Source organism: Coprococcus sp. AM11-30B (assembly GCF_027674365.1).
Classification (GTDB): domain Bacteria; phylum Bacillota; class Clostridia; order Lachnospirales; family Lachnospiraceae; genus Allocoprococcus; species Allocoprococcus comes.
In genome coordinates this window covers 11,378-52,129 of sequence record NZ_JAQDVB010000025.1, presented here as the reverse complement: position 1 = coordinate 52,129, position 40,752 = coordinate 11,378, and the positions used below count along the sequence as shown (strand labels likewise).

39 protein-coding genes, 2 tRNA genes and 1 riboswitch are annotated in these 40,752 nt (G+C 41.4%); of the genes, 8 read left to right on the top strand and 33 right to left on the bottom strand.

The annotated features are described in order from the left end of the window. Positions 1-283: 283 nt before the first annotated feature. From PGU50_RS15090 to PGU50_RS15045, 10 genes are all read right to left on the bottom strand, one after another. Positions 284-373: transfer RNA gene (locus tag PGU50_RS15090), tRNA-Ser, on the bottom strand. A gap of 228 nt (positions 374-601) precedes the next feature. Further along, a tRNA-Ser gene (locus tag PGU50_RS15085) sits at positions 602-687 on the bottom strand. Between the two features lie 88 nt (positions 688-775). Then, positions 776-1,483, bottom strand: a complete 708-nt coding sequence (ispD, locus tag PGU50_RS15080) for a 2-C-methyl-D-erythritol 4-phosphate cytidylyltransferase (RefSeq protein WP_117834625.1) — start codon at positions 1,481-1,483, stop codon at positions 776-778. Between the two features lie 42 nt (positions 1,484-1,525). Further along, positions 1,526-2,557 carry a tRNA (adenosine(37)-N6)-threonylcarbamoyltransferase complex transferase subunit TsaD gene (tsaD, locus tag PGU50_RS15075; RefSeq protein WP_008373677.1) on the bottom strand — a complete coding sequence of 344 codons (1,032 nt, stop codon included), beginning with the start codon at positions 2,555-2,557 and terminating at the stop codon, positions 1,526-1,528. Between the two features lie 26 nt (positions 2,558-2,583). Then, positions 2,584-3,492 (bottom strand): ribonuclease Z, encoded by a 909-nt coding sequence (locus tag PGU50_RS15070; RefSeq protein ID WP_008373675.1) that lies wholly within the window; start codon positions 3,490-3,492, stop codon positions 2,584-2,586. Continuing rightward, complete coding sequence (locus tag PGU50_RS15065; protein ID WP_055158650.1) at positions 3,486-3,737, bottom strand: hypothetical protein; 252 nt, start codon at positions 3,735-3,737, stop codon at positions 3,486-3,488. The genes PGU50_RS15070 and PGU50_RS15065 overlap by 7 nt, the downstream gene beginning before the upstream one ends. A gap of 140 nt (positions 3,738-3,877) precedes the next feature. Continuing rightward, the gene (rimI, locus tag PGU50_RS15060) at positions 3,878-4,342 is read right to left on the bottom strand and encodes a ribosomal protein S18-alanine N-acetyltransferase (RefSeq protein ID WP_270247322.1); all 465 of its coding nucleotides are present in this window, start codon (positions 4,340-4,342) and stop codon (positions 3,878-3,880) included. After that, a complete protein-coding gene (gene tsaB / locus PGU50_RS15055) occupies positions 4,335-5,072 on the bottom strand; it encodes a tRNA (adenosine(37)-N6)-threonylcarbamoyltransferase complex dimerization subunit type 1 TsaB (RefSeq protein ID WP_055158647.1) in 738 nt (245 codons plus the stop codon). Before tsaB ends, rimI begins: the two co-directional genes overlap by 8 nt. A 1-nt stretch (position 5,073) precedes the next feature. Further along, positions 5,074-5,505, bottom strand: coding sequence for a tRNA (adenosine(37)-N6)-threonylcarbamoyltransferase complex ATPase subunit type 1 TsaE (tsaE, locus tag PGU50_RS15050; protein WP_055158645.1), 432 nt, complete (start codon positions 5,503-5,505; stop codon positions 5,074-5,076). Positions 5,506-5,520: 15 nt separating this feature from the next. Then, complete coding sequence (locus PGU50_RS15045; RefSeq protein ID WP_118218347.1) at positions 5,521-6,033, bottom strand: YcxB family protein; 513 nt, start codon at positions 6,031-6,033, stop codon at positions 5,521-5,523. A gap of 162 nt (positions 6,034-6,195) precedes the next feature. Then, positions 6,196-6,345, top strand: a riboswitch (FMN riboswitch). 113 nt (positions 6,346-6,458) lie between these two features. Between PGU50_RS15045 and PGU50_RS15040 the strand changes: the two genes are divergently transcribed. Further along, positions 6,459-7,103 carry an ECF transporter S component gene (locus PGU50_RS15040; RefSeq protein WP_270247321.1) on the top strand — a complete coding sequence of 215 codons (645 nt, stop codon included), beginning with the start codon at positions 6,459-6,461 and terminating at the stop codon, positions 7,101-7,103. Between the two features lie 118 nt (positions 7,104-7,221). Here PGU50_RS15040 and glgD read toward each other — a convergent pair whose 3' ends face one another. The 6 genes from glgD to PGU50_RS15010 form a co-directional block, all read right to left on the bottom strand. Then, positions 7,222-8,340, bottom strand: coding sequence for a glucose-1-phosphate adenylyltransferase subunit GlgD (gene glgD, locus PGU50_RS15035; protein WP_117824531.1), 1,119 nt, complete (start codon positions 8,338-8,340; stop codon positions 7,222-7,224). A 1-nt stretch (position 8,341) separates the two neighbouring features. Beyond that, positions 8,342-9,481 carry a glucose-1-phosphate adenylyltransferase gene (locus PGU50_RS15030; protein ID WP_117559255.1) on the bottom strand — a complete coding sequence of 380 codons (1,140 nt, stop codon included), beginning with the start codon at positions 9,479-9,481 and terminating at the stop codon, positions 8,342-8,344. Positions 9,482-9,706: 225 nt separating this feature from the next. Continuing rightward, positions 9,707-10,240: a hypothetical protein gene (locus PGU50_RS15025; protein ID WP_270247319.1), complete on the bottom strand. Its 534-nt coding sequence runs from the start codon at positions 10,238-10,240 to the stop codon at positions 9,707-9,709. Beyond that, positions 10,231-10,914: a DnaJ domain-containing protein gene (locus PGU50_RS15020; RefSeq protein WP_118218344.1), complete on the bottom strand. Its 684-nt coding sequence runs from the start codon at positions 10,912-10,914 to the stop codon at positions 10,231-10,233. Before PGU50_RS15020 ends, PGU50_RS15025 begins: the two co-directional genes overlap by 10 nt. Continuing rightward, on the bottom strand, positions 10,895-11,746 hold the full coding sequence (locus PGU50_RS15015; protein WP_055247562.1) for a DUF5685 family protein: 852 nt from the start codon (positions 11,744-11,746) through the stop codon (positions 10,895-10,897). Before PGU50_RS15015 ends, PGU50_RS15020 begins: the two co-directional genes overlap by 20 nt. A gap of 3 nt (positions 11,747-11,749) precedes the next feature. Beyond that, positions 11,750-13,903 carry a Tex family protein gene (locus PGU50_RS15010; RefSeq protein WP_270247318.1) on the bottom strand — a complete coding sequence of 718 codons (2,154 nt, stop codon included), beginning with the start codon at positions 13,901-13,903 and terminating at the stop codon, positions 11,750-11,752. Positions 13,904-14,075: 172 nt separating this feature from the next. On the opposite strand from PGU50_RS15010, the gene PGU50_RS15005 reads away from it, so the two are divergent. Next, positions 14,076-14,684 carry a TetR/AcrR family transcriptional regulator gene (locus PGU50_RS15005; RefSeq protein WP_022220003.1) on the top strand — a complete coding sequence of 203 codons (609 nt, stop codon included), beginning with the start codon at positions 14,076-14,078 and terminating at the stop codon, positions 14,682-14,684. A 126-nt stretch (positions 14,685-14,810) separates the two neighbouring features. Here PGU50_RS15005 and PGU50_RS15000 read toward each other — a convergent pair whose 3' ends face one another. Further along, on the bottom strand, positions 14,811-15,842 hold the full coding sequence (locus PGU50_RS15000; protein ID WP_055156242.1) for an aldose epimerase family protein: 1,032 nt from the start codon (positions 15,840-15,842) through the stop codon (positions 14,811-14,813). Between the two features lie 325 nt (positions 15,843-16,167). Between PGU50_RS15000 and PGU50_RS14995 the strand changes: the two genes are divergently transcribed. Both PGU50_RS14995 and PGU50_RS14990 read left to right on the top strand, forming a co-directional pair. Beyond that, positions 16,168-18,000 (top strand): NAD(P)-binding protein, encoded by a 1,833-nt coding sequence (locus PGU50_RS14995; RefSeq protein ID WP_270247317.1) that lies wholly within the window; start codon positions 16,168-16,170, stop codon positions 17,998-18,000. Next, the gene (locus PGU50_RS14990; protein ID WP_008373638.1) at positions 17,994-19,730 is read left to right on the top strand and encodes a [FeFe] hydrogenase, group A; all 1,737 of its coding nucleotides are present in this window, start codon (positions 17,994-17,996) and stop codon (positions 19,728-19,730) included. The genes PGU50_RS14995 and PGU50_RS14990 overlap by 7 nt, the downstream gene beginning before the upstream one ends. Before the next feature lie 185 nt (positions 19,731-19,915). Here PGU50_RS14990 and PGU50_RS14985 read toward each other — a convergent pair whose 3' ends face one another. The 3 genes from PGU50_RS14985 to PGU50_RS14975 are packed head-to-tail and all read right to left on the bottom strand — an operon-like array spanning position 19,916 to position 21,571. After that, a complete protein-coding gene (locus tag PGU50_RS14985; RefSeq protein WP_117559265.1) occupies positions 19,916-20,509 on the bottom strand; it encodes a cytidylate kinase-like family protein in 594 nt (197 codons plus the stop codon). Between the two features lie 17 nt (positions 20,510-20,526). Then, positions 20,527-21,219, bottom strand: coding sequence for an LrgB family protein (locus tag PGU50_RS14980; protein ID WP_117559267.1), 693 nt, complete (start codon positions 21,217-21,219; stop codon positions 20,527-20,529). Then, on the bottom strand, positions 21,212-21,571 hold the full coding sequence (locus PGU50_RS14975) for a CidA/LrgA family protein (protein ID WP_022220001.1): 360 nt from the start codon (positions 21,569-21,571) through the stop codon (positions 21,212-21,214). Before PGU50_RS14975 ends, PGU50_RS14980 begins: the two co-directional genes overlap by 8 nt. A gap of 167 nt (positions 21,572-21,738) precedes the next feature. On the opposite strand from PGU50_RS14975, the gene PGU50_RS14970 reads away from it, so the two are divergent. The 3 genes from PGU50_RS14970 to PGU50_RS14960 all read left to right on the top strand — a co-directional run bounded on the left by PGU50_RS14970 (position 21,739) and on the right by PGU50_RS14960 (position 24,281). Beyond that, the gene (locus tag PGU50_RS14970; protein WP_270247316.1) at positions 21,739-22,653 is read left to right on the top strand and encodes a diacylglycerol/lipid kinase family protein; all 915 of its coding nucleotides are present in this window, start codon (positions 21,739-21,741) and stop codon (positions 22,651-22,653) included. 17 nt (positions 22,654-22,670) lie between these two features. Beyond that, positions 22,671-23,492: a glycerophosphodiester phosphodiesterase family protein gene (locus tag PGU50_RS14965; RefSeq protein ID WP_270247315.1), complete on the top strand. Its 822-nt coding sequence runs from the start codon at positions 22,671-22,673 to the stop codon at positions 23,490-23,492. A gap of 117 nt (positions 23,493-23,609) precedes the next feature. Continuing rightward, on the top strand, positions 23,610-24,281 hold the full coding sequence (locus PGU50_RS14960; protein WP_117824525.1) for a phosphatase PAP2 family protein: 672 nt from the start codon (positions 23,610-23,612) through the stop codon (positions 24,279-24,281). 74 nt (positions 24,282-24,355) lie between these two features. Here the strand turns inward: PGU50_RS14960 and mutY are convergent, their stop codons facing one another. From mutY to PGU50_RS14920, 8 genes are all read right to left on the bottom strand, one after another. Beyond that, a complete protein-coding gene (gene mutY / locus PGU50_RS14955; protein WP_270247314.1) occupies positions 24,356-26,080 on the bottom strand; it encodes an A/G-specific adenine glycosylase in 1,725 nt (574 codons plus the stop codon). 402 nt (positions 26,081-26,482) lie between these two features. Continuing rightward, entirely contained in the window at positions 26,483-26,683 is a 201-nt protein-coding gene (locus PGU50_RS14950) for a hypothetical protein (RefSeq protein ID WP_270247312.1), read from the bottom strand. A gap of 530 nt (positions 26,684-27,213) precedes the next feature. Then, positions 27,214-28,341: a coiled-coil domain-containing protein gene (locus PGU50_RS14945; protein ID WP_270247311.1), complete on the bottom strand. Its 1,128-nt coding sequence runs from the start codon at positions 28,339-28,341 to the stop codon at positions 27,214-27,216. Positions 28,342-28,573: 232 nt separating this feature from the next. Next, positions 28,574-30,685 carry an efflux RND transporter permease subunit gene (locus tag PGU50_RS14940; RefSeq protein WP_181988910.1) on the bottom strand — a complete coding sequence of 704 codons (2,112 nt, stop codon included), beginning with the start codon at positions 30,683-30,685 and terminating at the stop codon, positions 28,574-28,576. Between the two features lie 252 nt (positions 30,686-30,937). Further along, complete coding sequence (gene yajC / locus PGU50_RS14935) at positions 30,938-31,204, bottom strand: preprotein translocase subunit YajC (protein WP_008373617.1); 267 nt, start codon at positions 31,202-31,204, stop codon at positions 30,938-30,940. A gap of 31 nt (positions 31,205-31,235) precedes the next feature. Then, positions 31,236-32,411 (bottom strand): M20 metallopeptidase family protein, encoded by a 1,176-nt coding sequence (locus PGU50_RS14930; protein ID WP_270247323.1) that lies wholly within the window; start codon positions 32,409-32,411, stop codon positions 31,236-31,238. Positions 32,412-32,467: 56 nt separating this feature from the next. After that, entirely contained in the window at positions 32,468-33,136 is a 669-nt protein-coding gene (locus PGU50_RS14925; RefSeq protein ID WP_022219995.1) for a hypothetical protein, read from the bottom strand. Between the two features lie 12 nt (positions 33,137-33,148). Next, a complete protein-coding gene (locus PGU50_RS14920) occupies positions 33,149-33,859 on the bottom strand; it encodes a DUF5058 family protein (RefSeq protein ID WP_022219994.1) in 711 nt (236 codons plus the stop codon). A 216-nt stretch (positions 33,860-34,075) separates the two neighbouring features. On the opposite strand from PGU50_RS14920, the gene PGU50_RS14915 reads away from it, so the two are divergent. Next, positions 34,076-35,698, top strand: coding sequence for a PucR family transcriptional regulator (locus tag PGU50_RS14915; RefSeq protein ID WP_270247310.1), 1,623 nt, complete (start codon positions 34,076-34,078; stop codon positions 35,696-35,698). Positions 35,699-36,528: 830 nt separating this feature from the next. Here PGU50_RS14915 and PGU50_RS14910 read toward each other — a convergent pair. The 5 genes from PGU50_RS14910 to PGU50_RS14890 form a co-directional block, all read right to left on the bottom strand. Further along, positions 36,529-37,134 carry a helix-turn-helix domain-containing protein gene (locus tag PGU50_RS14910; protein ID WP_270247309.1) on the bottom strand — a complete coding sequence of 202 codons (606 nt, stop codon included), beginning with the start codon at positions 37,132-37,134 and terminating at the stop codon, positions 36,529-36,531. A 140-nt stretch (positions 37,135-37,274) separates the two neighbouring features. Then, entirely contained in the window at positions 37,275-37,700 is a 426-nt protein-coding gene (locus tag PGU50_RS14905) for an N-acetyltransferase (protein ID WP_117834610.1), read from the bottom strand. A 292-nt stretch (positions 37,701-37,992) separates the two neighbouring features. Beyond that, positions 37,993-39,168, bottom strand: a complete 1,176-nt coding sequence (locus PGU50_RS14900; RefSeq protein ID WP_330672575.1) for an IS91 family transposase — start codon at positions 39,166-39,168, stop codon at positions 37,993-37,995. A gap of 2 nt (positions 39,169-39,170) precedes the next feature. Next, a complete protein-coding gene (locus PGU50_RS14895; RefSeq protein WP_270247307.1) occupies positions 39,171-40,013 on the bottom strand; it encodes a tyrosine-type recombinase/integrase in 843 nt (280 codons plus the stop codon). Between the two features lie 275 nt (positions 40,014-40,288). Then, entirely contained in the window at positions 40,289-40,732 is a 444-nt protein-coding gene (locus PGU50_RS14890) for a GNAT family N-acetyltransferase (RefSeq protein WP_034880612.1), read from the bottom strand. Between the last annotated feature and the right edge of the window lie 20 nt (positions 40,733-40,752).

Below are 40,752 nucleotides of genomic sequence, written 5' to 3'. Positions count from 1 at the left end.
AGGGTTTGTTGTCTATTGTTCAGTTATCAATGTTCTTTTTTGTTGTTGCCGTTTCATGCAACAGCTTTTATATTATATCAAAGCGTTTCATATTTGTCAACAACTTTTTTTATTTTTTGTTCTGCATTTAAAACTTTCATTTCTCATGCATCAGCTTGTTTATAATAACATCCGTTTTCCTGAATGTCAAGCACTTTTTTCGACTTTTTTCACATTTTCTTGATCTGTATTTTACATTCAATATTATGTTTTATCGATTACTGCTTTTTAGCTTTGAACAAAACGGAGAAAGAGGGATTCGAACCCTCGCGCCGCTATTAACGACCTACTCCCTTTCCAGGGGAGCCCCTTCGGCCAGCTTGGGTATTTCTCCAAAACGTCCGTTATTTAATATACACGATTCTTTCTTTTTTGTCCAGTACTATTTTCAAGTTTTATATATTACTCACTTACAAGATTAAATTCCACTCTCATGTGGAATTTAATCTTGTAAAATAATGTAACTTCAAAGATAAATCTTACCTTTTTTCATTTCACCTTTTTACTCCCAAAAAGCCAAGCCGAACAATAAAAAAAGCAGAACATATTGTTCTGCTTCAACCGGAGAGGGTGGGATTCGAACCCACGCGCCCTTTCGGACAAACGGTTTTCAAGACCGCCTCGTTATGACCACTTCGATACCTCTCCGCATTTATTAAGTTGTTGCTGTGTATCAGCGACAAGATAGATAATATCATAGTGATACATTATTGTCAACACTTTTTTTAAATTTTTTTCAATTTCTTTTTTTGATCAGACTTTCTGCTAATATCAGATCTTCTGGCGTTGTAATCTTTATATTCTCATACGAACCTTCTACCAACTTTACTGCACAGTTTTCCATACGCTCTACAACCATCGCATCGTCTGTTATCCCTTTTTCATTTTCTTCATTTTCCATCAATTTAAAATATGCATGACGAATCAATGCAGTCTCAAATACCTGCGGAGTCTGAATACACCACACAAATCTTCGTTCTGGTGTATTTACTGCGAAATCATTCTCATCTACAATCTTTACCGTATCTTTCGATGGCATTCCTGCCACACATGCCCGGTATTCTTTTACTGCCTGGTAAGTTCGTTCTATGATCGATTCATCAACAAACGGACGTGCTCCATCATGAATAAAGACATAACCTTCCGGTTCTATTTCTCTTAGTGCTTTATATACAGATTCATACCGTTCTTTTCCACCAACCACAATTTTGTTAACTTTTGTGATTCCATAAGCTTCTATAATATTTTTCCGGCAATAATCAGTCTTACCTTCTCCTGTCACAAGAACAATTTCATCAATAATCGGAGATGCTGCAAATGCAGCAAGAGAATAGTAAAGTACAGGCTTTCCGCATATTTCCAGATACTGCTTCTGTATTTTTGTACCCATCCGGCTTCCTTTTCCTGCTGCCAGGACTACTGCTGTACATTTTTCCCTGTTCATATTATTCTCTCCTTTTTACCTGCATTTCGTGGATCGCCCACTCTATCTTTCGCCAAGTTTCAGATTCGGGACTGCATTCAGATCCCATCCATGTCTGGTTCCATTTATGTATTCATAATAAGCCGCCACACCGATCATTGCTGCATTATCTGTACAGAAAATCGGTGACGGATAGTAAAATTCTATTTCATTCTTTTCACATGCCTGTTTCATTGCTGCACGAAGACTACTGTTTGACGCCACGCCTCCCGCAATTGCAAACTTATTAAGTCCATATTCTTTTACTGCATGCATTGCATTGTCTACCAGCACATCAGTAACTGCTTTCTGGAAGGATGCAGCAATATCAGCACGGTTGTATTCAATCCCTTTCATCTTGCAGCCGTTAATATAGTTTAAAACTGCTGACTTCACGCCACTGAAGCTGAAATCATATGGGGAATCTTCGATATGCGCACGTGGAAATGGGATTGCATCTGGATCCCCCTCTTTTGAAAGCTTATCAATCTTCGGTCCTCCCGGATATCCCAGGCCAATTGCTCTAGCCACTTTATCAAAAGCCTCTCCTGCCGCATCATCTCTGGTTCTTCCAAGAATCTCATAAGTTCCATAATCCTTGACGCATACGAGATGCGTATGTCCCCCAGACACAACAAGACACAAGAACGGTGGTTCCAGTTCCAGATTCTCAATATAATTTGCAGAAATATGCCCTTCAATATGATGAACTCCAACAAGTGGTAACTTTTTCGCATATGCGATTGCTTTTGCTTCTGCCACACCGACAAGAAGCGCACCAACAAGCCCCGGACCGTAAGTTACACCGATTGCATCAATATCATCCAGTGTAACCTCTGCATTTTCCAGAGCCTCTTCTATTACCTGATTAATCTTTTCAATATGCTTTCTCGATGCGATTTCCGGAACCACACCACCATATAATTTATGTAGATCTATCTGTGATGAGATCACATTTGACAACACCTGTCGTCCGTTCTTTACAACGGCTGCTGCCGTTTCATCACAGGAACTTTCAATTGCCAGTATTAATATATCCTTTTTCTCTGTATCCATATTTTTCCTTCTCTCTACTGCTTTGCTTATTCCGGGAAATCCAGTTCTGTTGTCATACGGTCTTTTCCTGCGATCGCATGTGGAAAGATTGCCCGCACTTCATCCATATATTCTTCCGGATGGCGCAGGGACGGGCTGTAATGCGTAAGCCACATTTCTCCCACCTCCGCCTCTTTTGCCAGGTTTGCTGCCTCATAAAAGGTCATATGCTTATATTCTACTGCTTTTGCCGCTTTTTCTTTTTCTCCGTACATTCCTTCGCAGATAAACAGGTCTGACCCTTTTGCATTCTTCCGGATAGAATCCGTCGGTCTTGTATCTGTACAATAGGTAAGCTTAATTCCTCTTCGAGGTGGTCCAAGGACCATCTCCGGCGTCAGTATTCTTCCGTCAAGCTCTACTGTCTCACCTTTTTGAAGATGTTTCCAGTATTCCTTCGGAATTTTCTGTTCTGTTGCCCTCTGCACATCAAATTTGCCGGCACGGTCGATCTCAATCGTATAACCGTAACAGATCACATTATGTTTTACACGAAATGCTTTCAGACGATATCCATCCATCTCAAAAATCTGTTCTGGCTCTGTAATTTCTCTATAGTGGATTTCAAATGGCAGTTCCGGCGCGATCACTCGCAGAGAACTCACCACTCTCTCCAGACCTTTCGGTCCAATCAGAGTAAGCGGTTCCTTTCTGTCCGCATTTCCCATTGTAAGAAGAAGTCCCGGAAGTCCGCTGATATGATCTCCATGGTAATGTGTGAAACAAATTACATCGATCGGTTTAAAACTCCATCCCTTCTCTTTTAACGCAATCTGTGTGCCTTCACCACAGTCAATCAGCAGCTGGCTGCCGTTATATCTTGTCATAAGTGCGGTCAGCCATCGATAAGGAAGCGGCATCATTCCACCGCTTCCAAGCAAACATACATCTAACATTCTAACTCCTGTTCTCCATATACCGGAATCTGGAAAGATGCTATCCAGGTATCATAACATTCCTCACAGATATCAAATCGATGGAGTTCTCCGTCTTTGTGCGAAAAATATCCCCATCTTTTTTCAACTGTAAGCATCTCTTCCTCCGGTATTCCATTTTTTATTGTGATTTCTTTTTTACATTTATTGCACACAATCTTTGTGACTGTATTTTTTTCTGTCTGAATTTTTTTATAATTACGCATCTTACTTCCTCCGGAGTATCTTTGCAAAAAAGACTGCCATTTCATTTTTCAGCTCTTTCTATGTTCAGGTACATTATAACGTCACAGACTGACGCCTTCCAGTGGGAAGTCTTGTATATTCTTGCGATTTCTTCCATTTTCTAAACCATACGGCTCATCAGGATTGCATCTTCCGGATTTTTTCCTCCGTAATAGAACTTTCGCTCTCCATCGATTCCAAATTTGTTTTTTTCATAAAAAGCAATCGCTGTCTGATTACTCTTACGGACATCAAGAAGCATTCTTTTCAGTTGCTTTTCATGGCAGATCTGTTCCATAAATCCAAACAGCATCTGTCCAATTCCTCTGCGTCTTTCAGATTCAGCAACTGCAATTCTTGCAATCTCGCATTCATCCAGAACATAATAACACAGAAAATATCCCAGCAGGGTATCCCCTTCCATTGCTGCCGCACAAAAAGTATGCTTCTGTCTGACAGTTGATCTCACTTCATGATAACTCCACGGATCCGGAAATACGTCTGTTTCCATCTGCGCCACCTGTTCCATTCGTTCTCTGTCATTTTCTGTTATCAAAGTAATTTCTATGCCATCTCTATTACTCATGTGTTTTTTCTGCTTTCAGACGTTCTTCTCTTTCCCGTTCTGCCTGTGATACACGCAGATAATCCGGTTTGTGTTCCATTGCGGTTTCTGTTTTTCCTTCTTTATAATACTGAATTCCAAGCATACCGACTGCTGCAGCTCTCTGCTGGTTCATATGTGCCGGTGCAAATGCAATATCATGATTCGTCATCAATTCCTTCTCCAGCCTGTCTTTATGCACCGGTACACCGTCTCCAAGAAAGATCACTGGTTTTCCATAAGTACAAAGTTTTTTGGCAAGTTCATCGATTTCGACTGCCATCTGTGCTTCCAAAACCTGCAGTTTATCACCGTCCATCTGATAAATACCAGTATATACCTGATTTCTTCTTGCATCCATGATCGGACAAATGATCCTGTCTGTATAACACAGATTATAAGCAAGTCCGTCTACTGTCGGAATGTGAATCAAAGGCTTCTTCAGTGCCAGCCCCAGTCCCTTTGCAGTTGCTGAACCAATTCTGAGTCCGGTAAATGATCCCGGTCCTCCTGCTACCGCAATCGCATCAATCGTATCCAGATTCATATCCGTCATCTTCACGATTTCATCCAACATCGGTAATAAGGTCTGTGAATGTGTCTTTTTATAATTGATCGTATACTCTGCAATCGTTTTGGAAATTTCGTTTTCTTCTTCAACTACTGCGACAGTTGCAACAAGTCCCGAACTGTCTATTGCTAAAATGCGCATATTATTCTCCTCTTTTCTCTACCGTAATCCGGCGGAAATCAAATCCCTGTTCCAGATCTTTTTCTATCGTGATCTCTGTCCGGTTCGCCGGAAGAATCTCATCGATCAGGTTCGCCCATTCGATCAGGCTTACACCGTCTCCATATACATAATCTTCAAAACCAATCTCGTCCATCTCTTCAATGTCACCAATCCGATACACATCAAAATGATAGAACGGAAGTCTTCCGTCATCATATACCTGGACTATTGTAAAGGTTGGACTGCTGATCGGTTCTTCAATCCCCAGTCCTTTTGCCAGTCCCTGGGTAAATACGGTCTTTCCGACGCCGAGATCTCCTACCAGTGTATAGACTTCTCCTGCTTTTGCATGACTCCCGATCTTCTTACCGAGATCATAGGTTTCTTTGGCACTTTTTGTTTCAATTATCATCTTCTGGTCTGCCTCCTAATTTGCACTGACGTGTCTGATATTGACTTTCTTGGCTGACATATGTGTAGAAATCATCTGCACTGCTGCCGCATACTGTTCTCCCAGGGATTCTCTTGGAAAAATCAGTGCTCTTACCTTTGTTACATATATAATTACAGACTGACCGGTTGAAACTGCCTTTCGGAAATCTCCCCATTCATTAAGCACACTTTGTTCATCCTGTGAAATGCGGATTCCTTCTTCGTTAAGTTCATAACTAATCGGTTTCTGAAACATCGGGGAGCGCATTACCTGTTCTGCCGCACGTGCTTTTAAATGAAGTGGGTTTCCGATCAGAAAAATTGCGGCAAACAAAAAGAACGTTGCAGCTGTACTGTAACTTCCAAACATACATTGTCTGATTCCCAGCACCAGTGTTACACCACCGAAAATCACACCAACGATTCCACTAAGGCTTGTATAGGAAGTATAGAGCATAAAATCAAACATGGCTTTTTTTGTCATTTTTACTTCAAACTTTATATTCATTCATTTTCCTCCATATCAGATTAAGTCACACCGATTATATCATACCGAATCTTTGGAAACAAGTCGTTACTGCTCACTCCGGGTTTAGAAAAGCACTGTCTTTTCTTAACTTGTACTTGTATTTTATATACGCCTGCGCTATAATGTGTTCAAATGAACAAGGAAATTCTTCGGGGTAGGGTGACTTCTTATCGATATAGTATAAGCAGAATTCCCAACCGGCGGTTACAGTCCGCGACCTGTCAGATTTCTGACAGCTGATTTGGTGCAATTCCAAAACCGACAGTAAAGTCTGGATGAGAGAAGAAAAAGTGATTTTGCAAGTAATCCCCCGACGTATCACGTCGGGGATTTTTTTGCATAGGCTTTCGAAGATTTTCCTCCTGAATTCATCTGATTTTTTCAAGAGAAAAGGAGAGAAAAAAATGAGTACAGATGTAATGACAAACCAAAAAACAACAACGAAAGGAAAAAACCGTATCAGCACAAAGGCAATCGCACAGATTGGTGTACTCGGAGCAATCGCTATGGTTCTGATGTTATTTGATATTCCACTTCCATTTGCACCAACCTTTTACAAAATTGATTTCAGTGAAGTTCCGGTCCTTGTCGGAGCATTTACCATGGGTCCTGTAGCCGGCGCTTTGATCGAACTGGTCAAAATCCTGTTGAACCTCCTGATCAGAGGTACATCAACAGCCGGTGTCGGAGACCTCGGGAACTTCCTGGTCGGATGTGCAATGTGTATTCCGGCTTCCCTGCTTTATCAGAAGTTACATTCTCGCAAGGGTGCGATCATCGGTATGGTAACGGGAACTGTTTTTATGACAATTGTCGGATGTTTTATCAATGCATACCTTCTGCTTCCGGCATACGCTGCTGCATTCCATATGCCGATCGATGCACTGGTTGCCATGGGAACCGCAGTCAACAGTCATATCAACAGTCTTCTGACTTTTGTTCTACTTTCTGTTGCACCTTTCAATCTGCTGAAAGGTTTCCTGGTATCATTGATCGTATTCCTGATCTACAAAAAGATCAGCCCGATTTTACAAATGGGACGCGAATAGATTATAATTTTACAAAGCAGCAAAAGGGGTTCGTTATGAACCTCTTTTTTTATGAAACCAAAAAACAGAGAGAAGTCTGCCCACGCCGGCATTCTTCTCTCTGTTGAATTTCTTTTGATTATAAAGTATCATTTCTTCTTACATATCCTGGTTTTTCCGGATCTGCAATCAGTTCCTTTGCATGGACAATCCTTGCACTCTTGTCCACTACCTGTGCTTCAATCCGTGCATCCGCTCCAATTACAACTCCCGGAAGGATAACACTGTCTTTGACAACTGCACCTTTCTTAATTACACAGCCACGTCCGATTACCGAATTCTCAACAGTACCCTCGATTAGACATCCATTGGAAATTACTGACTTCTTGACACTTGCTCCTTCGTAATACTTTGTTGGGCAGGAATCATTTGTTCTTGTGTAAATTGGCCAGCTCTTATCAAACAAAGTCACTGCATTCTTCATATCGATCAGTGATAAGTTTGCATTATAGTAGCTCTTGAAATCTGTGATAGATGCAAAGAATCCTCGATGTGACACTCCACGTATATCCAGTTCACTGCAAGCCATATTCACAATATCATTAAGTGTGAACATGGAAGAAATCTTTCTTCCCTTTTTGACCAGTTCCATGAACAGATCTTTGCGCATTACATATGTATCCATGAAAATATTACGGTTTTTCGCGTTGCCATGGTTCGGTTCTAATGAAAGAACACCTTTCTGCTTGTTCAGATTAAGTGTTGAACAGTTCAGATAGTATTCTTTTGCATTATCCACACTGTGATATAACAGGGTAATATCTGCACCGGATTCAATATGTGTCTTAAGTAATTCATCATAATTCTGTGTATAAATCATATAACTTGGCGCAATAACTACATATGGATATTTTACAGCTTCAATGCACTCCATATTTTCTTCATATGCCGCCAGGTCATTATTGTATACACTCCATTCTGCATTTTCAAAATCAGAATAAAGAATATGAAGACGTCCACTCTTTGAGTTGATATTGTAATGACGTCCTGTTCCAAGATGTTCTGTAAGAGAACGTGGTTTTCTTCTTACATAAACCTGAATATGTTCGATTTCACTGTTGCTCATATTAGAGATTTGGAAATCAATAACTCTGTATCTTCCAAGGAATGAAACAGCACCAACCGGACGGTAATTCTGCATCTCTCCTACCCGGATATTGTTGCCGGCAAAACTTACGATTCCAAATGCCTGTGCCATATTACTCATCCCCCTTAACACGTTTTGATACTAATTCAATATGTTCGCTGTCTGCTGATCCGACAACTGCATTTTTGCCAATCTTTACGCCATCAGCCACAAGCGCTCTTGTTACAACTGCACCTTCTTCTACTTCAACGCCCGGCATCAGTACACTGTCAATAATCTGTGCGCCTTCGCCGACTTTTGCACCTGTAAACAATACAGAATTCTTGACTTTTCCATTGATCACACAGCCCTGGTTGATAAATGCTCTTTCAATCTCTGCTGTCGGACCAACATACTGCGGAAGCGCAGTTGTATCCTCTGTGTAAATCTTCCATGAATCATCATTCAGATCAAGTTCATTTTTATTGTTGATCAGATCCATATTTGCTTCCCACAGGGAATCGATTGTTCCGACATCTTTCCAATATCCTTTGAACTTGTATGCGTAGAGCTTTCTTCCATCATTCAGCATAGTCGGAATAATATCTTTTCCGAAATCATGATTGGAATCCTGATTTTTCATATCTGCAAGGAGCATCTTTCTTAAAAGCTTCCAGTTGAATATGTAAATACCCATGGATGCCAGATTGCTCTTTGGATTCTCCGGTTTCTCTTCAAACTCTACAATTCTTCCCTCATCATCCGTATTCATAATGCCGAAACGGCTTGCTTCCTTCATCGGAACCTCAATGACCGCGATTGTTGCATCTGCTCCAGTCTCTTTATGATAATCAAGCATCTTATCATAATTCATTTTATAAATATGGTCACCGGAAAGAATCAGTACATATTCTGGTGCAAACATGTCCACAAAATCAATGTTCTGTGAAATTGCATCTGCTGTTCCTCTGTATACATCCAGGTCTGCATCCGCTTTTTCACGCGGTGGGAGTACATAGACTCCGCTGTTCTGGGCATCTAACCCCCATCTGCGGCCTGCCGCTACATAACTGTTAAGTAAAATAGACTCATACTGTGTCAGGACTCCTACATTATCAATTCCGCTGTTGGCACAGTTGCTGAGTGGAAAATCAATGATTCTGTATTTCCCACCATATGAAACCGCAGGTTTGGCTACTTTATTTGTAAGCTCGTGAAGACGACTTCCTCGTCCGCCTGCCAAGATCATAGCAAGCATATTATTCTGCTTCATAAGTGAATCCTCTCTTTCCTATTTGTCCTGTCTTATATTATACAATTTTTCTGTTAAATTTTCCACTTTTTTGTGCAAAAAATACATAAAAATTTATTTTTTATTATCATTATGATGTGTTCGAGGATTGTGGGAATTGCGTAGCAATGGAGCGATCCGGTTACATCAGTGAGTGGCAAAATTTACTTTCGACACTCACATCATCATTATTGTACTATATATGCTTTAAAACCCGAATTTATGTCTATTTTCTTTCCAGATTTTCCCCATTGCATATTCATACGTCTTGTCAAAGACAAAAAGTATAAATTGTCCGAATACAACAGACATAAGCATTATTCCTTTTGCAGCCTTTTTTTCAGATAACATACTCCAGAAATATATTAAACCCGGAATATAAAGTACATTAAATACCAGATATTTCATAAGCCAGAAAAAGTTACGGCTTCTGATCCATCCGGAAGCTCTTCCAAGAAAATGCCATATTGTTTCTATAATTAGAATATAAAATCCCATAAATGTATAGGAAACCACATATAATTTATTCGGAGACAGAAAGATTCCCAGCAAAATTCCAGCCAGTAAAAAACCTGCCCCGCTTTTTAATCCAAATTCCTGAATCACAATCCCGACAAAGAAGGATGCCGCCGCCAGTAAAAAAAGGGTATTTGTTTCGATCACACTGCCAAGCGCAATCCCCACCTCTGTCAGTGCAAGCATAACACCTGCAAATGCAGTCTTTTTTGCATTTAGATGCATGGACACAGATCCCCTCCCATACATTCACATAATGAATCTGCGATCCACAGATCACAGCACATATTTCCAGTTCCACATGGTGAGGAATTACGATTGCCATATCCCTGACCAAACGGATTACTATTATATCTCTGCGCTCCCCAGTTCAGCTGGTTCATCAGTTCTCTGTACTGCGGGTTATTCGGCTCCATATTCACCGCCTGCGCAGCATAATCCCTTGCCAGCACATTGTTACCGACGCCTGCGTTGGCCATGGAACTTGCATAATACCACTGTGCCGTCCGGTCATTCATACGGTTCAATACATTGATCGCATCCTGATATCTGCGGTTATTGATAAAATTGAATGCCGCCTGCATCTCCGGATTCATATTATTGTACTGCTGGTATCTGCCATTGCCATAAGATTGATTCCCATAGGAATTATTACCATAAGAATAGTTCCCTGAACCTGCGCCGTATCCGTAATTATATCCTCCATTCGCCCGCTCTTTCATAATTTCATCATAAGCTTCCTGTACTTCTTTGAACTTTTCTTCAGCAAGATCCCGAAGCGGATTATCCACATTGGCATCCGGATGATATTTCCGGCTCAGTTCTCTGTACGCCTTTTTTATCTCCTCTTCCGACGCATTTGGTGATACGCCAAGCACCTCATAAGGATTCTTTGTCATCTTCCTTTTCCTCGCTTTTCTTTTCTTGTATCTTTCTGTAATGTTTCCATACGCCATCATACAGGATATTCCGCAGGATATCCACGTCCAGTATACATGGCAGAATTTCAAAATTTCTTGCGCATTCGCCGATCATCATGCACAGAATGTCTCTGCATCTTTCTTCATATCCGGCTTCTTCATGCATCTTTTTTAATGGATTATAAGTTCCTTTTTCCAGGTCCTTATCCAGATCTTCGTAAGCATCCATAATGTAAATATATTTGCCCAGATAGAAACCGATCCCTCGAAGCTGCTGTTCCCAGCAGTCTTCTTTATATACCATCATCTCTTCCATCAGCCGGCCAAAACAGCCTGCCGGATAGTCAACTTCCTGTATACCCTGACTTTCATATTCCGAAAGCTTTGCCATTTCTTCTCTGATCACACGACTCTGCCTTGGATATTTCCGAATTGCTTTTTCTACTTTTCGCTTCAAGGCCATACTTCCGAGAAGCCCTGCTACTTTCTTCTCATCCTTCCAATCATCTTCCAGATGATAATACGCCATGATCAGATTCATATCGGCCGCATACTCTGTGATCTCATTTTCCAGCATTGGCTGTGGCTTTAACGGATGCATCTTACAGCGATGGCTTTCTGCCTTTGTTTCACTTTCATATAAAGAAGTAAGTAAAATGATCACAAATGTCATATCATAGGCAAGCGTAAGCTGACCTGCGCTGCCATACTGTCTCTTCAGCGACTGACAAAGGCCACAGTAATACGCTTTATATTTATGATAATCTTTTACTTTTAATTCCGGCTCATTCGCCGTCACATATCCGAACATGTATTACTGAATTCCTCTCATTGTAAGCTGGATCCGCTTCTTCTGTAGATCAACGCTCATCACCTTTACATCTACAACATCTCCTACGCTGACTGCTTCCAGTGGATGCTTGATAAAACGATCCGTGATCTGGGAAATGTGCACCAATCCGTCCTGATGCACTCCAATATCGACAAATACACCAAAGTCAATGACATTTCGCACGGTTCCTTTCAGAATCATTCCTTCCTTCAGATCCTTCATATCAAGGACATCCGTTCTGAGAATTGGTTTCGGCATCTCATCTCGTGGATCACGCGCCGGTTTTTCCAGCTCTTTGACAATATCCCGAAGGGTGATCTCTCCTATTCCAAGTTCCTCAGCGAGCTTTTTGTAATCTTTGATGGTAAGAGACAGACCTGCAAGTTTGCCGCCTGCAATATCTTCCGGCTTGAAGCCCTGCTTTTCAAGAAGCTTCCTTGCCGCCTCGTAAGACTCCGGATGTACACTGGTCCCGTCGAGTGGATCGGTTCCGCCCTGGATTCTCATAAATCCGGCACACTGCTCAAATGCTTTCGGTCCAAGTTTTGGTACTTTGAGAAGTTCTTTTCTATTCTCAAATTTTCCATTTTCTTCCCTGTAAGCAACAATATTTTTCGCAAGGGTTCCGGAAATACCGGAAATATAAGAAAGTAGCGGAGCCGATGCAGTATTTAGGTCCACACCGACTTTATTTACACAGTCTTCTACCACACCGCCAAGTGCTTCTCCTAATTTTTTCTGGTTCATATCATGCTGATACTGCCCGACACCGATCGACTGCGGATCGATCTTTACCAGTTCGGCAAGCGGATCCTGAAGACGTCTTGCGATGGATGTCGCGCTTCTCTGCCCGACATCGAATTTTGGGAATTCTTCTGTAGCAAGTTTACTTGCTGAGTACACAGATGCTCCCGCTTCATTTACGATCACATACTGCACTTTTTCCGGAATCTCTTTTAACAGTTCTACAATAAACTGTTCTGATTCTCTGGATGCTGTTCCATTTCCCAGGGAAATCAAAGAGATGTGATACTTTGGAATAATCTTTTTCAGCAGATCTTTTGCTGCCTGGATCTTCTTCGGAGTCGTAGGCGCTGTCGGATAAATTACAGTCGTGCCGATTACTTTTCCGGTCGGATCTACCACAGCAAGCTTGCATCCGGTACGGAATGCAGGATCCCATCCAAGCACAACCTGTCCGACGATCGGCGGCTGCATCAGAAGCTGCTCCAGATTCTTTCCAAACACAAGGATTGCGCCATCTTCTGCTTTTTCCGTCAGTTCATTTCTCAGTTCACGCTCGATCGCCGGTGCGATCAGTCTCTGATAGCTGTCGGCCACAACCTCTTTCAAAACCGGTGTTGTGTATGGATTATCCCTGCGGATCACTTTCTTTTCCAGATAACGGAGAATTTCCTCTTCCGGTGCTTCAATCTTAACACTCAGAAATTTTTCTTTTTCTCCACGGTTGAGTGCCAGTACGCGGTGTCCGGCTACTTTGCTGACCGCTTCTGTAAAATCATAATACATCTCGTATACAGATTCTGCTTTTTCATCTTTTGCAGCAGAAACCAGCGTACCCTTTTTGAACGTCAGATCGCGGATCCTCTTTCTGTAATCTGCCTCATCTGAAATATTTTCTGCAAGAATATCTTTCGCACCGTCAATCGCTTCCTGCACATTTTTCACGCCCTTTTCTTCAGAAACATATTTTTCTGCCTCTTTTTCCAGGGGCTCCTTACTATTCTGAAGAGAAATCAGAACCGCCAGTGGTTCCAGACCTTTTTCTTTTGCAATTGTCGCACGGGTCCGGCGTTTGGGTCTGTACGGACGATAAAGATCGTCCACCAGAACCTGCGTCTCTGCTGCCACGATCTGTGCTTTCAGCTCAGGTGTTAACTTGCCCTGTTCTTCAATACTTGCAAGAACCTGTTCTTTTTTCTCTTCCAGGTTCCGCAGATAGGTCAGTCGTTCATATAATTTACGAAGCTGTTCATCATCCAGTGTACCGTGTGCTTCTTTTCTGTAACGCGCAATAAACGGAATGGTATTTCCTTCATCGATCAGCTTTACAGCCGCATCTACCTGCCACTTTTTTACGCCCAGTTCTTCTGTTATTTTCTGGTTAATATCCATTGATATCCAATCCTCTCTTTTTGTTCGCTATGGATTTAATGATACCATGTCATCTCTTATTTTTCAATTCCCGTTAAAATTACAGAGTTTGCTCGGTTTTCTTGTCTTTTTCTATTAAATATGCTATACTACAGCTAATCTGACTGAAAAGTTTTAAGAAAGGATTAACCAAATGTCAAGCGATATTGAAAAAGAGCCACTGTCCAGACAACAGAAAAAATCAAAAGAAACCAAAGCACGTATCTTTCATGCAGCCAAGACAATTCTGCAGAAGCAGGGATACGATCAGCTTTCCATAAAAAATATCTGTGATGAAGCAGGTGTCTCCAACGGCAGCTTCTATCATCATTTTAAAACCAAAGATGATCTTTTATCTTATTATATTGAAGAACAGCCAAGCATCAATCCGGATCTTCTGGATACGCCGGAAGATGCAGATGAGGCAAAGATCGGTATCATCCACGTTTATCTGAATTACGCACAGTACTGCCGGGAACTCGGAGTAGAATTCATGTCCAACTACTACACACCGCGCAACCAGGCACTGAACCCAACGATCCGTACCGAGCGACCGTACCCAATCCTTACCGTAGAGAATTATCTTCGCAAAGCGATTGATGCCGGCATCATTGCGCCAAAGATTTCCCTGGATGAAATCTGCACTGATATCCGTATGCTGGTTATCGGAAATGTATTTGAATGGTGTCTGCATAACGGAGAGACTGATTTTGAAGGTAATATCCGCCGTTCGATCGGGCATTATCTGGATGGCATTTTCTGATTTCACAGATATACCACAGCGTAAAATGAATTTTTCATATTCCTTCGCTGATTTTTTACAGCACATATTTTCAAAAAAGGTGTCATGGATTTTTATGTCCATGGCACCTTTTCGGCTTATCTGTTGTTATATAAACTTGTACATCGTTGTTGTTTCGTAAGTTTCGCCCTTCTTGCATACCGGCCCGGCAAAATTCTCTTTATGGATTGCATCCGGGAAGAACTGTGTCTCGAAGCAGGCTGCCTGGCGTTTGTGGTAATGCGCCCCGCCTTTTCCTTTGGCATCAACAATAAAGTTGCCTGTATAAAGCTGCATTCCCGGAAGGTCTGTATAAACTTCCATAGTGATTCCGCTCTCTTCCGAGGACATCTCTGCCACTTTCGCAAATTCTCCTTTATTGTTCAGAACCCAGTTATGATCATATCCTTTTCCGAAATTCAGTGCTTCATAATCTGTCTCGATTTCTTTGCCAATTGCTTTCTTTGTGCGGAAATCCATCGGTGTTCCTTCTACCGGTGTGATCTCGCCTGTCGGAATAGACTCGGCATCGGCTCTGGTAAATGCATCTGCATCAATCCATACTTCCTGATCCAGTACATCTCCTGATGCATGTCCATCCATATTAAAATAGCTGTGATTTGTCATGTTGATCAGAGTATCTGCATCCGGAACTGCATGGTAAGCGATCTTCACTGCATTGTCTTCTGTCAGAGTATATGTTACCTCAATATGTACAGCTCCCGGATATCCCTGATCACCATCCGGGCTGTCCAGTTCAAATGTAATATGATCATCTGCGGTTTCTTTTACCTTCCACATTCTCTGGTTATAAAAATCCATTCCGCTGTGGAGATTATTGCCATTATCATTCTTTTCAAGCTGATAGGTCACTCCGTTCAGTTCAAAGGATGCTCCTCCGATACGGTTTGCACTTCTCCCGACAATTGCACCGAAGAACAGATCTCCTTCTTCATATCCTGCTGCCTCATCATATCCAAGCACAACATCACACGGCTTGCCTTCTTTGTCCGGTACGATCACCTGTACCAGCGTTGCACCGTAATCGGATACTGCAATCTCCATTCCGTTTTTATTTGTGAGCGTATATAATTTTGTCTCGTCACCTTTAACTGTTGCACCAAAATCTGTTACTTTCATTTCTCCTGTTCCGCCCTTTCTGTTAATTGTGCCTGTAAAACAGACATCTCTTTTACAAGTGTTATTGTAACATAATTTTTTTATTTTTTGCACCCTTTATCGTTGTTCTGCCATTTTGTGCATATTGCTGATATTTTTTATCATTTTGTGACAAAATTAACTTATTTGTCTATTTATTAACTTTGCTTGCAAGATTGTACTGAAATGCATACAATATCATTATAAGTGTGTCCATAGAGTTGGTCTATAGCATTCAGATGTTTCCCCTATAATTTTTCTTCATCTGATCTATGGACTGGCAAAAAAAGTTAAAGGAGAAAAAGCTATGAGTAGACTTGAAATCACTGCACCGGACAAAGCCCAGCTGGTTATCGAAGGGCTCTACAAAGATCTGGAGCGAAGAATCGAATCCAGTCCTCCGGGACTGTGTCCTGTAGACATGACTCGTGCTTTCCTGGAGATGTGTCATACACACACCTGCGGAAAATGTGTGCCGTGCCGTATTGGTCTGTGGCAGCTGAAGAACCTGCTGACCGATGTTCTGAATGGGGACGCAACTATGGAAACATTAGACCTGATGGAAGAACTTGCTCTGTCAATCATGGAAGGAGCTGACTGCGCGATCGGGTATGAAGCAGCTCATATGGTTTACAAGAGCCTGATGGGATGTCGTGAAGATTATGAAGAACATGTGCGCCAGGGAAGATGTACCTGCCAGTATGCACAGCCTGTTCCTTGTGTATCTCTGTGCCCTGCACACGTAGATATCCCGGGATACATCGCTCTTGTCGGAGAAGGACGTTATGCAGATGCGATCCGTCTGATCCGCAAAGATAATCCGTTCCCGACAACCTGTGGATTTATCTGTGAACATCCTTGTGAGGCACGCTGCCGTCGTAATATCGTGGATGATGCAGTCAATATCCGCGGACTTAAGAGAATGGCTGCGGATTATGCCGGAAAGGTTCCACCTCCGCCATGTGCTCCATCTACCGGAAAGCGCATCGCTATCGTAGGTGGCGGTCCTGGTGGATTAAGTGCGGCTTACTATCTGCAGCTTATGGGACACCAGACAACTGTATTCGAGATGCTGCCTGAGCTTGGTGGTATGCTCCGTTATGGCATTCCAAACTATCGTCTTCCGAAAGACCGTCTGAACGATGACATCAACGCCATCCTCGAGACCGGCGTAAAAGTAGAATTTGGCAAACGTATCGGAACTGATATGACAATCCAGAGCCTGCGTGAAGAATATGACGCAGTCCTTATTACAATCGGTGCAAGTACCGATAAGAAACTTGGTATCGAAGGTGAACACTCAGAAGGTGTCCTTTCTGCTGTTCAGTTCCTTCGTGATGTAGGAAAGAACCAGAACCCGGATCTTACCGGACAGGAAGTAGCTGTTATCGGTGGCGGTAACGTATCTATGGATGCTGTCCGTACTGCAAAACGTCTGGGTGCTAAAAAAGTCAGCATCGTTTACCGCCGCCGCGTGGCAGATATGACTGCCCTTCCGGCAGAGATTGAAGGTGCTGTTGCAGAAGGAATCGAAGTACAGACTCTGATGGCTCCTTCCCACATCGAAACAGATGAAAACGGTCACGTAAAAGGAGTCTACGTTACACCACAGATGATCAGTAAGATCAAAGACGGTCGTGCAAGTGTACGTCCGACAGGTGCTCCTGACGTATTCATTCCATGCCAGACACTGATCGTTGCGATCGGACAGGATATTGAATACCAGCACTTTGAAGAAGCCGGTGTTCCTGTACAGAGAGGTAAGATCTTAACCGAAAAATACGGCGGATTCGATAACATTCCGGGTGTATTTGCCGGTGGAGACTGTGCTTCCGGTCCTGCATCCGTAATCAAAGCTATTGCTGCTGCAAAAGTAGTAGCTGCTAACATAGACGAATACCTGGGATATCACCACATTATCAGCTGTGACGTTGAGATTCCTGAAGCGCGTCTTGATGACCGCCCGCCGTGCGGAAGAGTAAACATGACCGAGCGTGAAGCCTGCGAACGTGTCTGTGACTTTAACGGTGTAGAAAACTGCATGTCCGAGGCAGAAGCGAAACAGGAAGCCAGCAGATGTCTGCGTTGCGACCACTTCGGCTACGGCATTTTCAAAGGAGGTCGTGAAACATTATGGTAAATCTTACAATTGATAATATAAACGTATCTGTCCCGGAAGGTACTACTATCATGGATGCTGCCAAAATGGCGGATATCCCGATTCCAAAGCTCTGCTATCTGAAAGATATCAACGAGATCGCAGCCTGTCGTGTCTGTGTTGTTGAACTCGAGGGAATGGAACGGCTGGTAACTTCCTGCAACAACGTAGTAAAAGAAGGTATGGTAATCCATACAAACAGCCCAAAGGTTCGTACAGCCAGAAGACAGACTGTACAGCTTATCCTTTCCCAACACGACTGCAAATGTGCTACCTGTGTCAGAAGCGGTAACTGTACTCTGCAGAGTCTTGCAAATGACCTGAACATCATCGAAATACCATTTAAGCAGCGTCTGGAAGAATTCCCTTGGGATAAAGAATTTCCGCTGATCAGAGACTCACAGAAATGCATCAAATGTATGCGCTGTATCCAGGTCTGTGACAAGATCCAGGATTTACATATCTGGGATGTGACAAGTACTGGTTCCCGTACTACCATTAATGTAACCGGCAACCATAAGATCTCCGAGGTTTCCTGTTCTCTGTGCGGTCAGTGTATTACTCACTGCCCGGTCGGCGCTCTGCGCGAACGTGATGATACAGAGAAAGTATGGGATGCAATCGCTGATGACAAGAAAGTCGTTGTTGCACAGGTTGCTCCTGCTGTACGTGCTGCATGGGGTGAAGCTCTTGGTCTTTCCCGTGAAGAAGCAACTGTCGGCAAGATCATGGATGCTCTGAAGAAAATGGGTATTGACTATGTATTCGATACCTCCTTCACAGCAGACCTTACTATTATGGAAGAAGGAAATGAATTCCTGCAGAGATTTACAAAAGGCGAATTAAATCTTCGTCCGATGTTTACCTCCTGCTGCCCTGGATGGGTACGCTTCCTTAAATCACAGTACCCACATCTGGTGCCACAGCTTTCAACAGCCAAATCACCACAGCAGATGTTCGGTTCTGTTATGAAGAGCTATTTTGCAGAATCCATCGGTGTGAAACCGGAAAATATGTTTACTGTATCTATCATGCCATGTGTTGCCAAAAAAGGCGAAAGTAACATGGAACTGTTCTATGGTGAATATGCCGGACACGAGACAGACGTTGTACTTACAACTCGTGAATTGACACGCATGATCCGTTCTGCACATATTGATCCTGCTTCTTTGGTTGATCGTGAATGCGATCCTCTGATGAAAGAATGGACCGGTGCCGGTGTTATCTTCGGAACAACAGGTGGTGTTATGGAAGCAGCACTTCGTTCTGCTCACTACCTTGTAACCGGACGTAACCCTGATCCGGATGCATTCAAGATTGTCCGCAATCCTGGTGGACAACCAGGTGTTGTAGAAGCTGAGATCCAGCTTGGAGATGCTACTGTTCGTGCTGCTGTTGTCAGCGGACTCGGAAACACACGTAAACTGATCGAAGCAATCGAACATGGTGAAGTACATTATGATTTTGTAGAAGTCATGGCCTGCCCTGGCGGATGCGTCGGCGGTGGCGGTCAGCCAATCCATGACGGAGAAGAACTTGCACGGACACGTGGTGAAAATCTTTATTTCCTTGATAAGAATGCACCACTTCGCTTCTCACATGAGAACCCGGATGTACTCCGTCTGTACCGTGATTTCTTTGAGAAACCGCTTTCTCACAAGTCACATATGTTGCTTCACACAGATCATAACGCATGGGAAATGCCTAGATAAATCAAATTTTGCCCTCTAAAAGATTGTAACGAATATATAAATAATTTATGGAAGCCACATATTCTATAAACTAAGATATAGAAATTGAGCCCTTCTATATCTCTAAAATCCAGAAATGGGAAATGACCTGCCATGTCATTTCCCATTTCTGGATTCAACAAACTAGTATATTCTTTTTATACCTTCTAAGCTCTGTCAGCTTCTTCTGTCATCTTCTTATAATACAGAATCAGATCTGCTGCCTGTTCATAGGACAACTCTGTAGTGCTGACCGAAAGATCATAATTCTTCGACATTCCCCATTCCTGTCCGGTATAATCCTTACGAAAAGCGCTTCTTTTCTCATCCACATCCTGGATCTTACGTTTCGCTTTCATTCTGCTTGTAATATGATCACGCTCTTTCACGCGTTCAATTCGTGTTTCCATATCTGCATGGACAAACACACTAAAAGCTTCTTCTCGGTTTCTCATCAGATAACCTGCGCACCTTCCCATAATAATACATGGTCCTTCTTCCACAAGCTCCTCAATCAGCTTAAATGGATATGGCTTCTTCTTCGGTTCTGCAAAATTCATTGCGATTGAATAAAGAAGGCTGTCCACCGGCTGTTCATCCAGATACTCCTGCATTTCTTTCTCGTATCCGCGCATCTTTGCAATTTCAAACAGCTTCTCTTTATCGTAAAACGCATAACCGGTACGCTTTGCCAGCAATTCACCGATTTCATGTCCGCCGCTTCCATATTCCCGTCCGATACAGATAATTGTTTTCTCCATATTCTGCACACTCCTCTCTAATACAGGTGATAGAAAATCAATGAACCTACAACCGTCATCAATCCGGCCACTGCAATAGAAAGACTGCTCATTGCTCCTTCAATCTCTCCGATTTCCATTGCCTTTGCCGTTCCCATAGCATGGGAAGCTGTTCCGATTGCCAGTCCTTTTGCAATCGGATGCTCAATTTTGCAGAGCTTACAGATTCCCTCTGCAAACATATTTCCAATAATCCCGGTAATTACGATCGCAGCAACTGTAATCGTCACAATTCCACCAAGCTCTTCTGAGATTCCCATACCGATCGCTGTGGTAATTGATTTTGGAAGAAGCGTTACATAGAACTGCTTCTTCAGGTGGAACAACATAGAAAATACCCATACACCGGCAAGGCTGGCAAATACACCTGTTGTAATTCCTGCAATGATCGCTTTCAGATTCTTCTTAAGAAGATTCATCTGCTGATAAAGCGGAATTGCAAGACAGACTGTAGACGGTGTCAGAAGGTAGCTCAGTACATTCGCTCCCTTATCATAAGTATCATAATCAATTCCAGTCACTTTTAGCACGATAATTACAAAAACAATCGAAACAAGAAGTGGATTGAAGATACCAATTTTTAACTTTTTACGCAGAAAAATTCCTGCCTCATATCCAAAAAGACTGATCGCCATACAAAAAAAGGTCGATCCATGCAGCATATTACTCATCCTTCTTCTCCTCTTTCTTCAGTACAAACTGAGCAGTTCTTCCACTCACGCCCATAACCAGCACTGTTGTCACTACAATTGTAACCATAATCGGGACAAGAACCGGTTTTAAGTCTCCCCATGATACCATCAGACCTACTCCTGCAGGGATAAAAAGCATCGGCATGATTTCAATCAGAAATCCACCGGCCTCATCAACTGCTTTCAAAGGAATTACTTTTGTCTGTAAACCTGCCAGCAAGATCAGCAAGCCATAAATACTTGCAGGAACCGGTAGTGGAAGGATTGCATGCAAAAGCTCTCCCGCAAAGGAAATCAATATGATAATCAAGAATTGTCTTATAAATTTCACAGTATTACCTCCATTTATTTTATGTTCATTTTTTAACACATGTACCAGAATAGCACTTTTAACACTCTGCCTCAATAAATTTTTGCATTTTTATTGTTTTTTTGACAATATCCTCTCATTCCGATGCTAGAATGAAACTAAATTTATAGAAGTGAAGGGATGACTTTATGTATCATTTTATAGCCAATCCTAACGCCCGCTCGGGTCAGGGACTTGCACTATGGGAAAAGATTAAATTAAAGCTGATAGCAGAACATATAGATTACCAGATCCATTTTACACATCACCGGCATCACGCAACGGAAATTGCCGCCGAGCTTACCGCCTCCGGGGATCCTGTTACGATCGTTGTACTTGGTGGTGATGGAAGTGTGGATGAAGTAATCTGTGGTCTGCAGAATTTAAGCCTGGTTACCCTCGGTTACATTCCGATCGGCTCTGGCAATGATTTTGGCCGGGGACTTGCCCTTCCATCCGATACCATGAAAGCTCTGGATCTGGTACTTCATTCTGAACAGACGCGCAAGATCAATCTTGGTGTATTGCACTATCATGACAAGGTTCACCGTTTTGCCGTCAGTTCCGGAATCGGATACGATGCAGCTATCTGCCATCAACTTTGTATTTCCAGGGTTAAAGTCTTTTTTAACCGGCTCGGTCTGGGCAAACTTGCCTATGCAGCCTGCTCACTCTACCGTCTGCGCCGCTGTCAGCCAGATGAGATGGAAATCCTTCTGGACGATACCAAAAGACTTCATTTTAAACGGGTTTTCTTTGCCTCTGCATTTAATCTTCCTTATGAAGGTGGTGGATGCAAATTCTGCCCGGATGCCAAACCGGATGATGATCTGCTGGACTTTATTGTGATTGCAGATGTTCCCAAAATTATTGCTCTGGCAATTCTGCCGACTGTGTTTTCCGGAAAGCATACCCGACTTCCAGGCGTACATATCTTCCGCTGTAAAAAAGCAGAAGTACACTCAAAAGTAGCACTTCCGGTACATTCTGACGGCGAACCGATTTATCTCCAGAAGGATGTTTCGTTCTCTCTCGAACCTGAGACACTGAAAATTATTACATAAAAGAAGGGGACTTTTCTATGCTGTTGTTTTGGATTCTTTTAACTGTTGTTGTATGTTTTTTCTTATATTTACATATGATCATGCCGAATACTTCCCGCCGAAGCAAAATCCTCCCTTATCTCAAGCGGGATTATGCCCATCGCGGACTACATGATTCTTCCCGGCTGATTCCCGAGAATTCTATGCCGGCATTTCGTGAGGCAGTAAAACAAAATCTTGCCATCGAACTTGATATCCATCTCACCCGTGATGGAAAAGTAGTCGTATTCCATGACGAGTCTTTAAAGCGGATCTGCAATGCCAAAGGGACAGTTGAGGATTCCACGTTTGATGCGCTACAGCACCTGTATCTTTCCGGAACTTCGGAGCATATGCCACTTTTTTCAGATGTCCTTCGCTATGTCAATGGGCGGGTTCCTCTTCTGATTGAACTAAAGCTTCCGGACAGCAATATGAAGCTCTGTCCTGCCGCATGGGATATTTTAAAGGATTATAAAGGACCTTATATGGTCCAGTCTTTCAACTCCCTTGGAATCCGATGGTTTCACAAGCATGCGCCTCAGGTTCTTCGTGGACAGCTTTCTTCTGCCCTGACTCGCACGAATCCGGAAAATCCTTTTCTGGCGCGCTTTTGTGTACAGTTCCTGCTGACCAACCTGATCTGTCGTCCGGACTTTATTTCTTATAAACTTGCAGATGCCGGCAATCCTTCCGTCTGGCTGAACCACTATCTGTACCGTATTCCGATGGCAGTCTGGACACTCCGCAATCAAAAAGCTTATAAAACTGCACGGAATAAATATGATATGTATATCTTTGAAGGTTTCTCCGTAAAATAGAGAATAGAAAAAAATATGAATGTTTTATGAAGTCTGTTGTCGAGAAAAATTTTTAATGTTATACTACCTCTAGTAACAAGAAAGAAACATCTTCACCCGAAGGAGCTGATTTTTATCATGAGTCATATTTTAAAAAAATTAAAGACACTGATGCATACATACAGCCATGCATGGGTATTACTATATGCTTTTATTTATTTTCCATGGTTTACTTATCTGGAACGCCATGTGACCGACAATTATTTTGTAATCCATTCGATATTCGATGACTACATCCCGTTTTGTGAATATTTCATCATTCCGTACCTGCTGTGGTTTGCTTATATTGCAGTCACACTGGGATATTTGTTCTTTAATGATAAACAGGGATTTTACAAAGCCTCCGCGATCATGTTCAGCGGTATGACCATTTTTCTGATCATCTGCACGGTATTTCCGAACGGATTAAACCTGAGGCCGGAAGTATTTACGCGTGATAACTTCTGTATCGAGCTGGTTAAACGGATCTATCAGACGGATACACCTACGAATGTGCTTCCAAGTCTTCATGTATACAACTCTATTTGTTGTTACATCGCAATTTCCCATTGCGAGAAGCTTCAGCATTCCAGACTGATTCAGAAAGGATCTCTTGTTTTAAGCATTCTGATCATTCTGTCAACCATGTTCCTGAAGCAACATTCCGTAGTGGATGTAGTTGCTGCATGTGTGATGGCATATTTCATGTACTCACTAATTTATGCACAGGAAGGAGCAAAGTCACCACGGCTTGCACGTCAGGTGATTTAAACACTTATAATTATTTTGTTTGATCCAAAGAAAGGACATCGCATTTCGCAAAATCGAAAAGCAATGTCCTTCTTTTATTTCACCTTCCATGCACTAAACGCCGATGGCATGGAATATTCCTTTTGTATTTCTTCCGGATGTGCAAAGATCATCTCTTCTTTGCAGTTCTTCTCCAGTTCATCCACGATCACCTCATACGCAGTCATATGCCATTCAATATGGCTGAAAATATGCTTCGCATTCCGCAGCTTTTTCACACGGATCGGTGCAAGCCCGATAGATTTACTGTAAGCGGTTACTTCGTCCATCGTAAGCTTTCCGTCCAGATTCGGGAACTCATACATACCTGCAAGCAGTCCCTTATCCGGTCGTTTCCGGATTGCCACATGATCACCATCCTTAAAAATCAAAACGGTTCTCTCCTCAATCCTGCGCGCTTTTGCCTTTTTCTTCACCGGCAGTTCATTCTGGATTCCCAGCCTTTTCGCTTCACAGATTCCCGTAAGAGGACAGATTTCACACTTTGCCTCCCCATTCGGCACACAGACAATCGCGCCAAGTTCGATCAGCCCCTGGTTAAAATCCGATGCCGCATCTTCTGGGATCACCGGTTCAATCGCATTTTCTATCTTTGTCCTGACGGACGCTTTCATAATATCTTCATCGCTCGCCAGCAGTCTTGATACCACCCGGAGAACATTTCCGTCCACTGCCGGCTTTGGAATTCCATAGGCAAAAGAAGAAATTGCCCCTGCCGTATAATTTCCAATTCCTGGAAGCGCCTTGATCTCCTCATAATTTTCCGGAAATTTTCCTGCGTATTCTTTCTCGATCTTCTGCGCTGCTTTTTGCATATTGCGTACCCGGTTATAATATCCAAGCCCTTCCCAGAGCTTTAAAAGCTTATCCTCCGGTGCCTCGGCAAGATCTTTTACCGTTGGAAGCTCTGTCATGAAACGCTCAAAAAATGGCTTTACTGCTTCCACTCTCGTCTGCTGCAGCATAATTTCAGACACCCATACCCGATAGGCATTTACATGATGTCTCCACGGCAGATCCCGTTTCCGCTCTCTGTACCATTCCACAAGCAGCTCCGGTGCTTCATAAAGCTGTGGATTGGTAAGTACTACCGGAACTTCGTCCGCAATTGCAATGGAATCCTCTGTCACAAAACAGTCCTTTGCGATCACCTGAACTCCGCTTCCTGCTGCTTCCGCAAGAACATCTGCAAATTCTTTGTGCGTCCGTCTGTTTGGTGTAAAATAACGTACTCCTTTCATCTGGACCACAAAGAATACATACGCCTCGTATCCATCCTGTACCGCTGCTTCCAGCTCTTTTAAATGCTTCACCGCCCGCTCGCTCGGTGCATCCGGAAACCTTACCACGCCTTCTTCTTCCAGCGTAACCCCTTTCACTTCTATAAACGCTTTTTTCTCTTCATATTCCACATACAGATCAAACCTGGAATTCTTATAGGTAACTTCCGGTCTGACGACCTTCACATCCTTGAACCATCTCCCGGCTTCAATCCATTCCTGTACCACTTTGTTCGTCACCTGGGAATCCATATTGATCAGCCGATCAGCTTTCCTGACACCGATCAGATCCCAGCCAGTCTTACGCTCTGCACTTTCAGACTTCTGGACAAGCACCTCTGCTCCCGGAACCAGAAGTTCCGCGCATCTCCCTGTATTCTTCACATGGACCGTTTCTTCTTTTCCATTTATTTCTATTTTTGCTATAAATCGATTAGGGCGCTTTAAAAAGCGCCCCTTTTGTATTCTCTCATATATCATATTATTGCTCCCGTTTTCCGGCTATCACAAGTGGAATCTGTTCATGCTCCGCTTTTCGGATATACTTTTTGCTGATCTGCGAATCCGTAATGATCTTGTATACATCCTTAACCGGACAGATCACGGCTCAAATCCGCAACTCTTACTTTTCCATTTTCTGTTACTTTCTGTAATATATGATTCCGTCTTTCCTGTAACATTTTCCCCTCCACATAACAGGCTATCTCAGATGTACTCTGGCCGGTCCGAGTTTTTTTGTTGCCAATGTCAAAATCGGTACAAACTTGTCCCCAAAATCCGGTTTTGGTACAATCAATGCCTTTTCTGTCTCATAATAAAATCCAATTGTCTTTGGTGTTGTAACTACCTCCTGGATCTATTCCCATTCATAAGTTTCTTTTTTTAAGCAAACTCTACCTGGATACCTTCATCATTGAAAGTCATTTCATTCGGAACGTGGTAACGTTCAATTTCTTTTACCTGCTTTTTAGAACGGTATTTCAGAAGTAATGGTGTATACACAATAAACACAACCGCTGCTACCAGATAAAAAATAATCTGCACGAGTTTTATCTTTCCCATAACCAGCATGATGATTCCCATAAAAGCAATCGCTGCTCCCAGAATATTTGTCAGAAAACCTGCCAGTTTCGAATAGGTATGCTATAACGTAAAGTCAAACAGGTATGTATCTGTCATCCGAACTGTAATTTTCTCTTCCGTAAACACTTTCCTTTCTTTAATAGTTTTCACCCTTTCGTTCGACAACTATTCTCTATAAAACAAAAGTCCTCTTGTATTGTAACACACAAGAGGACTTCATTCCATAAACAAATTATAACATTTTTATTCTTCCGGTGCAGCTTCACCTGTAACTTTGTAGTGAGCCCATCCTTCCGGTGAGTAAATACCTTTCTGTTTCTTCTGCATGGACTCTTTACAGGACGTGCTGCATGGGATGCAGATAAATTCGACAAGCTGATACGTGACGCTAAGGCAACCTACGAAGCACAGTAACCGGACTTCTCCAGTACAAAGCAAAATATGCTTTTTCGATTCACTGAAAATACATATCCCATTAAATTCAAAAGCGGGGCAGTAAAAGGTTTGTCCTTTACTGCCCCGCTTTTCTTTTACCAATCTGTATACAGATCTATATTTCCTGATCCACTTCCGGTATCATATACTTTTCCAGCACCAAGTGACGTCTCTACAACTGTTCCTCTCGGGTAATCATCACTTGCCAAAACAATGTAACCATCGGCATCCCTGATTGTTCCGTCACTTGCTATATGGCGTCCTGGGATCGCAAGCCCTCCTCCCGGAAGTACCTTCTGAGAATAGTAAGTCTCGGTATGTCCATTATACCAGATCCTTCCCTTTGACGGGGTAAGACCGCCTGATGGGATCACATAGCCACCGCTTCCGGAATTGGAAGAATCGGAACTAGTATTATTCGATGAATTGTTGTTAGAAGGATTATTATTGCCAGAAGAACTGTTATTCCCCGCTGAACTGCTGTTCCCGGAATTATTGCCCGCAGATGTATTACTTCCGGCGGAAGCTGACGCCTGCTTTGCCTCTTCCTGTGCCTTTTTTGCCAACTGCTCATCCGCTTTCCTCTGGGCTTCCTCCTCCTGCTTTTTCTGTGCCGCACGTGCCGCCTCAAGCTGTGCATTTACCGTGGCAAGGTCTGTCGAAGTCTCTTCTGCTTTTGCCTGCAGCGCTGCCTGTTCACTGTCCAGCTGGCTTTGCAGGTCAAGCAGTTCCTGCTGCCTGCTTTTCAGTTCAGCCTCCTGCTCTTCAATACCTTCACGTACTTTCACCATATTCTCCAGCATATCCTTATCGTACTTTGTAATATTCTGGATAAAGTCTACACGGTTCAGGAACTCTCCCATACTTTTTGCTTCACATATCATAGAAAGCAGTGTGTCCGAACCATTTTCATACATGTACTTAATTCGAGTCTTCATGTTTGCATACTGTACTTCCTCGTTATTACGGGAAATCTGGAGCGATGCTTCCAAACGGAATACTTCATTATTAGACTCTTCAATTTTCACTTCTGTCTCAGCGATTTCATTGCTGATCGTAACCAGATCCTGGTTGATCCCTTCCAACTGACTCTGTAGATTACTGGTCTTATCTTCGAGGCTGTCCACCTCTTCTGCATGTACCGACATCCCCGACAGCGCGATACCGAATGCACAGATCAGAGAAAGTCCGCACTGTACGATTCGTTTTTTCTGCATTTTCATAAATGTAATCCTTTCTTGAATGTTTTGGGGTAACACTAAGATAGTATATACTATTTTAATCAAAAGAACAACCTTCTATTTTCTGGAAAGGTCTGTACACAGCCATTTCTTCCCATTTTCAACGTACAAAAAGCTTCTTCAGATGCCATTTTTCTCTAAGTGTATGACAGCAAAAAGGAACAGGCTTTTTGCTGATTTCAATCAGTTAAGCCTGCTCCCTTTTCAGCAGAGCCTATGCTGTCGGCTCTACAACTGTTTTACTTTTATCTTTTTTCACTCTGTATCCAGCAGTTGTTCTGCAGATGACCGGATCAAAGATCAGGAACATTGCCGGAAGGACAGTCAGTACTACGATCACACTGATGATCGCTCCCCTTGAAAGAAGTTCACAGATAGAACCGATCATATCAACCTGTGTATAACAAGTCACACCAAATGTTGCCGCAAAAAAGCTCAGTCCACTAGTAATGATCGATGGCATACTGATTCTGTGTGCAATCGCAACAGATTCTTTCTTACTTTTGCCTTTCATACGTTCTTTCTGATATCTGGTCGTCATAAGGATTGCATAATCAACGGTTGCTCCCAACTGGATTGCTCCGATAACGATACTTGCAACGAACGGAAGACTCTTGCCCTGATAGAACGGAATCGCCATATTAATCGTAATCGCAAACTCGATAACCGAAACCAGAATGATCGGAAGCGAGATGGATTTAAATATAAGCAAAATGATAATAAAGATTGCTGCGATTGAAATAACGTTAACCCTTGTCAGATCGATGTCTGTTACATCCTGCAGGTCTTTCATCAGTGGTGCTTCACCGATTACCATTCCAGACTTATCATAGGATTTTACAATCTTATCAATCTGTTTGATCTGTTTGTTGACCTGCGGAGTTGCAGACTCATACTTGGTACATACAAACATCAACTCGGTATCCTTACCCTGAAGCATACTCTTTACATCATCCGGGATCATCGATTCCGGAATAGAAGATCCAACGATGGAGTTAAGTCCAAGTGTCCATTTTACACCTTTGACATCATCAATTTCACTCATCATTGCCTTTTTCTCTTTGGCATCCATGTCTTTATCTACCATAACTATATGCATTGTACTCATATCAAAGTCATCTTTCAGTTCACTGTTTGCCACATTTGATGGAAGTGACTGTGGAAGTGACTGTGCAATATTATAATAAATTTTTGTATGATTATTGCCATAAATAGCAGGAATAAGCAAGATCAGGAAAGCAACGATCCATACTTTGTAATGTTTGGTGATAAATGTCGAAACCTTATCCATGCTCTTGATCAGCGGTTTATGCTTGGTTTTTTCAATCGGTTTATCAAAAATAAGAATCATTGCCGGAAGGATTGTTACACAGCAAAGCACTCCAATGATAACACCTTTTGCCATAACAATACCAAGATCACGACCAAGTGCAAATGTCATAACACAAAGAGCTACAAATCCTGCTACTGTAGTGACAGAACTTCCTACAATGGATTTGAATGTATTAGAAATCGCATGTCCCATCGCACGGTTCTTATCTCCCGGGAAACGGCGCTTGTTCTCTTCGTAGCTATTCAGCAGGAAAATGGAGTAATCCATCGTAACACCCAGCTGCAATACCGCCGTCAGCGCTTTTGTAATGTAACAGATCTCGCCAAGGAAAATGTTACTTCCCAGATTATATACAATTGCTACACCTATACTGATCAGGAAAAAAATCGGTACCAGGAAGGATTCTCCGGTAATTTCCAGCACCAGAAAAGAAAGAATTGCCGCAATTACAACATAAATCGGGACTTCTTTCATTGCTACATTCTTGATATCGGCTACAACACCTGTCATACCTGCAATAAAACACTGTTTGCTGGCAATCTTACGCATCTCACCGACTGCATTCATTGCTTCGTCAGATGAAGTCGTATTGTCAAATAATGCGAGCATCAGTGTCGCATCTCCGTTGTAGAAGGCTTTTCTCAAATCGGATGGTATCATCTCTACCGGCAGTGAAAGATCTGCCACATCACCATACCATAATACTTTTTCGACATGATCAACCTTATTAAACTGATCCGCCAGCTTCTGGATATCTTTCATGTCCGTATCCTCTACAACAACCATGGCGAATGCACCCATACCATATTCATCCACCATAACGTCCTGTCCTTCTACTGTTTCCAGTGATTCCGGAAGGTAACTGAGCAAGTCGTAGTTAATTCTTGTCTTCGCCATTCCAATAAATGACGGAATCAAAAGCAGTATCCCCAGTAACAAAATTATAAATCTGTGTTTTGCTATCCATTTTCCCGCTTTGACCACAATAATCATCTCCCTGTCTTTACATTTTTATTCTATAGAATATTATACAAAAAAATGACTGATGGTCAATATCAAATAGTCACAATAATTTCATAATTAAAAAATGAATTTTGGTCATTTTTAGCATGGTTGATTTTTTATTATTTTCCAAAAACTATAAACTACAAAAAAACTGCTACTGGCAGTTTTTCTTGTACACAAACATACTAAAAAGGGTGTTTTTCTGGTATATTACAGAGAAACACCCTTTGCTCTTAGCTCTTATTTACGAATCGTAGATACAGAATAGACCAGAATTTTCATACAGATTTCTTTTTCCGGATCAATCTCTACTGTAAGGATTTCACCATCCCGTTCTTTTACTGTTGCGATAATCCCTCCCATTGTAAGAACCTCATCTCCAACCTTGATCGAATCATGGAGTTCCTGCATTTTTTTATTCTTTTTCTTTCCCGGAACTACCATCATAAAATAGATCACTACAAACAATAGTACCGCATACAATAAAATCATCATCTGTGCATTCATACTCTTATCCTGCCTTTTTTGCTTTATTATACTACTTCAGATAAGCTTCTACAATCTTTACAAACATTGCTGATCCTCTGTAGAGCACGTCTTCATCTACATTAAAGTGTGGATTATGATGAGGAACATCCGTATGCTTTACCGGATTAGAAGAACTAAGGAAGAAAAATGCTCCGGGTACTTTCTGTAAGTAGTATGCAAAATCCTCTCCTGCCATATTTGGTGCCGGAACTTTACTTACAACATCCTCTTCACCTACAACTTCTTTTGCGGCTTCAGTTACAAGTGCTGCCATCTCATCGTTATTGATTACCGGAGGTGCTCCCCAGTCCATCTCAACTTCTGCTGTTCCTCTGAATGTTGCTGCTGTACTCTTTGCAATCTCTTCAATTCGTTTTGCAAGGTACTGTCTTATTGGCTCTTCCAGTGCCCGGATCGTTCCTTCGATTTCTACTTCGCTTGGAATTGCATTATAAGCAACACCACCATGGAAATAACCAATTGTTACAACTGCAGCTTTTACTGCGGAAACTTCACGTGCAATGATTTCCTGCAGGTTAATTACAATATGAGACGCCATTGTAATCGGGTCTGTTCCTTTTTCCGGAGTAGAGCCATGACAACCTGTTCCTTTTACATGGATCACAAATCTGTCAAATGACGCCATACAGCATCCAGGAGTAACAATTACCTTTCCTGCAGGGATATCTTTGTTGATGATACTTCCGATATGCTGTCCAAATACAGCATCTACACCATCCATTGCACCATCTTTGATCATAATCTCTGCGCCTTTGGATAATTCTTCCGCGGTCTGGAACAGAAGTCTTACATTTCCTTTAATTTCTGCTTTGTGTGCATTCAAAACTTTTGCAGCTCCAAGAAGCATTGCGATATGATTGTCATGTCCACAGGCATGCATCAGACCTTCATGTTTGGACTTATAATCGACATCATTTGCCTCCGTAATCTTAAGTGCATCCATATCTGCACGAAGTGCAACCGTCTTACCTGGCTGCCCACCCTTGATTTCTGCAATGATACTGCTGTCTGTTCCTGAACATTTATAAGGAATTCCGAGTTCATCCAATTTATCTGTTACATATTTCTGCGTTTCCGGAAGATCAAAACCAAATTCCGGAATCTGATGCAACTCTCTTCGTATTTTTACGAGTTCTTCCTGTAAACCTTCACATTCTTTCCACATACTCATGCTTATTCCCTCTTTTCTCTATGAATCTTTTGCTTTTTATTCATTTCCCACTAAGCAGTTTTCTTTTCTTTTACATATAACAGTCTTGCAAATCCAAGGCTTCCGAATACAGACACAACGATAAGTACCCATGCCGGAGGAGCGATCGTAAATTTAAGGATAAGCGGAAGTCCCATACCAAAGATGGCAACTTTAGGATATTTCAATGCATAGGTTCCAAAAGTTCCTCCGAAAATTGCACCTGCTGCATATTTTGTAAGAGCGGATACAATAACATCTGGAAGTACGGATACAACTGCTGATCCTACTAAAACAGCTGCTGTTGTAGCGATCAGGTTTGTAATAATAGAACCACAGATTGCCATTGTAGAAGCCACCTCTGCCTGAAGCGTTCCCGGTTCACTCTCCGTCGTTTCAAGAGCCATTGTTGCACATGGAACTCGCATGTTACCGATATTTCCTGAAAGGAAACTTAAATATGTACCAGTAAGTCCAAGAGCTGCATAGTAAGAAATTGGTTCAACAACATAGAATGCACCAAATGATAATGCAACCATTCCCCATCCTGCAAGTACTACTTTCGGATCCGGCCAGCAGTTATAGGTAATACACAGCCAGATAACCGGTATAAATGATGTAAATGCTGCGAGCAGGTTTGTAGGAGTACCGATTCTAATACTATTCTTTTTCCATTCTGACATTAATTCTTTATTTTCCATAATCATACCCTCCTATGCTCCAACTGCCATATCATAGATGATTGCAAATAACATTCCGATGATCATTGCAATACCAAGATTGTACTCTCTGATTTTTGGAACTTTCTTTGCTACAAATTTTTCAAGGATTGCCATTCCAATAATACCACCGGCAACGGCTGCTGCATTTCCCCATCCTTTACCAATTTCGTTGACATCCAGATAACCGAAGATACCAAGTGAACAGGCCCCACTCATTACAACCAGCCATTTTGAATCGCCACCGCTCATCTTTGTTCTTAAGTTTTCAAGTGCAGGTGTAAAAAGACCTGTTACAACCAGCCATCCGGCTCCGTTGAGTGCCATTACGAACCAGCTGACAGCCATAACTTTCAGTGTAAATCCAGCTCCTCCAAGCTCTGCGCCTGCCGCTTCAGCACCAAGCGTTGCTGCAGTAAGCTCTGTCGGTGCTGCACCAATGATGGAAAGTCTCTGCCATGCCATTGGACCTCCGATCGAAGTCATAAGACCAACCATTACGATAAATACACCAAGTGCAGGTCCGATTGCGGAAATGAGACCGACTCTGAATGCTGTCTTCGGCACTGTTGCCGGAATGTTTGCCTTCACTGTCATTTTCTTTGCCATTCGGATATAAAGAACAGCCTGGACAAATGCAATTGCTACAGTAATACCACAAAGCAAATACACGATCATTGAATTAGAAATCTCTACATAATCCATATACTCTCTTCCTTTCTTCTTTCATGTTCCTTTTTTGTTATCCAGTTTCCTCTTGTTGATGATAAGTTTACAACTTAATAACTTTGCTTTCTATATATATCATGTACAAATTTATCTTGATTTTTTTATATTCGACATCATTTTTTTGTATTTGTGATATAATTATTTTATCAGTTTTTGTATTTGAGATACAATTTTATTACAAGGAGACTAAAAATGACTGTCGAAGAACTATTAGAACTGCCAACTATTAAGGGATTAAAACTTATTTCCGGAAATCTCGGTGTACACAGAGAAATCTCCACAGTAACCGTCGTTGATACTCCGGATGGCTTCCAGTGGTTAAAAGGAAATGAAGTTGTGATCACAACGACCTATGCCCTGGAAAAGACGCCTAATTCTTTTCTTGATTTCATCAGCAAGCTGTTGTCAAGAAATATCAGTGCACTAATTGTCAAATCGGACCGGTACATAAAGGTTATTCCGGAAAATGCCAAAAAACTTTGTGATGAAAAAGCTTTACCACTGATCTACTGTCCGGCAATCTACGCATTTGCCGACATTATCAATCCAACTCTGTCCGGAATTATATCCAAACAGGCGGAGCAGCTAAAAGAATCTTCCAAGATTCACGAGAGTTTCCTGGAACTGGCAATAAATGACCGCTCTATCCATCAAATTTTGCAGACACTGAGTACTCTGATCCAGGAACCGACTGCCTATGTTGATACTGTTTTCCACAAAGTATATTTTTCTGAAAATGTAAGCGAGGATAGTCTTTATCTGAAGGGATTATCATATGAAATTATTTTAAATGAATACCGAGAGAAATATCAGTGTATCGACGTTGTCAATAAAGAGCAGAAATTTGGATATATTATGCTTCTTTCTGACCGTTCTGACCGGACATATCCGGATACTGACTCCAATATCTACAAAACAGCGATTGAATATGCCAGTATCGTAATTATCCTGCGTATGCAGATCCGAATCAGTAACCGGATGATCGAAGAGAAATATTACTCTTCTTTTGTAGGTGATCTAATGCTTAACAACGTCAAAACACGTGAAGAGATCAATACACGTGCCCATTTATACGGCTGGAATCTGGACGGCGGCGGATTTGTTGCGATCATCGATATAAACAATATTAAAAAGTATTATCTGCGTAATCTGGATACCGGAACAAATGAAAAGCTTCAGAAATATACAGACCAGATTTTTGATACTTCTATTAAGTATATCAAGCAGGCATTCCCTTCCACTATTTATTATTCACAGAGTGACTTTATTGCCTTTCTGATCACTGGAAAACTGCCTGTCAGCGCCCGTAAAACCCTTGCAGATACATTCAGTCAAATCCAGCACAGTCTGTTGAACGCCGTTCCTTTTACTATTTCAATGGGAGTTGGAATGTATGTAGATGACATTATCAATATTCACAACAGCTACCAACAGGCAAAGCAGGTCATCCAGACTGTCTATCAGATTCAGCAATTTAACCGTCTGTTCTTTTATGATCAGATTGGAATCTATCGCTTATTATTTTCTATTTCATCCAATAACGAGGCAATTGAATTCTGCGATAAATATGTAAAGCCTCTGCAGCAATACGATGACCAGCATCATGCAAACCTGATTGAAACACTACAGTCTATCATCAACTGTGGATGGAATTTAAAGCTGGCATCTGAAAAGCTTTTTTTACATTATAATTCTGTGAAATATCGGTTTCAGAAAATTTGTGATTTACTTGAAATTGATTTGAGAGATAATTCCAGACATACGGAAATAGAACTTGCTCTTAAGATTTATTTGATTCAGAAAAATCAGATATAGCGTGGGATTTTTCGACTGACTCATTCAATCGCGGGATTTCGCCCTATAAATAAGCAAAAAAATACAGGGAAGAATGCAAGCACTCTTCCCTGATATTATTTACTTATTTGCACGGCTCAATGCCATCACGAATATTACTCGATGATTGTAGCAACACGTCCTGATCCTACAGTACGTCCACCTGCACGATACTTTAATCCCGTTTTATCTCATATTTTTTATGGTTTTCTCTCCAAAATATAGTGAAAAACGGCTGAATTGCACCACCTATTTTGATTTGCCTGATTTCTTGGCACCGTTTTGGCACCGGAATCCCTGGTCGAAAAGATTCTTTTCTACAGTTGCCCTACTCTCATCTGTCAACTTCATATTACGCCGACAGTTTCAAGCTGTTATAATCAGAATATGGGTGCTACCATAACGGTAGGTGGTTAGTCCTTCAACAGAGGGTTGCAGAGTGCCAGTGGCACTCGTTTTGCAACGACCGAAGTGAAACGGAGACCTGTGACCCTCTGATTACATAGAAACCTGTAAAGGAATCCAGTGGAAAGGAGGGCTAAGCCAATGAGTATTATTGACTTCATAGCAGTAGTGAGCTTCGGCTTAACCTGCTTTAGTATCGGATATACATTAGGCAAAGATAATCATAAACCACAAAAATAACCGCCCTGGTCTGGTAAACTAAGCGGTTATCTTTGATGATATTCTAAATAGTAAAACGGACTAACCGTCTATCGGTAGCACTCTTTTTCTATAATCATATTAGCACGCATCTGTGGAAATGTCAAAAAGTTCTTTTTCCATAGTATGTAATACGAATTTGAAAATACTTATAAGCCGAAAAAATACACCAGTACCAGCTTGATCACAGCAGCTCCACCAAAAGCAACAACTGCAATTACAACTAATTGCATAGGTTTTGGGAAATTTTCGAACACAAAAACTTTCCTACTCTTGCTCCGCACCTTGCTTAAAGATCCTGTCGTAAATACTGCCATCATTATGACTGACACAGATACCAAGGTCTCACAATAGCCGGCAAGCTTTCCTAACACATCATTATACATATATGCACCTGTTTCATGCAGAATCCAGTATAGAACCAATGCACAAACTCCCATGACACTTTGGAGCTTCATTTCCTTAAAAATCTTCTCTTTCTCTGTAGTTGCATAATCTGACATTGTTTTAGCAATTTTTCTTTCTTCTTCGTTCATCATCTCGCTTTTCCTTTCTCCACTGATAATCTCAGGAATGCTGATATCATAATAATCTGCAATATCCACAAGAATACTGATATCCGGCATATTGTTTCCGGTTTCCCATCTGGATACGGTCCTTCCAGAGACATTTAATATTTCTGCCAACTGCTCCTGTGTAATGCCTTTTTCTTTGCGAAGTTTTTTTAAAAAATTCCCGATTTTTACTTGGTCCACCTCAACTCCTCCTTTCATCATCAAATATAGAATCTGTTATCTGCAAATAACACGACACAAAGCGAGAAATGTCGTATTTTCACTAATAGACACAGTTGTCTATGCGTTTTTCATTTTTTCAATTATACAAACTGGATTTTCTATTTGTGTTGCCATGTCATTACATAATCTTTTTCTCCGGTAGCCTCATCTAAGCCACTATGCTGAATCTCAAATCCTTCTCTGTTATAAAAAGATATTGCCCGTGCGTTCTTTTGGTATACGTTCAAGTGCAACTTATTCCTTTTATCCTTTGCATAATTCAGCAGAATTTTACCTATACCCTGCGATTGCATTTCACCAGAAACAAAAATGCCCTCAACATATTCATCATTTAACCCTATAAAACCCTGTATTTCTGTATCATACTCATACACATAAACCTCTGCTAGTAACAACGCTTCTTTTACTGATTTGAAATTGCTTTTCCAGTATTCGGCGGGGATAAAATTATGTGCCTTTATATTTGTATCCAACCATATATCTGCAACTTTATTTATATCATCCCTTTGAAATTCTCTAATCATAACGGTGACTCTCCATAAACTGTTAAGGAAACAATCGGAGTTGGTGTAAACGAAAAAGCAGCCTTGAGTTCTGATAAAAACTGCCCTTTCGTTTACATCAATTTCGATTTTACCTTGGTGAACAAAGTCGCGTCCCTTTAGCCGATAGCTATGGGGATTCAATCGTTGCTCTTTTCCTTAAGTTTATCATACCGGATGTTTTGGTAAAAGTTTTTTTCTTCAAGAAATCAATTTCAGGCATGACAAACAAACCTCCTATGCGGAAGTCATTTATTCTATGCAATTATAGATTTTAACATCTCATATGTGCACGAAAAGAAGAACTGTATTTATCTTTGCGGGGTGATACCATATTCCCTCCGTAAGAAGAACATTTGCATACATCAATATTATACAAAACCTTTATCATTTCTACTGCATTTAGATTTTTTAATGTAGAAATGTATTTCTTACATCCAAGCAGGTTTCTGCAGTGAGTTATCTTTTTTCTCTTGTTTCTACATGATAGCAGACCATAGTGCCGGATTCTGACAAATCGTTTGGGAGGAACATGCATCATGAATCGACGGATGAATTCTTCTCCTGAAATTGTTTTCTCTTTCCAGCAGCCTTCGTTTTTATAGTCTTTTACTACATATGTAACTGTCGTATCTGTCATGGATTTGATTCGATGATTACTGATTGCTATCCTGTGGGTATATTTTCCAAGATAATTGATAACCGACTGTGCACCATTGAAAGTTTCTTTACAGTAAGTGACCCAGTTCTTTTCATAACACTTATCAAAAAGTTCTTTAAAACGATAGCTGTTCTGATATTTCTCTGCTGTACCATGAAATTTAAGCTTAGAATCATTCCACAGGCTTTTTAACTCATCCATATATTTTCCACGAAACACTTTTGAGATAACACCATATGGGAGAAAAAATTTTCCACCTGTATCTTTCCAGTTGTTTTCATCATCAAGTCCACCTCCAAGAACAATGGTATGAATATGCGGATGATAATTCATTGCAGAACCCCAGGTATGAAGAATACAGATATACCCTATATTAGCTCCTAGATACTTTGCGTCTTTTGCCAATTCATTCAAGGTTGCTGAGGCAGCATGATACAGTGCATCATACAACAGCTTCTGGTTGCTGTAAATGATGGAATTCAATTCATCAGGAACTGTGAATACTACATGATAATAAGGTGCATCAAGTACATTCTCTTTTTGTGCATCAATCCATTTCTCTTTCGGAAACTCCTGGCACATGGGACAGCATCTGCTTCTGCAGGAGTTATTATGAATGCTGATACATCCGCAGTCTTCACAAACACTGATGTTTACACCAAAAGCGCCTGTTTTACAGTTCATGATATGATAAGCTGTTTTTCTATGATGAGCAGGAGGGCTATTCCTCTTTTCATAAGAAGGATAAAACCGTTCAAATACATCTTGTATCGTACATGATTTCTCCATAATCATTCACCGCCCATCTCATCAAATGGACTCCTAATTCCAAGCAGAGTTTTATTGCTTACATGCAGATAAACCTCTGTTGATTTTGGATCACGATGTCCCAGAAGCGCTTGAATATATTTTACATCACAGCCGGATTCAAACAGATGACTTGCAAAGCTGTGACGTAAACAATGCGTGGAGACGTGTTTCTGAATGCCTGCTCTTTTGGTACTTTCACGAAAAAACTGAATGACACTATCTTTTGTAAGATAATCCCCTGTCCATGAACTTGGGAACAAAATCCCTCTTGGTCTGCCACATTGAAACCAGTATTCTGTCAGTATCTCGAGCGTCCGGTCTGCAAGCAAAGTATAACGATCAGAGCGACTTTTCCCATCACGGATGTGTATGGTTTTGTTCTTGCGTGAAATATCATCATAATGAAGATGTGTGACTTCTGAAACACGTAGTCCGCCTGAATACATAGTAGCAATCATAGCTTTGTGTTTCAGATTTAGCGTAGCATCAAGAATAGCCGATATTTCTGCTTTTGTAAGCACTGTCGGTAACTTCCTGTCCCTTTTCATACGAGGTATGTCCTCATCGTCCCAATTCATCTTCAATACTTTCTTGTAAAAGAAGCGGATTCCTGAATGGTAGTGATTGTATGTTTCTGGTGAAATCCCGGAAAGTTTCTTTTCAGTTAGGAATATATCAACATCGTCAGTTGTTAATGCATCTATATCCTTGGCTGTGTGGTTCAAAAAATGAGCAACACTGGTACAGTATGCATGAATCGTGGAATCCTTGAGATTCCGTTTATTTGTAGCAGATCGAATCTGATTAAAAATTTCTTCGTACATAATAAAATCCTCCATGTAAAATCAGTAGTTAATGAAAAAACCTGCTTACATGGAGGTGCATTAGCATAATAAAACCGCTTGTCAGAAAAGCGGTCAAATGGTATTCTTTTCATAGGCAGTGGTGTCTTTCTGAATTGAATTGTTTTGTGTGGTAACTTTACAATATCAAATGCTGGTAAGAATTGCCATTGCCTATTTTATTATTGAGAAAAAGAAAGCTGCGCCACAGCCTTGGCAGACCATCGCGCAGCGATTTTGTTCAACTTGAATTTAAATTATAACGGTCTTTGCAAATACACCATATCTACCAACTGTATTCCACTCTCATAGATTGGGTGGTCATAATTATCTATAAAGAAATTTGATATGATATGCGAACGGACAAAACCACACTTTTCATAAAATGGTATTGTCAGTGGGCTATCGCCTGTTCCCACTTGCAGAATGGCATATTGCTCTCTGTAATTATTAACAATAAACTCAATTAAGGCTCTTGCATAACCTTTCCCTTGATATTCTGGAACTGTCGCAATGTTCTTGATTTCAAGTATGTCATTTTCTTTATCGGTTATGACACACTCACACTTGACCCCATTATCATCAAGTACATACATCTTGCCGTTATCAAGATAACGGTCAACCATATCTTCCTGCTCATCTGCTAATAGGAGCAAATCAAGATATTGTTTTTTATTTTCTTTAACTTCAATAATTTTCATCAATCGCACCTACAAATTCT

Coding starts and splice junctions, on each gene's coding strand:
- PGU50_RS14985 (WP_117559265.1), bottom strand. CDS start 20,509: ATGGAGAAAACAATTATCTGTATCGGACGGGAATATGGAAGCGGCGGA.
- PGU50_RS14960 (WP_117824525.1), top strand. CDS start 23,610: ATGAGTCATATTTTAAAAAAATTAAAGACACTGATGCATACATACAGC.
- PGU50_RS14895 (WP_270247307.1), bottom strand. CDS start 40,013: ATGTACGAAGAAATTTTTAATCAGATTCGATCTGCTACAAATAAACGG.
- PGU50_RS15005 (WP_022220003.1), top strand. CDS start 14,076: ATGTCAAGCGATATTGAAAAAGAGCCACTGTCCAGACAACAGAAAAAA.
- PGU50_RS15025 (WP_270247319.1), bottom strand. CDS start 10,240: ATGCATCTAAATGCAAAAAAGACTGCATTTGCAGGTGTTATGCTTGCA.
- PGU50_RS14900 (WP_330672575.1), bottom strand. CDS start 39,168: ATGGAGAAATCATGTACGATACAAGATGTATTTGAACGGTTTTATCCT.
- PGU50_RS15030 (WP_117559255.1), bottom strand. CDS start 9,481: ATGAAGCAGAATAATATGCTTGCTATGATCTTGGCAGGCGGACGAGGA.
- PGU50_RS14930 (WP_270247323.1), bottom strand. CDS start 32,411: ATGTGGAAAGAATGTGAAGGTTTACAGGAAGAACTCGTAAAAATACGA.
- tsaD (WP_008373677.1), bottom strand. CDS start 2,557: ATGGATACAGAGAAAAAGGATATATTAATACTGGCAATTGAAAGTTCC.
- PGU50_RS15000 (WP_055156242.1), bottom strand. CDS start 15,842: ATGAAAGTAACAGATTTTGGTGCAACAGTTAAAGGTGACGAGACAAAA.
- PGU50_RS14945 (WP_270247311.1), bottom strand. CDS start 28,341: ATGAAAATGCAGAAAAAACGAATCGTACAGTGCGGACTTTCTCTGATC.
- PGU50_RS15020 (WP_118218344.1), bottom strand. CDS start 10,914: ATGACAAAGAATCCTTATGAGGTGCTTGGCGTATCACCAAATGCGTCG.
- ispD (WP_117834625.1), bottom strand. CDS start 1,483: ATGAACAGGGAAAAATGTACAGCAGTAGTCCTGGCAGCAGGAAAAGGA.
- PGU50_RS14980 (WP_117559267.1), bottom strand. CDS start 21,219: ATGAGTAATATGCTGCATGGATCGACCTTTTTTTGTATGGCGATCAGT.
- PGU50_RS14970 (WP_270247316.1), top strand. CDS start 21,739: ATGTATCATTTTATAGCCAATCCTAACGCCCGCTCGGGTCAGGGACTT.
- PGU50_RS14890 (WP_034880612.1), bottom strand. CDS start 40,732: ATGAAAATTATTGAAGTTAAAGAAAATAAAAAACAATATCTTGATTTG.
- PGU50_RS14965 (WP_270247315.1), top strand. CDS start 22,671: ATGCTGTTGTTTTGGATTCTTTTAACTGTTGTTGTATGTTTTTTCTTA.
- PGU50_RS14905 (WP_117834610.1), bottom strand. CDS start 37,700: ATGATTAGAGAATTTCAAAGGGATGATATAAATAAAGTTGCAGATATA.
- PGU50_RS15065 (WP_055158650.1), bottom strand. CDS start 3,737: ATGCGTAATTATAAAAAAATTCAGACAGAAAAAAATACAGTCACAAAG.
- PGU50_RS14920 (WP_022219994.1), bottom strand. CDS start 33,859: ATGGATTATGTAGAGATTTCTAATTCAATGATCGTGTATTTGCTTTGT.
- PGU50_RS14950 (WP_270247312.1), bottom strand. CDS start 26,683: ATGGGAATCATCATGCTGGTTATGGGAAAGATAAAACTCGTGCAGATT.
- PGU50_RS15010 (WP_270247318.1), bottom strand. CDS start 13,903: ATGGATATTAACCAGAAAATAACAGAAGAACTGGGCGTAAAAAAGTGG.
- PGU50_RS14915 (WP_270247310.1), top strand. CDS start 34,076: ATGACTGTCGAAGAACTATTAGAACTGCCAACTATTAAGGGATTAAAA.
- PGU50_RS15040 (WP_270247321.1), top strand. CDS start 6,459: ATGAGTACAGATGTAATGACAAACCAAAAAACAACAACGAAAGGAAAA.
- mutY (WP_270247314.1), bottom strand. CDS start 26,080: ATGATATATGAGAGAATACAAAAGGGGCGCTTTTTAAAGCGCCCTAAT.
- PGU50_RS15015 (WP_055247562.1), bottom strand. CDS start 11,746: ATGTTCGGATATGTGACGGCGAATGAGCCGGAATTAAAAGTAAAAGAT.
- PGU50_RS15070 (WP_008373675.1), bottom strand. CDS start 3,492: ATGTTAGATGTATGTTTGCTTGGAAGCGGTGGAATGATGCCGCTTCCT.
- tsaB (WP_055158647.1), bottom strand. CDS start 5,072: ATGCGCATTTTAGCAATAGACAGTTCGGGACTTGTTGCAACTGTCGCA.
- rimI (WP_270247322.1), bottom strand. CDS start 4,342: ATGAGTAATAGAGATGGCATAGAAATTACTTTGATAACAGAAAATGAC.
- PGU50_RS15045 (WP_118218347.1), bottom strand. CDS start 6,033: ATGAATATAAAGTTTGAAGTAAAAATGACAAAAAAAGCCATGTTTGAT.
- PGU50_RS14925 (WP_022219995.1), bottom strand. CDS start 33,136: ATGGAAAATAAAGAATTAATGTCAGAATGGAAAAAGAATAGTATTAGA.
- PGU50_RS14990 (WP_008373638.1), top strand. CDS start 17,994: ATGGTAAATCTTACAATTGATAATATAAACGTATCTGTCCCGGAAGGT.
- PGU50_RS14995 (WP_270247317.1), top strand. CDS start 16,168: ATGAGTAGACTTGAAATCACTGCACCGGACAAAGCCCAGCTGGTTATC.
- yajC (WP_008373617.1), bottom strand. CDS start 31,204: ATGAATGCACAGATGATGATTTTATTGTATGCGGTACTATTGTTTGTA.
- tsaE (WP_055158645.1), bottom strand. CDS start 5,505: ATGATAATTGAAACAAAAAGTGCCAAAGAAACCTATGATCTCGGTAAG.
- glgD (WP_117824531.1), bottom strand. CDS start 8,340: ATGGCACAGGCATTTGGAATCGTAAGTTTTGCCGGCAACAATATCCGG.
- PGU50_RS14940 (WP_181988910.1), bottom strand. CDS start 30,685: ATGATTATTGTGGTCAAAGCGGGAAAATGGATAGCAAAACACAGATTT.